The 55,439-nt window shown below is 64.4% G+C and carries 58 protein-coding genes (2 of these 58 cut by a window edge); 35 read left to right on the forward strand and 23 right to left on the reverse strand.

Annotation, left to right across the window (positions count from 1 at the left end):
- On the reverse strand, positions 1-908 hold the 5' portion of the coding sequence (purD, locus tag G0P99_RS20660; RefSeq protein ID WP_164132375.1) for a phosphoribosylamine--glycine ligase. It extends 355 nt beyond the left edge of the window; the window shows 908 of its 1,263 coding nt (coding positions 1-908); the start codon lies at positions 906-908; the stop codon falls past the left edge of the window.
- 107 nt (positions 909-1,015) lie between these two features.
- Positions 1,016-2,779, reverse strand: coding sequence for an adenylate/guanylate cyclase domain-containing protein (locus tag G0P99_RS20665; protein ID WP_164132376.1), 1,764 nt, complete (start codon positions 2,777-2,779; stop codon positions 1,016-1,018).
- Positions 2,780-2,978: 199 nt separating this feature from the next.
- Between G0P99_RS20665 and G0P99_RS20670 the strand changes: the two genes are divergently transcribed.
- From G0P99_RS20670 to G0P99_RS20680, 3 genes are all read left to right on the forward strand, one after another.
- Complete coding sequence (locus G0P99_RS20670; protein WP_164132377.1) at positions 2,979-3,365, forward strand: lysozyme inhibitor LprI family protein; 387 nt, start codon at positions 2,979-2,981, stop codon at positions 3,363-3,365.
- A gap of 224 nt (positions 3,366-3,589) precedes the next feature.
- On the forward strand, positions 3,590-5,074 hold the full coding sequence (xseA, locus tag G0P99_RS20675) for an exodeoxyribonuclease VII large subunit (protein ID WP_164132378.1): 1,485 nt from the start codon (positions 3,590-3,592) through the stop codon (positions 5,072-5,074).
- Positions 5,074-5,715 carry a glutathione S-transferase family protein gene (locus G0P99_RS20680; protein ID WP_164132379.1) on the forward strand — a complete coding sequence of 214 codons (642 nt, stop codon included), beginning with the start codon at positions 5,074-5,076 and terminating at the stop codon, positions 5,713-5,715. Before xseA ends, G0P99_RS20680 begins: the two co-directional genes overlap by 1 nt.
- A gap of 74 nt (positions 5,716-5,789) precedes the next feature.
- Here the strand turns inward: G0P99_RS20680 and G0P99_RS20685 are convergent, their stop codons facing one another.
- The gene (locus tag G0P99_RS20685; protein WP_164132380.1) at positions 5,790-6,182 is read right to left on the reverse strand and encodes a hypothetical protein; all 393 of its coding nucleotides are present in this window, start codon (positions 6,180-6,182) and stop codon (positions 5,790-5,792) included.
- Positions 6,183-6,215: 33 nt separating this feature from the next.
- Positions 6,216-7,214 carry an alkane 1-monooxygenase gene (locus G0P99_RS20690; RefSeq protein WP_164132381.1) on the reverse strand — a complete coding sequence of 333 codons (999 nt, stop codon included), beginning with the start codon at positions 7,212-7,214 and terminating at the stop codon, positions 6,216-6,218.
- A gap of 111 nt (positions 7,215-7,325) precedes the next feature.
- On the opposite strand from G0P99_RS20690, the gene G0P99_RS20695 reads away from it, so the two are divergent.
- The 5 genes from G0P99_RS20695 (at position 7,326) to G0P99_RS20715 (ending at position 11,615) form a co-directional block, all read left to right on the forward strand.
- Entirely contained in the window at positions 7,326-7,964 is a 639-nt protein-coding gene (locus G0P99_RS20695; protein WP_164132382.1) for a lysoplasmalogenase, read from the forward strand.
- 61 nt (positions 7,965-8,025) lie between these two features.
- The gene (gene ftsY, locus G0P99_RS20700) at positions 8,026-9,201 is read left to right on the forward strand and encodes a signal recognition particle-docking protein FtsY (protein ID WP_164132383.1); all 1,176 of its coding nucleotides are present in this window, start codon (positions 8,026-8,028) and stop codon (positions 9,199-9,201) included.
- 94 nt (positions 9,202-9,295) lie between these two features.
- Entirely contained in the window at positions 9,296-10,198 is a 903-nt protein-coding gene (locus G0P99_RS20705; RefSeq protein WP_164132384.1) for a DMT family transporter, read from the forward strand.
- A 19-nt stretch (positions 10,199-10,217) separates the two neighbouring features.
- Positions 10,218-10,829, forward strand: coding sequence for an inner membrane-spanning protein YciB (locus tag G0P99_RS20710; RefSeq protein WP_164132385.1), 612 nt, complete (start codon positions 10,218-10,220; stop codon positions 10,827-10,829).
- Between the two features lie 117 nt (positions 10,830-10,946).
- Entirely contained in the window at positions 10,947-11,615 is a 669-nt protein-coding gene (locus G0P99_RS20715) for a Crp/Fnr family transcriptional regulator (RefSeq protein WP_164132386.1), read from the forward strand.
- Positions 11,616-11,787: 172 nt separating this feature from the next.
- On the opposite strand, the gene G0P99_RS20720 is transcribed toward G0P99_RS20715, so the two are convergent.
- The 9 genes from G0P99_RS20720 to G0P99_RS20760 all read right to left on the reverse strand — a co-directional run bounded on the left by G0P99_RS20720 (position 11,788) and on the right by G0P99_RS20760 (position 20,311).
- Positions 11,788-12,159, reverse strand: coding sequence for a nuclear transport factor 2 family protein (locus G0P99_RS20720; protein WP_164132387.1), 372 nt, complete (start codon positions 12,157-12,159; stop codon positions 11,788-11,790).
- A 70-nt stretch (positions 12,160-12,229) separates the two neighbouring features.
- On the reverse strand, positions 12,230-13,720 hold the full coding sequence (locus G0P99_RS20725) for a DegQ family serine endoprotease (RefSeq protein ID WP_164132388.1): 1,491 nt from the start codon (positions 13,718-13,720) through the stop codon (positions 12,230-12,232).
- A gap of 139 nt (positions 13,721-13,859) precedes the next feature.
- Complete coding sequence (locus G0P99_RS20730) at positions 13,860-14,057, reverse strand: DUF2065 family protein (protein ID WP_164132389.1); 198 nt, start codon at positions 14,055-14,057, stop codon at positions 13,860-13,862.
- Positions 14,054-15,220, reverse strand: a complete 1,167-nt coding sequence (locus tag G0P99_RS20735; RefSeq protein ID WP_164132390.1) for a hypothetical protein — start codon at positions 15,218-15,220, stop codon at positions 14,054-14,056. Before G0P99_RS20735 ends, G0P99_RS20730 begins: the two co-directional genes overlap by 4 nt.
- A 189-nt stretch (positions 15,221-15,409) precedes the next feature.
- Positions 15,410-16,285 carry a protease modulator HflC gene (gene hflC, locus G0P99_RS20740; RefSeq protein WP_164132391.1) on the reverse strand — a complete coding sequence of 292 codons (876 nt, stop codon included), beginning with the start codon at positions 16,283-16,285 and terminating at the stop codon, positions 15,410-15,412.
- On the reverse strand, positions 16,285-17,430 hold the full coding sequence (gene hflK, locus G0P99_RS20745) for an FtsH protease activity modulator HflK (RefSeq protein WP_164132392.1): 1,146 nt from the start codon (positions 17,428-17,430) through the stop codon (positions 16,285-16,287). Before hflK ends, hflC begins: the two co-directional genes overlap by 1 nt.
- 74 nt (positions 17,431-17,504) lie before the next feature.
- Positions 17,505-18,863, reverse strand: a complete 1,359-nt coding sequence (gene gor, locus G0P99_RS20750) for a glutathione-disulfide reductase (RefSeq protein ID WP_164132393.1) — start codon at positions 18,861-18,863, stop codon at positions 17,505-17,507.
- Between the two features lie 134 nt (positions 18,864-18,997).
- On the reverse strand, positions 18,998-19,786 hold the full coding sequence (gene rpiA, locus G0P99_RS20755) for a ribose-5-phosphate isomerase RpiA (RefSeq protein ID WP_164132394.1): 789 nt from the start codon (positions 19,784-19,786) through the stop codon (positions 18,998-19,000).
- A gap of 93 nt (positions 19,787-19,879) precedes the next feature.
- A complete protein-coding gene (locus tag G0P99_RS20760) occupies positions 19,880-20,311 on the reverse strand; it encodes a MarR family winged helix-turn-helix transcriptional regulator (RefSeq protein WP_164132395.1) in 432 nt (143 codons plus the stop codon).
- Between the two features lie 75 nt (positions 20,312-20,386).
- On the opposite strand from G0P99_RS20760, the gene G0P99_RS20765 reads away from it, so the two are divergent.
- The 5 genes from G0P99_RS20765 to G0P99_RS20785 all read left to right on the forward strand — a co-directional run bounded on the left by G0P99_RS20765 (position 20,387) and on the right by G0P99_RS20785 (position 24,898).
- Positions 20,387-20,833: a hypothetical protein gene (locus G0P99_RS20765; RefSeq protein ID WP_164132396.1), complete on the forward strand. Its 447-nt coding sequence runs from the start codon at positions 20,387-20,389 to the stop codon at positions 20,831-20,833.
- Between the two features lie 81 nt (positions 20,834-20,914).
- Positions 20,915-21,691, forward strand: a complete 777-nt coding sequence (locus G0P99_RS20770) for a methyltransferase domain-containing protein (protein WP_164132397.1) — start codon at positions 20,915-20,917, stop codon at positions 21,689-21,691.
- 82 nt (positions 21,692-21,773) lie between these two features.
- Entirely contained in the window at positions 21,774-22,475 is a 702-nt protein-coding gene (locus G0P99_RS20775) for a glutathione S-transferase family protein (protein WP_164132492.1), read from the forward strand.
- A gap of 1 nt (position 22,476) precedes the next feature.
- On the forward strand, positions 22,477-23,850 hold the full coding sequence (locus G0P99_RS20780; protein ID WP_164132398.1) for an L-serine ammonia-lyase: 1,374 nt from the start codon (positions 22,477-22,479) through the stop codon (positions 23,848-23,850).
- Between the two features lie 133 nt (positions 23,851-23,983).
- A complete protein-coding gene (locus G0P99_RS20785) occupies positions 23,984-24,898 on the forward strand; it encodes a DMT family transporter (protein ID WP_164132399.1) in 915 nt (304 codons plus the stop codon).
- Here G0P99_RS20785 and G0P99_RS20790 read toward each other — a convergent pair.
- On the reverse strand, positions 24,843-25,535 hold the full coding sequence (locus G0P99_RS20790; protein WP_164132400.1) for a thiamine diphosphokinase: 693 nt from the start codon (positions 25,533-25,535) through the stop codon (positions 24,843-24,845). The genes G0P99_RS20785 and G0P99_RS20790 overlap by 56 nt on opposite strands.
- Before the next feature lie 139 nt (positions 25,536-25,674).
- Here G0P99_RS20790 and G0P99_RS20795 point away from each other — a divergent pair, with 139 nt between their 5' ends.
- Positions 25,675-27,681 (forward strand): chemotaxis protein CheA, encoded by a 2,007-nt coding sequence (locus G0P99_RS20795; protein WP_164132401.1) that lies wholly within the window; start codon positions 25,675-25,677, stop codon positions 27,679-27,681.
- A gap of 104 nt (positions 27,682-27,785) precedes the next feature.
- On the opposite strand, the gene G0P99_RS20800 is transcribed toward G0P99_RS20795, so the two are convergent.
- The gene (locus tag G0P99_RS20800) at positions 27,786-28,181 is read right to left on the reverse strand and encodes a DUF6524 family protein (RefSeq protein ID WP_164132402.1); all 396 of its coding nucleotides are present in this window, start codon (positions 28,179-28,181) and stop codon (positions 27,786-27,788) included.
- A gap of 156 nt (positions 28,182-28,337) precedes the next feature.
- Between G0P99_RS20800 and G0P99_RS20805 the strand changes: the two genes are divergently transcribed.
- Together G0P99_RS20805 and G0P99_RS20810 are read left to right on the forward strand one after the other, a co-directional pair.
- A complete protein-coding gene (locus tag G0P99_RS20805; RefSeq protein WP_164132403.1) occupies positions 28,338-29,630 on the forward strand; it encodes an adenylosuccinate synthase in 1,293 nt (430 codons plus the stop codon).
- Positions 29,630-29,863, forward strand: coding sequence for a DUF2842 domain-containing protein (locus G0P99_RS20810; RefSeq protein ID WP_164132404.1), 234 nt, complete (start codon positions 29,630-29,632; stop codon positions 29,861-29,863). The genes G0P99_RS20805 and G0P99_RS20810 overlap by 1 nt, the downstream gene beginning before the upstream one ends.
- Here G0P99_RS20810 and G0P99_RS20815 read toward each other — a convergent pair whose 3' ends face one another.
- The 3 genes from G0P99_RS20815 to nthA are packed head-to-tail and all read right to left on the reverse strand — an operon-like array spanning position 29,864 to position 31,478.
- Positions 29,864-30,196: a nitrile hydratase accessory protein gene (locus G0P99_RS20815; RefSeq protein WP_164132405.1), complete on the reverse strand. Its 333-nt coding sequence runs from the start codon at positions 30,194-30,196 to the stop codon at positions 29,864-29,866.
- A complete protein-coding gene (nthB, locus tag G0P99_RS20820) occupies positions 30,193-30,867 on the reverse strand; it encodes a nitrile hydratase subunit beta (protein ID WP_164132406.1) in 675 nt (224 codons plus the stop codon). The genes G0P99_RS20815 and nthB overlap by 4 nt, the downstream gene beginning before the upstream one ends.
- Positions 30,864-31,478 carry a nitrile hydratase subunit alpha gene (gene nthA / locus G0P99_RS20825; protein ID WP_164132407.1) on the reverse strand — a complete coding sequence of 205 codons (615 nt, stop codon included), beginning with the start codon at positions 31,476-31,478 and terminating at the stop codon, positions 30,864-30,866. The genes nthB and nthA overlap by 4 nt, the downstream gene beginning before the upstream one ends.
- 150 nt (positions 31,479-31,628) lie before the next feature.
- Between nthA and secG the strand changes: the two genes are divergently transcribed.
- A complete protein-coding gene (gene secG, locus G0P99_RS20830) occupies positions 31,629-31,988 on the forward strand; it encodes a preprotein translocase subunit SecG (RefSeq protein ID WP_164132408.1) in 360 nt (119 codons plus the stop codon).
- 162 nt (positions 31,989-32,150) lie between these two features.
- Entirely contained in the window at positions 32,151-33,794 is a 1,644-nt protein-coding gene (locus G0P99_RS20835; protein WP_164132409.1) for a CTP synthase, read from the forward strand.
- A 187-nt stretch (positions 33,795-33,981) separates the two neighbouring features.
- Here the strand turns inward: G0P99_RS20835 and G0P99_RS20840 are convergent, their stop codons facing one another.
- Positions 33,982-35,025, reverse strand: a complete 1,044-nt coding sequence (locus G0P99_RS20840) for a dipeptidase (RefSeq protein WP_164132410.1) — start codon at positions 35,023-35,025, stop codon at positions 33,982-33,984.
- A gap of 95 nt (positions 35,026-35,120) precedes the next feature.
- Between G0P99_RS20840 and G0P99_RS20845 the strand changes: the two genes are divergently transcribed.
- The 15 genes from G0P99_RS20845 (at position 35,121) to G0P99_RS20915 (ending at position 49,775) form a co-directional block, all read left to right on the forward strand.
- On the forward strand, positions 35,121-35,414 hold the full coding sequence (locus G0P99_RS20845; protein ID WP_164132411.1) for a DUF1330 domain-containing protein: 294 nt from the start codon (positions 35,121-35,123) through the stop codon (positions 35,412-35,414).
- A 42-nt stretch (positions 35,415-35,456) separates the two neighbouring features.
- On the forward strand, positions 35,457-35,903 hold the full coding sequence (locus tag G0P99_RS20850) for a TerB family tellurite resistance protein (protein ID WP_164132412.1): 447 nt from the start codon (positions 35,457-35,459) through the stop codon (positions 35,901-35,903).
- Between the two features lie 37 nt (positions 35,904-35,940).
- The gene (locus G0P99_RS20855) at positions 35,941-36,378 is read left to right on the forward strand and encodes a TerB family tellurite resistance protein (protein ID WP_164132413.1); all 438 of its coding nucleotides are present in this window, start codon (positions 35,941-35,943) and stop codon (positions 36,376-36,378) included.
- On the forward strand, positions 36,375-37,127 hold the full coding sequence (locus tag G0P99_RS20860) for a phosphate/phosphite/phosphonate ABC transporter substrate-binding protein (RefSeq protein WP_164132414.1): 753 nt from the start codon (positions 36,375-36,377) through the stop codon (positions 37,125-37,127). The genes G0P99_RS20855 and G0P99_RS20860 overlap by 4 nt, the downstream gene beginning before the upstream one ends.
- 109 nt (positions 37,128-37,236) lie before the next feature.
- Positions 37,237-38,013, forward strand: a complete 777-nt coding sequence (locus tag G0P99_RS20865) for an ABC transporter ATP-binding protein (protein ID WP_164132415.1) — start codon at positions 37,237-37,239, stop codon at positions 38,011-38,013.
- Between the two features lie 37 nt (positions 38,014-38,050).
- Positions 38,051-38,773, forward strand: coding sequence for a transporter substrate-binding domain-containing protein (locus tag G0P99_RS20870; protein ID WP_164132416.1), 723 nt, complete (start codon positions 38,051-38,053; stop codon positions 38,771-38,773).
- An 86-nt stretch (positions 38,774-38,859) separates the two neighbouring features.
- A complete protein-coding gene (locus G0P99_RS20875; protein ID WP_164132417.1) occupies positions 38,860-39,747 on the forward strand; it encodes an ABC transporter permease in 888 nt (295 codons plus the stop codon).
- Positions 39,744-40,553, forward strand: a complete 810-nt coding sequence (locus G0P99_RS20880) for an ABC transporter permease (RefSeq protein WP_164132418.1) — start codon at positions 39,744-39,746, stop codon at positions 40,551-40,553. Before G0P99_RS20875 ends, G0P99_RS20880 begins: the two co-directional genes overlap by 4 nt.
- A gap of 8 nt (positions 40,554-40,561) precedes the next feature.
- A complete protein-coding gene (locus tag G0P99_RS20885) occupies positions 40,562-41,620 on the forward strand; it encodes an FAD-binding oxidoreductase (protein ID WP_164132419.1) in 1,059 nt (352 codons plus the stop codon).
- Positions 41,621-41,809: 189 nt separating this feature from the next.
- Positions 41,810-43,150 (forward strand): glutamine synthetase family protein, encoded by a 1,341-nt coding sequence (locus G0P99_RS20890; RefSeq protein ID WP_164132420.1) that lies wholly within the window; start codon positions 41,810-41,812, stop codon positions 43,148-43,150.
- Positions 43,151-43,211: 61 nt separating this feature from the next.
- Complete coding sequence (locus tag G0P99_RS20895; RefSeq protein ID WP_164132421.1) at positions 43,212-43,892, forward strand: type 1 glutamine amidotransferase; 681 nt, start codon at positions 43,212-43,214, stop codon at positions 43,890-43,892.
- A 1-nt stretch (position 43,893) separates the two neighbouring features.
- On the forward strand, positions 43,894-45,252 hold the full coding sequence (locus G0P99_RS20900) for a glutamine synthetase family protein (protein WP_164132422.1): 1,359 nt from the start codon (positions 43,894-43,896) through the stop codon (positions 45,250-45,252).
- Between the two features lie 569 nt (positions 45,253-45,821).
- Positions 45,822-46,565, forward strand: coding sequence for a hypothetical protein (locus G0P99_RS20905; protein WP_164132423.1), 744 nt, complete (start codon positions 45,822-45,824; stop codon positions 46,563-46,565).
- A gap of 205 nt (positions 46,566-46,770) precedes the next feature.
- A complete protein-coding gene (locus G0P99_RS20910) occupies positions 46,771-47,985 on the forward strand; it encodes a DegT/DnrJ/EryC1/StrS aminotransferase family protein (RefSeq protein ID WP_164132424.1) in 1,215 nt (404 codons plus the stop codon).
- A gap of 74 nt (positions 47,986-48,059) precedes the next feature.
- Positions 48,060-49,775, forward strand: coding sequence for an adenylate/guanylate cyclase domain-containing protein (locus G0P99_RS20915; protein WP_164132425.1), 1,716 nt, complete (start codon positions 48,060-48,062; stop codon positions 49,773-49,775).
- A gap of 42 nt (positions 49,776-49,817) precedes the next feature.
- On the opposite strand, the gene G0P99_RS20920 is transcribed toward G0P99_RS20915, so the two are convergent.
- From G0P99_RS20920 to G0P99_RS20935, 4 genes are all read right to left on the reverse strand, one after another.
- On the reverse strand, positions 49,818-50,558 hold the full coding sequence (locus G0P99_RS20920; protein WP_239059891.1) for a serine protease: 741 nt from the start codon (positions 50,556-50,558) through the stop codon (positions 49,818-49,820).
- 26 nt (positions 50,559-50,584) lie between these two features.
- A complete protein-coding gene (phaR, locus tag G0P99_RS20925; protein WP_164132426.1) occupies positions 50,585-51,145 on the reverse strand; it encodes a polyhydroxyalkanoate synthesis repressor PhaR in 561 nt (186 codons plus the stop codon).
- A 145-nt stretch (positions 51,146-51,290) separates the two neighbouring features.
- Entirely contained in the window at positions 51,291-51,737 is a 447-nt protein-coding gene (locus G0P99_RS20930) for a phasin, PhaP (protein WP_164132427.1), read from the reverse strand.
- Positions 51,738-51,868: 131 nt separating this feature from the next.
- Positions 51,869-53,671 carry an alpha/beta hydrolase gene (locus G0P99_RS20935; RefSeq protein ID WP_164132428.1) on the reverse strand — a complete coding sequence of 601 codons (1,803 nt, stop codon included), beginning with the start codon at positions 53,669-53,671 and terminating at the stop codon, positions 51,869-51,871.
- A 111-nt stretch (positions 53,672-53,782) separates the two neighbouring features.
- Here G0P99_RS20935 and phaZ point away from each other — a divergent pair, with 111 nt between their 5' ends.
- Both phaZ and G0P99_RS20945 read left to right on the forward strand, forming a co-directional pair.
- Positions 53,783-55,057 carry a polyhydroxyalkanoate depolymerase gene (gene phaZ, locus G0P99_RS20940; protein ID WP_164132429.1) on the forward strand — a complete coding sequence of 425 codons (1,275 nt, stop codon included), beginning with the start codon at positions 53,783-53,785 and terminating at the stop codon, positions 55,055-55,057.
- Positions 55,058-55,059: 2 nt separating this feature from the next.
- Positions 55,060-55,439: the 5' portion of a DUF6151 family protein gene (locus G0P99_RS20945; RefSeq protein WP_164132430.1), read on the forward strand. 205 nt of this gene lie beyond the right edge of the window; the window shows 380 of its 585 coding nt (coding positions 1-380); its start codon is at positions 55,060-55,062; its stop codon lies beyond the right edge, outside the window.

A 55,439-nucleotide genomic window follows, 5' to 3' on the forward strand; every position in this document is an offset into this window, starting at 1 on the left:
GCCTGCGCGCCCAGCCGCAGCATCAGCACCTGGCATTCCGGATCGCCAAAACGGACGTTGTACTCCACCAGGCGCGGCGCGCCGTCCTTGATCATCAGCCCGGCATACAGCACGCCCCGGAACGGCATGCCGCGCCGCGCCATCTCGGCCATGGTGGGGCGCACGATCTCGTCCATCGCGCGCGTCTCGACCTCGACGCTCAGCACCGGCGCCGGGGAATAGGCGCCCATGCCGCCGGTATTGGGGCCGGTATCGCCCTCGCCCACTCGCTTGTGGTCCTGCGCGGTCCCGATCGACAGCACCGTCTCGCCATCCACCAGCACGAAAAGCGAGGCTTCCTCGCCCTCCATGAACTCCTCGATCACCACCTCGGCCCCGGCACCGCCAAAAGCACCGCCCAGCATGTCGTCGATGGCCGCCAGCGCGGTCGCCTCGTCCATCGCCACGATCACGCCCTTACCGGCGGCCAGCCCATCGGCCTTGATCACGATGGGCGCGCCCTGCGCCCGGATATAGTCCTTGGCCGGTCCTGCCTCGGAAAACCGCGCATAGCCTGCCGTCGGCGCACCGGCAGCATCGCAGATCTCCTTGGTGAAACTCTTAGACGCCTCCAGCCGCGCCGCCGCCTCCGAGGGGCCAAAGACCAGCAACCCCGCCTCGCGCAGCCGGTCGGCCACGCCCGCGGCCAAAGGCGCCTCGGGGCCCACGATGACAAAGTCGATGGCATTCTCCTCGGCAAATGTCGCCACCAGCCCGCCATTCATGATGTCGAGATCGGCGCATTCCGCGATCTGCGCAATCCCCGCATTGCCCGGCGCCACGATCAGCTTGTCGCATTTGGGGTTCTGCATCACCGCCCAGGCCAGCGCATGTTCGCGCCCGCCGCTGCCGAGAATGAGGATGTTCATCGGGATCTCCACGCATTGCCGTCGCGCGCGGTCTACCCCCCGGAACCGCCCCCTGCAAGGGCGACACCGTCACACCCTGCACCCAGGCGAAACAAGACAGGCCCGGTTTAGCAACGCTGCCCCGATTTCTTCAGGCCCTCCACCAGCAGCGCATTGTGTTCGGGAAGACGATAGAGCGTCAGGCGGCCCGACACCAAACTGTCCAAGAAGGCGGGTGCGAAATCGGCCAGCGCCTCTGTATGAGGGCGCGCCTGCTCCAGAAGACCTAGATGGGCCGCCGCCGCAATCATCAGGGCTCGCCTGATCGGGGCACGTGGCGTCATTTCGATCGCCCGTTCGCCCCACCGGCGGGCCTCGATGAAATCACCCTCGGCAAAACTGGCCTGGGCCAGTGCCAGGTATGCGTCTCCAACCCAGATATCGGCATCCCTCGGCGAGAGCCGCAGCGCCAGCAACGCGTGTTCCCTCGCGTCTTCGGTGCGCCCTACCAGCGACTCATGCCAGGCCATGAAGAAGAGGTTCAGCGCAAAGTTCGGGTTGAGCTCAAAGGCACGTCTGAAATCGGCGGTGGCCGCGTCATAGTCATGTCGAAAATGGCGGATCATACCCCGCGCCGCCAGCGCTCTGGGATCGGACCTGTTGTTCTGGAACAGCCGATCCGCTGCGGCTTCGGCATGTCCCAACGATTCCTCGGGCGCTTCACCAAACTGGTAAAGGTACCGGATTGTATAGACATAGGCCTGGATCCAAAGCGCTTGCGTGTTGCGCGGATCAAGTTCCAGCGCCCGCCGGGTAAGCTCCAGAACCTTATCATGGCCCTCGATGTCGGAAAATGCACCTTCCTGGAACGTTGCCTGCGCCTTTAGCGCCAGATCGTAGGAACTGATGTCGATACCCCGCGCGCGCCCCGCGCGCTCCAGTTCGGCCTTGGTGATCTGCGGAGCGATCGCGCCGACGACGCTGCTGGTGATCTCGTCCTGCAGTTCGAACACGTCCTCGATATCGCGGTCATAGCGCTCCGCCCAGACATGAGCGCCGGTTTCGCAATCAATCAGCTGGGCCGTGATGCGCACGCGACTAGCCGCGCGGCGCAGGCTGCCCTCCAGCATGTACCGTACACCGAGACCCCGGGCCACTTCGCTATGGGTGACGGGCCGACCCTTGTAGGAAAAGGATGAATTGCGGGCTATCACGAACAAGTCGGGGAACCGCGACAGCTCGGTGATGATATCCTCGCAGACCCCGTCGCAAAAGTACTCCTGCTCCGGGTCGGCGGACATGTTCTGGAATGCGAGAACCGCGATTGAGGGTTTCCTCTGGACCGGATCGGGCGCTTGCGCCTGAACGAACGGCGCTGTGCCCTCCAGGTCGATGGCATAGGCATGTACCGGCGACGGTATGTTCTTCAGACTCAGCTTGCCCAGATCGACAAACGACAGCCCGACCTTGCCCCGGACCTGGCTTTGAACATCCGCCGAAACAACGATACCGCCGGGCTCGGCCTGTGCCTCTAGGCGCGCCGCAATGTTCACCCCGTCACCGTAGATCTCTCCATCATCGACGACGACATCCCCGACATGAATACCGATGCGGTAGCGAATGCGCTCCTCCACGGTGCCGGTTTCTATCCTGCCCACGGCGTCTTGAATCAGGGCTGCGGTCTCGACAGCCTCCACGACACTCGCGAAAAGGACCAGCAACCCGTCCCCGGTCAGCTTTACGATCTCGCCACCCCCCCGCAGGATCGCGGGGTCAAGAACATCCCGGCGCATGTCCTTCAACCGGGCAATCGTCCCGGCCTCGTCTGTCGCCATCAACCGCGAATACCCGACCATATCGGCGGCGAAGATTGCTGCAAGCCGGCGTGACACCTGAAAACCTTTGTTTCCCATCAAGCGTGAAATCGACGTCGAATGGTACATTTGACCGGCTTGGCATTCAAAGCCCTATTCTCCCATGGCAAGACGCCCGCCACTCAGCGCGACCGCGACCGGGATACTGCATGTCCTCCAAGACACAGGCGAAGGTTTTCGATACTCTGCTCCCCATAGGCTCAAAAGAGGTTCCCCAATGAATAAGACGGTCGCGATCTTTACGTTCTTCTTCTGTACACCCCTCGCTGCATTCGCCGACCCCGCCACTGAATGCGGTGGAAGCAGCCAGGTCGAGATCGGGGCCTGCGTTTCCGACACGCTGGCCCGCGTCGATGCGACGGTCGAGCTCTATCTCGGCTTTGCCATGGCCGCCGCCCAAGAGCTGGACGAAGTCACCGGCCGCAAGGTTGCCGCCCCGGCGCTCACAGCCTCGCAAGACGCCTGGGCGGCCTATCGCGATGCCCATTGCGAATATGTCGGCGCAACCTTCGGTGGTGGGTCGGGCACCGGCATCGGGATCAATTCCTGCCGGATCGAACTTGGCCGCGACCGCGCCAAGGATCTGATGCGCTACACGCAATGACACCCCAGACGACAGGCCCCGTAGGGTGGGCAGTCTGCCCACCGCTGCTCCTTCCGATGCACCCCTCGTGAAGGCTGATCGCAAGCCCCAAACCGATGTACAAAACGGTCAATCCCCCTCTGCACACCGGTACAAAACGGTCAAAACACAGCCTTCGCCCAACCTGCTTGGCCTTCTGCACCGACAGGTCTAATCTGGCCCGACAGGCAAATCAGGACACGGACATGGACCTCCTCGACGACCCCCAACCGGGCCAGAACATGCCCGAATTCACCGTCTCCGAGATTTCGGGCGAGGTGAAGCGCGCGCTGGAAACCAGCTTTGGCCGCATCCGTGTGCGCGGCGAGGTCGGGCGGGTTTTTCAGGCCCGGTCAGGGCATCTCTATTACGACATCAAGGATGATCGGAACGTGCTGGCCTGCACCACCTGGAAAGGCCAGGTCGCCAGCCTTTCCGTGGTGCCCGAAGAGGGGTTGGAGGTCGTCGTGACCGGCCGCCTGACCGCCTTTGGCGCCCAGTCGAAATACAATCTCAACGTCGACGAGGTGGCCGTCGCCGGTCAGGGTGCGCTGATGGCGCTTCTGGAGAAGCGCAAGAAAGCCCTTGAATCCGAAGGACTTTTTGCGCCCGAGCGCAAGCGGCCCCTGCCCTATCTGCCACAGATCATCGGCGTGATCACCTCGCCCCAGGGGGCGGTAATCCGCGATATCCTGCACCGGCTGCGCGACCGCTTTCCGCGCAAGGTGCTGATCTGGCCCGTCGCGGTGCAGGGCGCCAATTGCGCCCCCGAGGTGGCCCGCGCCATCGACGGGTTCAACCGGCTCACCCACGGTGGCGCACTGCCCCGGCCCGACCTCTTGATCGTGGCGCGCGGCGGCGGCTCGATCGAGGATCTCTGGGGCTTCAACGAGGAAATCGTCGCCCGCGCGGCGGCTGCCAGCCAGATCCCGCTGATCTCGGCCGTAGGGCACGAGACCGACACCACGCTGATCGACTTCGTCTCGGACCGCCGCGCCCCCACCCCCACCGCCGCCGCCGAGATGGCCGTCCCCGTCCGCCTCGAACTGCTCGCCTGGACCGGCGAACAGGGTGCCCGCCTGTCGCGCGCGGCCTCGGATGCGGTACAGCGCCGCGCCCAGCGCCTGCGCGACCTCTCCCGCGCCCTCCCCACCGGAGAAAGCCTTTTTTCCGTTCCACGACAACGGTTTGACCGGGTCGCCGACAAGCTCGACGGCGCCCTTGTGACCGGGGTCCAGCGCCGCCGCCTGCGCCTGGCCGAGCTATCGGCCCCGCTGCGCCCCTCCAGCCTGCGCGCCTTGGTCACCGCCCGCCGCGACCGGCTCGCCCATCTCGGCTCGCGTCTGTCGCCCCGCGCGCTGGACCGCGAGATCGCGGCGCAGGGCGACCGGCTGACCCGTCTGTCCGATCGCTTGCAGGCCGCCCAGACCACCCGCGTCGACCGCCTGCGCCAGCGGCTCGACGCCACCGACCGTCTGCGCGAGACGCTGGGCTACAAGGCGACGCTCGCGCGCGGCTACGCTGTCGTGCGCGACGATCAGGGCACGCTGCTCACCACCCGTGCAGAGGCGGCCAAGGCCACAGCCCTCCAGATCGAATTCGCCGATGGTACGCTCGACACCAGCGGCGCCCCCACAAAATCCGCCAGCAAACCGAAACAGAAACCGCCCGAACAGGGCTCGCTGTTCTGATGCTGACGATCTGGGGCCGCAAGACATCCTCGAACGTGCAGGCGCTGATGTGGTGCGTGGGTGAACTCGACCTGCCCCATATCCGCCATGACGCAGGCCACCGGTATGGCGGGCTCGACACGCCCGAGTTCGGCCGCCTCAATCCCAACCGCACCATCCCGGTGCTTCAGGACGGCAGCAACCCGCCGATCTGGGAAACCGGCGCCATCCTGCGCTATCTCGCCGCCCGCTATGGCAAGGACAGCTTCTGGCCAGCCGATCCCACCCGCCGCGCGCGGGTCGATCAATGGGCCGAATGGGCCAAGCTGAACGTGGCCCAGGCCTTTACCACCCCGGTCTTCTGGCGCGTGGTCCGCACCGCCCCACAGCAGCGAGACCCCATTGCCATCGCCCAGGCCCTGCAAGAGCTGGAGGCGAAACTCGCCCTCGCCGACACCCAGCTGTCACGCCACGCGCATCTTGCCGGAGACGCCTTTACCCTGGCCGATATCCAGCTCGGCCATATCCTCTATCGCTACTACGACATCGACGTCACCCGCATGCCGCTGCCGCATCTGCAACTCTACTATCAGCGCCTCTGCGCGCGCCCGGCTTTCCGCCAGCACGTGATGATCTCCTACGAAGAGCTTCGGGTCACCTGAGCCCCTTCATCTCGTTGCAAAATACTCCGGGGGAATCGCCGCAGGCGATGGGGGCAGCGCCCCCCTGCCCGGCCTCAGACCCCGACATCCGGCCCGTAACAGAGCATCTCTTCTCCGATCTCCTCGGCCTCGTAGAGCTCGGTCTGGGTCGGGTCGCCCTCGAACTGTGCCACCAGACCACGGCCCGTATCGCGAAAGACCCAGCATTGGGGGTCGAAACGGTCCTCGTAAACGAAACAGATCTGCCCCGCCTGTTCGTACCAGACGCCTTCCTTGCACTCGCCATCCAGGAACGACCAGATCACCCGCCGCCCGGACATGTACCGCTCGACCCCATAGGCGGTGCCGTCAAAGCCATAGAACAGCGTCTTGCCCTGCGTATAGCGGTCGAACTCCTCCGCCGACATGACAGGCTGCGCCAGCACCGGCGGCGCCAGCATCGCAAGAATCAGGGCCATTCGCATCATGCGTTCAAGTTTGGCAGAAGCCGCCGCCGGGGGCTACTCACACTTCCCTGTGACCGCGTGAACCCGGGGGTCCATCACCCGCCGCCAGAGCGGCGGCACAGTGGCCAGAACCGCCATGATCGGCATCGCATAGGGCCATTGCGGCATCTCGGGGTCCAGCCGCAACGCCGCGAAATCGCGGCTTGGGTTCTGGTGATGATCGGAATGGCGCGGCGCGTTCAGCATCATCGCCGAACTGTACCAATGCGGCGCATTCCAGGAATGGTGCGCGCGGGCCGGTTCGTATTTGCCATTGGCCAGGGTTTTGCGCCGCAGCCCGTAATGCTGGATATAATCGGCCAGCAGTAGCTGTATCTGCGCATAGCCCGCCAACAGCAGCAGCACCAGCACCCCGCGCCCACCCGCCAGCAGCCAGGTCGCCGCCGCAACCGCCCCCGCACCCAGCAGATACCCCCGATAGGGCGTCGCGCTCCTGCCGTCGCGCAGCGCGCGTTCCGCCGCCAGCCCGGCCCGGAACGAGCCGATCCAGGCGCGCGGCAGAAAGCTCCAGAACCCTTGCCCAAACCGCGCCGAGTTGGGGTCGCGCGGGGTTGCCACCCAGATGTGATGCACCCGCATATGGGCCGAGCTATGGTGCCCGAACAGCAGGCTGGTATAGATCGCCGCCCCCAGCCAGCGCTGCCAGCGGTCGCCCCGGTGGATCAGTTCATGCGCGTTCGAGTTCGACACTTGCCCGAAACAGAGCGCCACTGCGACCCCCAGCGCCAGCGCCTGAACCCCGGTCAGCGGGCCATCGGCCAAAGCCGGGATCGCCATCGACAAAAGCGCGAAATGCGCCGCAGCCAAGACCAGCGGCAAGACCTGAGCCCCCGCCCAATCCGCCGCCCCCAGCGGCCGTACCGGCAGCTTGTCCATCACCGCCACATAGACGGTCATCGAAATCAATGCGCCCCAGGCCCAGCCGCCCCCGATCAGGCAGGCGGCGCCCAGGACGACATAGGGCAACAGGCTGGCAACGACATAGCGATACATGCGATCTCCAAATGCACCTGGCCCCTGCTTAACATCACGTCAGCCCGGCGAAAATCCCTTGCCCGCATCCTACCTCCCAAGCCACCCTGTCCCAAAGACCGGAGGACCCCCGTGACCCAGACCCTGTTCCTTGGCGCCGCCGCCTGCGCGCTGGCCTATCTGGCGCTCACCGCCCGCCCCACCAGCCTGACGCGCAGCGCGGTCAAGACTGCCTCGGTGGCGCTGCTTGCGCTGATGGTGCTGGCCGCGGGCGGACCTGTGCTGCTGGTACTGTCGTTGGCCCTCTGCGCGCTTGGCGACTGGCTCCTCTCGCGCGAGACAGAGGCCACCTTCATGGCGGGCGTCGGCGCCTTTGCCGCAGGCCATCTGGCCTATGTCGCCCTGTTCCTGACGCACGCCGCCAGCGAGACCGCACGCCTCGCCGCAGAGTGGCCGCTGGTCGCGGCCCTTGCGGTGCTGGGACTGGTGATGGCCAGCCTGCTCGGCCCCCGCGCGGGCGCGCTCAAGGGGCCCGTGCTGGCCTATATCCCGATCATTCTCGGCATGGGGCTGGCCGCGCTGACCCTTCCACAGTCGGGCATGCTGGCCTGGGTGCTGCCTGCGGCGGCCGCCTTCATCGCCTCGGACATGATCCTAGCGACCGAGAAATTCCTGCTGCCGCCCGGCCACCCGGCCCTGCGCCTGACGCCCTATCTGGTCTGGCCACTCTATTGGGGCGCGCAGATGGGCTTTGCCCTTGCGCTCACCTGACCCTTTGCAACCGGCGCCAATCCGCATTAGGTGAGACAGGATCGCAAGCGGAGGCCCGGACATGGCGTTTTTCTCGAAACTCAAGGACCGTCTGTTCAAATCGTCCTCGAAACTCGAACAGGGGCTCGACGCCATTGTCGAGGATGGCGGGGTCGAGGAGACGATCACTGCGACCCAACCCGACCCGGTGATCCCCCAGCCCGACCCGGAACCGCAGCCGGTGCCGGAACTGCCCGACACGCCCGAACTGCCGCAGCCCGAGCCGGTCGACCCGGCCCCGGCGCCGATGCCGCCCGAGGCGCCGCAGCCCATCGACCCGACTCCGCCCGCGGAAACCGGCACGGGCCGTGGCCTGCTCGGCCGCCTTTTCGCCCGCCCCGGCGGCGCGACCGTGGTCCGCCGCACGCTGGACGACGACATGCTGGAACAGCTCGAAGAGCTGCTGATCGCCGCCGACATGGGCGTCGACACCGCCCTGCGCGTCACCGCCAACATGGCCGAGGGGCGGATCGGCCGCAAACTCTCGACGCAAGAGATCAAGGAACTGCTGGCGCAGGAAATCACCCGCATCATGGAGCCGGTCGCGCGCCCGATGCCGCTCTACCCCAAACGCCCGCAGGTGGTGCTGGTGGTGGGCGTCAACGGTTCTGGCAAGACCACCACCATCGGCAAACTCGCCAGCCAGTTCAAGGCGGCTGGTAAAAAGGTGGTGATCGCCGCCGGAGACACCTTCCGCGCCGCCGCCGTCGAACAGCTCCAGGTCTGGGGCGACCGCGCCGGCGTGCCGGTGCTGACCGCGCCCGAAGGCTCGGACCCCGCTTCGCTTGCCTTCGACGCCATGACCCGCGCTCAGGCGGACGGCGCCGACCTCTTGCTGATCGACACGGCGGGCCGGTTGCAGAACCGCGCCGACCTGATGGAGGAACTGGCCAAGATCGTCCGCGTCATCCGCAAGAAGGACGACACCGCCCCCCACAACACGCTCCTCGTGCTCGACGCCACCACCGGCCAGAACGCGATCAGCCAGGTCGAAACCTTCCAGAAACTGGCCGATGTCTCGGGTCTGGTGATGACCAAGCTCGACGGCACCGCCAAGGGCGGCATCCTGGTGTCGCTGGCCGACCGTTTCGGCCTGCCGATCCATGCCATCGGGGTGGGCGAACAGATCGACGACCTTGCCCCCTTCGACCCTCAGGACTTTGCCGCCGCCCTGACCGGCCTCGACACACAGGCATGACGCTCCTCCCCCTTCATTTCGCCAGAAATACTCTCGGGGGGTCCGGGGGGCAGACAGCCCCCCGGCGCTGGCCTCTGAACGCCGTCCCCCAATCATGAGCAGCTGGCTCGTCTCTCTCGAAGGTACCGCTGCGGGCCATGACCTTGCGCTGGCGCTGGCCATCATGGCCGCCTTCCTGCACGCGGTCTTTGGCGCGCTGCAAAAGGGCCGCCACGATCCCTGGCTCAGCCGGGGGGCCATCGACGGCGCCTATGCGCTGATGGCCGCGCCCTTCGCCTTTTTCGTCGTGCCCTGGCCCGAGCCGCATATGTGGCTCATCTTTGCCACCGCCTGGCTGGTCCATGTCTTCTACAAGCTGTTTCAGGCAATGGCCTATACCAAGGGCGCCTACACGGTGGTCTATCCGGTGGTGCGCGGTACCGGGCCACTCTTTACCGTGATCGGCGCATATCTGCTCTTTGGCGAGACCTTTACCGGCCTGCAATGGCTGGGCGTCGGAGTGCTCTTGGCGGGCATCTTCGGGCTGGCCGTCTACAACATGATCTTTCTCGACACCGCACGCGAAACGCTGGTCCCCGCGCTGGGTCTGGCGGCGATCACCGGGCTCTTCGTGGCGCTCTACACCACCTATGACGCCTATGGTATCCGTGCCACCGCCGACCCTTTTACCTTCCTGGCCTGGTTCTTCTTCATCGACGGGCTGGTATTCCCGGTCATCGCCGGGCTGCGCTGGCGGTCGATGATCCACCGCCCTGCACCCGGTCCCCTGATCCTGCGCGGCTTTGCGGGGGGCATTACTGCCTTTCTCTCCTTCGGTGCCATCATGCTGGCCACAAGGCTCGACAAGGTGGGCGAGGCCGCCGTGCTGCGCGAGACCTCGACCGTGTTTGCCGCGCTTATCGGTTGGCTGGTGCTGAAAGAGACGGTTGGACCCCGCCGGATTGCTCTGATGGGGTTGATCGCGGCGGGTGCGGTGATAGTTGAGTTTGGAAGCTGAAAGAACGGACAAGGGCAGAATGACGGCGCAAAAGGATATCAACCCGATCATCAAGCAGGTGCTGGAACTGGGCCCCACCGTGGCCTTCTTCCTGATCTACCTGCGGCTCAGGGACGACACGTTCAGCCTGGGCGGGACCGAGTATTCGGGCTTCATCGTCGCCACCCTGCTGTTCATTCCGATCCTGCTGGTGGCCATCGCCGTGCTCTGGGGACTGACGGGCAAGCTCAGCCGGATGCAGATATTCACCGCCTTCATGGTGATCTTCTTCGGCGGGCTCACCGCCTGGTTCAATGACGAACGGTTCTTCAAGATGAAGACAACGCTGGTCTATGGCGTCTTTGCCATCCTGCTGGGGATCGGCCTGATGCGCGGGCGCTCTTACCTGGCTTATGTGCTGGGCGACGTGCTGCCGATGCGCGACGAGGGCTGGATGATCCTGACCCGCCGCCTCTGCGCCGCCTTCACCCTGCTGGCCCTGGCCAACGAGGCGGTCTGGCGCACGCTGTCGACCGACCTCTGGGTCAAGATCGAGACCTTTGGCTTCCCCATCGCGCTCATGGGGTTCATCATGTTGCAGTTCGGCCTGCTCCAGGAGCATATGATCGACCCGGAAGAGGGCGAAAACTGACATTCAGGCGGGGCCGCTCGCGCCCGTCGCCGAACCACCTGCGACGCCCGGACCTGACATCACTTGATTGTGACGCCGCTGCCCCTTAGACCAAGTGGTCGAGGAGATCCGGTACCCATGATATCCCTGCCCCACAGTGGTTTTCTGGCCGAAGCATCGCCCCGGCTGCGGCAGATGCTGGCCGCCCAGGCCAGCGAGGTGCGGCTTGCGCGCGGGGAAGTTCTCTTCGAGCAGGGCGATACCGGCGATGCGCTCTATGCCGTGATCGACGGGGCGATGGAGGTCTCCATCCTGTCGTTCGACGGGCGCAAGCTGTCGCTCGACCTGCTCGCACCCGGTGCCGTCTTTGGCGAGATCGCCCTGTTCGATCCGGGCACCCGCACCGCCACGGTGACCGCCACCGAGCCCGCGCGGCTGCTGCGGGTTCTCAGCGCCGATGTCCTGCGCGAATTGCACGCTCATCCGGAACTGGCCATCGACATGATCCGCCTGGCCGGGCAGCGGATGCGCTGGATGGGCCGGCAACTGAAGGAACAGGTGTTCCTGCCGGTTCCCACGCGGGTCGCACGCAAGCTTTTGCATCTGGCCCCGCGCCAGGGCGCGCAGACCGGTGCGGTGCGCCTGTCCCAGGCCGAGCTGGCGGAATATGTCGGCGCCACCCGCGAAGCGGTCTCCAAGACACTCGCGGTCTGGAAACGTCAGGGCATTGTCGACGTGACCCGTGGCCATGTCTCGATCCGGGATTTTCCGACGCTGGAAACCTTGGCCGATCCCGACCAATTCTGAAAAACCTCTGCCCGGTGTGACGTGGATCACAGCACCGACTCACCCCTGGCGGCCAAAGTGTCCGTGGTTACCGTCCTGAGGTTGGGGGAGCATCCCCAGTGTTCCGTCCTAAACCCACCTCTTACCTGACTTGAGCCATGTGCTTCGGCACATGGCTCTTTTTCTTTACCTGTCACTCGACCGCCGGCGTGTCCTGGCTGAACAGGTTGATCCAGCCGCCCGCGGCCTGTCGCCGCCAGATCGAGCTGACAAACATCCGTTCCTCCCGGTCGCGGCCCACCCGCCGGAACCGCGCGGCATAGCTGAGCATGGCACACTCCGGGGACAGGTCGATCACCCGTGCGTCCGACAGCTCGAAGCTGGCAACGGTCGGGCCATCCGCCAGTTGACCTGCATGGGCGTCGCGCCCCGCAAAGCCATCGGAATAGACCCCCAGGAAATCGGGCGACAGCAATGCCGCATCCGCCGCGCCATCGCCCGATACCAGCGCCTGCCAGACCCGCGTTTCCTGCTCCAGCACTTCGTTCAGCAGATCCACCTGCATCCTCTCCTCCCTTTAAACGAAAGACGGCCGGGAAACTCCCGGCCGCCCCTGACTTGCTTTTCCCTGTGGCTCAGTTGCCCAGGCCCAGCGCCACAAAGCGCGGCTCGCCACCGCGGCGCACCAGCAGCAGCAGCGACTTGCGCCCGGCCTCGCGGGCCTCGTCGATGCGCGCCTCCAGATCGGGCAGCGTGGTGACCTTCTGCTGGCCTGCCTCGGTGATCAGATCGCCCGCGCGCAGCCCCTTTTCAAATGCCTCCGAGGTCTCGTCGACATTGGTGACCACAAGTCCGGTGGCATCCTCGGCAAGGCCCAGTTCGGCGCGCATCTCGTCGGTCAACGTGCTGACGGTCAGCCCCAGGAACACTTGTTCGCTAGCTTCCGGCTTGGCCTCTTCACCACCGGTTTCGGCGGATTCCGTCCGCTCGGCATCCTCACGCCGTCCCAGCGTGACCAGCACCGTCTGTGTGGCGCCATCGCGCTGCACCACCACGCGCACCGACTTGCCGACCTCGGTCTCGCCCACGCGGCGCACCAGATCGCGGGTGTCGCTCACCTCGGCGCCGTCAAAGCTCACGATCACGTCGCCCGCCTTCAGGCCCGCCTCTTTTGCCGGGCCATCCGGAACGTCGCTGATCAGCGCCCCACCGGCCTTGGCCAGGCCCATCGCCTCGGCCATGTCATCGGTCACGTCCTGGATGCGGACGCCCAGCCAGCCGCGACGGGTCTCGCCGTACTGGCGCAGCTGGTCCACGACCTTGGTCACCACGTTCGAAGCCATCGAGAAACCGATGCCGATCGAGCCACCATTGGGCGACAGGATCGCGGTGTTCACTCCGATCACCTCGCCGTCCATGTTGAACAGCGGCCCGCCCGAGTTGCCCCGGTTGATCGCCGCGTCGGTCTGGATGTAATCGTCATAGCTGCCGCTCAGCGCCCGGTTGCGGGCCGATACGATCCCGGCGCTGACCGAGAATCCCTGGCCCAGCGGGTTGCCCATGGCGATCACCCAATCGCCCACGCGCATCGTGTCCGAATTGCCGAACTTGACGAATTTCAGCGGACTCGACGCCTCGACCTTCAACAGGGCGATATCGGTCTTTTCATCGGTTCCGATCACCTTGGCGGGCAGTTCCTTGGCGGGCTGCCCTTCGCCAGGGAAGAACTCGATCAGGATCTCGTCGGCCTCGGCGATCACGTGATTGTTGGTGACGATATAGCCGTCCTCGGAAATCACGAACCCCGAGCCCAGCGCGGAACTGCGCCGTGGCCGGTTGCTGTCGCCGTTGCGATCCTGAAAGTCGCGAAAGAAGTCCTCGAAGGGCGAGCCTTCGGGAACGATCCCCTGCGGCCCCGACCGGCCTTCGATCAGGGTCGAGGTGGTTATATTGACCACCGCCGGGCTGACCTTGTCGGCCAGCGGCGCCAGGCTTTCGGCCCGTGCCGCAGCCATGAGCGTCTGGACCAGCACGAACAAGACGGTCAGCAACGCAAGCGCCATCAGCCTTGCGTTGGTGATCCTGTTGTCCCGCGCCACGGAAATACTGCGTGCCTTTGGCTGCACTGGAGGCCTCCTTGTCACCAACCTGCATGTCGACCCTTGGGTTCGGGCCAAATCTGTTTCTCGGCCCTCAATGTAGTCGGTTTGAGACCGCCCGCAACTCGGGATCGCAGAGAAATGAACCCGTCGGTCCACCAATCGGTCAAAACCCGATCTGATAGGCGCCCCAAACCAGGATCAGGCCCAGAACCATGCTCAAGAGACCGGTCTGCCGCCGCGCCGCCAACGGCAGGCTGCGCAGGATCTCCAGCAGCCGTTCCACCAGCCCCGGCGCCATCGCATAAACCACGCCTTCGACGATCAGCACCAGCCCCAGTGCAAGCAGCACCAATCCGATCATTCCGTGCTCCTCCGGTCGAGGCAGGATTTGATTCCGCCCTCGCTCCGATAGCGCATCGCATAGGTCACCAGCAATTCGGCGGCGGCCTGCGACAGCCGCCCATCGGCCGAGGTCAGGTGGTCGAGCGCGGTGAAGTATTCGCGGTCACAGGAATAGGATGGGAACTTGCGGCTTTCGCTGACCCCCAACCCCATTTCGCGGGCCGATTGGGTGGTGATCTCGCCGCTCTCGCCGCCGCGTTCGGCATCGTCGGAGCCGGTCAGCCGGGCCGCGATCACGCCCTTGCAGCTTTCGTCCTCGTGGCTCAACCGCTCCCAGATCTCGAAGAAACGGGCACCCTCGCCGGGCAAGTCCTGCACATAGCGCAGCGCGCGCATCTGCATCCCCTTGGGATAGCTGGTGCTCTTGGAGTAAGAGGCGGTGATCTGGAACTTGGCATCAATGGCCGAGAGCATGCCCCCCACCCCCGCCGCCAGTTCGGCACCGGCGGTCTGTTCCAGGGTGATCTCGTCGCTGCAATTCTTCTCCTCGACCAGCAGCCGTTCAAAGAAGTCGCGCGCCTCGCGAAAGCTTTGCGCGTCGATATCCAGGTCGGCGATATCCTGCGCCAGCCGGGCCAGCGCATCGCCCCGGGTCAGCGGCCGGATCGGGGCATAGCTGGTGTCGCTGTGCAACTCGTCGGTATCGACAAAGACAAAATCGCTGTCCTCGCGCGGGATCTCAATGGTGGTCGCGACATCGAACCCCGGTTTCTGGTTTTCGGGGCCGACGGCAAGCGTCACGGTATTCTCGCTGTGATCGACCAGCTGATAGCGCTCTGAGTTGCTGTATTCCAGCACCCGCCCGTCGGTGGTCGCCACCGACCCTGGCCGCTGCGCCACGGCGATGAACCCGTCATAGCCGTCGGCCTTGAAATACCCCTTGCTGTCGGCCCGCACAAAAACGGGCAACCCGTCCTGGGTGACGGCGAAACACCACAGATCCAGCGATTTCTTGTGGCAGAGCGGGCCGCGCCCCACCAACAGGATCTTGCCCGCCGGCAGATAGGCGCGGGTGGCGCTCATGCGGGGGCGGTCCCCGGTGATGGTGGCCAGACGCACGACACTGCTGACCGAGACCCGCTTGCCATAGGTGTCATAGTTGGTATCGCCCAACACGATCATGGGCTCCGCCAGCGCCGGGGCGCCGAGAGAAAGGGCAGTCAAACAGGCACAAATCAATCGCATTTCAGATCCCGATTTCCGGTTCCAGCATTTGAAGGCATTCATGCCCAGGGATCAAGACAACTGCCCGGAGAATGCAAAAAGGGCCGGCACATTGTACCGGCCCTTTCCATGTCTAACCCTTGCGGCCTAGTTCGAAGCGCCCGAGGGTGAGTTCAGATAGTTGAAGAACTCCGAATCCGGGCTCATCACCATCGAACTGTTGCCCCCCTGAAGCGCCTTTTCATAGGCCGAGAGCGAGCGGTAGAACTCGAAGAATTCCGGGTCCTTGCCAAAGGCGTCGGCAAAGATCGCGTTCCGCTGGGCATCAGCCTCACCTCGGGCGATCTCGGCCTCGCGGCGCGCCTCTGACACCAGCTCGACCACGGTCCGGTCGGCCTGGGCCCTGATCCGCTGCGCCGCCTCGTTACCGCGCGCCACCTCGTCGGCGGCTTCGCGTTCACGCTCGGCCCGCATCCGGGCAAAGGTGGCGTTCAGGTTGGCTTCGGGCAGGTCCGTGCGCTTCAACCGCACGTCGATCACCTCAAGTCCCAGATCGCGGGCCTCGAAGATCGCGCCGTTGCGGATGCGCAGCATCAGCGCGGCACGGTCGGAGCTGAGGATGTCGTTCGAGCTGACCGAGCCAAGGATTTCGCGCGTCTTGGCGCGCAGGATCGAATCGAGCCGCGTCTCGGCGGTTGCGATACCACCGGCACCCACGGCCTGACGGAACTGCCGCACATCGACGATGCGATAGCGGGCAAAGGCGTCGACCACCAGACGGCGGTCGTCCAGCGGGGTGACTTCCAGCGGGCCGACCTCGCGGCTCAGGATACGGTCGTCATAACGCACCACTTCCTGAATGAGCGGGATCTTGAAGGCCAGTCCCGGCTCTTCCTTTACGTCGATCACCCGGCCGAATTGCAGCACCAGCGCCTTTTCACGCTCGTCCACGATGAACAGCGATGACAGGCCCAGCGCAACCAGCACCACGATGATAGGCAGGAGAAAGGTCGATTTCCGCATCAGTTGTTCTCCTTGTCGCCGGATTTGCGCAGCTCGTTGAGCGGCAGATAGGGCACCACGCCCTGGCTGCCCGCCCCGTTGCTGTCCAGGATCACCTTGTCGATATCACCCAGCACCTGTTCCATCCGTTCCAGATACAGACGTTTGCGGGTGACATCCGGTGCCTTGAGGTATTCTTCCAGAACCGCCGAGAAGCGGCTGGCCTCACCCTGGGCTTCGTTCACCACGCGGGCGCGATAACCTTCGGCCTCTTCTAGCACCTGTGCCGCTTCACCGCGCGCACCGGCCAGAACCGTGTTGGCATAGGCATCGGCCTGTTTCTCAAGCCGGTCACGTTCCTGACCCGCCGACTGCACCTCGCGGAAGGCATCCTTGACCGGCTCTGGCGGGTCGGCCCCGTCAAAGTTGACCCGGACGATGTTGATGCCCGAGTTGTAGCTGTCCAGCGTCAGCTGGATCAGCTCTTCCAGCCGCTCGGCGATCACCGCACGGTCACGGTTGAGGATCGGCGCCAGTTCCGATTGCGCGATGATCTCGCGCATGGCCGATTCCGACACCGCCTGGATGGTCTGGCGCGGGTCGCGCAGATTGAAAAGGAAATTGGCCGGATCGGAGATGTTCCACACCACCTGGAAGTCGATATCGACGATGTTCTCGTCCCCGGTCAGCATCAGCCCGGCATCGCTGCCGCGCCCGCCCGAGCCGATGGTCTCGGTCTGCTCGACCTTGACCGGGATCACCTCGGCGGTGACCAGCGGCCAGGGGGCAAAGTTCAGACCTTCGGTGCCGATGCCGGAAAACTCGCCCAGGAACAGCTCAACCGATTGTTCTTCGGGTTTGACGGTATAGAAGCTCGCCATGCCCCAAAGACCAACGGCCACCAACAGGCCCAGGCCCACGGTGCCCCGGGTAAAGGCCGGACCGCCGCCGCCGCCGGTGCCACGGCCATTGCCGCCCCGGCCGCTGCCGCCACGCCCGCCCATCAGCACGCGCAGCTGTTCCTGCCCCTTTTTCATCAGTTCGTCGATCTCGGGGATCTGCGGGCCATCGCCATCGGGCGGCCTCTTGCCGCCATTGTTTCCTCTGTCGCCGCCGCCGCCGGAAGAGCCTCCGCCCCCCCAGGGGCCACCTGAGTTGCCCGCCATATGTCGTTTTTCCCCTTGTTGTTCAAACTGCCGTTACCGGCATTGCCTCTAACGTGAGCATTTTGCCCGTCAATTCAAGCGCTGCGGACCGGTTGCCGCAGGGTGACCAGTTCTTCGGCCATTACGGGGTGAACCGCAACCGTCCGGTCGAAATCTTCCTTGGTCGCCCCCATTTTTACCGCGATACCGACCAACTGGATCATTTCGCCCGCGCCCGGGGCCACGATATGGCAGCCCAGGACGCGGCGGTTGGCCTTGGACACGATCAGTTTCATCAGCACCCGCCGGCCGCGCCCGGCAAAGGCGGTCTGCATCGGCTTGAACGAGGTCGCATAGATCTCGACCGGTTCCTGCGCCGCCGCTTCCTCCTCGCTCAGCCCCACGGTGCCCATCTCGGGTTGGGTAAAGATCGCGGTCGGGATCAGCGCGTGATCGACCGGCGTCGGCTTGCCCCGGAACACGGTGTCGACAAAGGCCATCCCCTCGCGGATCGCAACCGGGGTCAGGTTGACCCGGTCGGTCACGTCGCCGATCGCATAGATCGAGGGGACCGCCGTCTGACTGTAGTCATCCACGACGATCTGCCCCTTGCGGCCCAACTCGACGCCCAGCCCCTCAAGCCCCAGATCGTCGGCATTGGGCACCCGGCCAGTGGCGAACATCACCTGATCGAACAGTTCTTCGTCACCATTGGTGGCCTTGACACGGATCCGGTCACCCTCTCGTTCCATCTCCAGCACATTGGTGCCCAGGTGCAGCTTGATTCCGTTCTGGCACATCTCCTCGCTGACCAGCCCGCGCGCCTCGTCATCGAAACCGCGCAGAATCTGAGCGCCGCGATAATACTGGGTCACCTCAACCCCCATGCCGTTCATGATGCCCGCGAATTCACAGGCGATGTAACCGCCGCCGACGATCAGCATCCGTTCGGGCAGCTTCTCCAGATGGAAAATCTCGTTCGAGGTGATGCCCAGATCGGCCCCCTTGATCTCGGGCTTGACCGGGCGTCCACCGGTGGCGATCAGGATATGTTTCGCGCTCTTGCGGGTGCCGTCGGACAGCTCGACCGTATGCGCATCGACCAGCCGCGCGCGCATGTCGAAGGTCTCGACCCCGTTGTTCTTCAGGATGTTGCGATAGACACCTTCCAGCCGGTCCAGCTCGGTGTACAGCTTGCCGCGAAACACGTCCCAGTCGAACGCGCCCGGCTGGATGTCCCAGCCATAGGCCTGCGCATCCTCGACCATGCCGGCATATTCGCTGGCAAAGACCATCAACTTTTTCGGCACACATCCCCGGATCACGCAGGTGCCGCCATAGCGATCCTCTTCGGCCAGCGCCACCTTGGCCCCGGTCTCGCCCGCCGCAACCCGCGCCGCGCGCACGCCGCCCGATCCGCCGCCGATGACAAAAAGGTCGTAGTCAAAACTCATGTGTCTGTCTCGCTTTCCTGCCGCCACCCGAAAGGCGGGGCGCCTTGTCTCTTGCGCGTCGCGGCGCGGTGAACCGTTCAGATATGACCCATGGGCCCCAAAACAACACGGCTCACGCCCGCGTGAGCGCGTCTCTAGTCCGCCAGATCGGTGAACAGGTTGTCGCTTTCGACAAAATCCAGCCGGTCATGTTCCACCGTGCCCTGGTTGATGTCGCGGATTTCCACCCGCCCGTCGCCATGGCCCAGCACCACGGTATCGCAAATGTCGATGAAGAGGCCGTTTTCCACCACGCCGGGGATCTGGTTCAGCACCAGCGCCACCTGACGGGCATTGCCAATCCGTTGCAGATGCAGGTCCAGGATATGATTTCCCTCATCGGTGATGAACGGCGTGTCGCCGTTCATCCGCAAGGTTGCCGTCCGCCCCAGCACATCCATCGAGATCAGCGTCTCCTCGATCAGCGCCTGCGTCGTCTGCCAGCCGAAGGGGATCACCTCGACCGGCAGGGGAAAGGCGCCCAGGCGGCTCACCTCCTTGCCGACATCGGCAATCACCACCATCTGGTCGGACGCGGTCGCCACGATCTTTTCCTGCAACAGCGCGCCGCCGCCGCCCTTGATCAGGTTCAGATCGCCATCGAACTCGTCGGCCCCGTCGATTGTGATATCCAGCCAGCGCGCCTCGTCCAGCGTGATGATCTCGATCCCCACTTCGCGCGCCAGTTGCGCCGTCCGGGTCGATGTCGGAACCCCGCGCATCTTCAAGCCTTCCTTGCGCACCATGTCGCCCAGGCAGCGCACCAGCCAGGCCGCGGTCGAGCCGGTGCCCAGACCCACGCGCATCCCGTCCTCGACCATGTCGGCGGCGCGTTTGGCGGCAACGAATTTCGCCTTGTCGATGGGCGAGAGTTCTCCGGTCATGGCAGCATCCCCTGTCGATGATTGCCAGCGTTATACGCAACGCCCCGCCCGACTGCGAGACCAAATCCGGCCACCCGGGTCCAGACCCGCCCCTCAGCCCCGCTGCATATTGCCGATCACCCGGCGCATCAGTGCGGTGAATGTCGCGCGCTCTGCCTCGTCCAGCCCCGCCAGCGCCTGCGCGTTCTGCGCCCCTGCCGCCGCCTTGGCCTCTGCCTCGAGCGCGCGGGCGCGGTCGGTCAGATGGATCAGCCGGGCGCGGCGATCCTCCTCGGACGGCAAGCGCCGGATCAGCCCGTCCCGCTCCATCCGCTTGAGCGTATTGGCCATGGTCGCCTGCTCTACATCCAGCGCCGCGGTCAGGTCGGCCTGCGTGCGTCCGTCGCTGTGCCACAGCTCCAGCAGCACCATGAACTGCGCCGGAGCGAGCCCCAGTGGCTGGATGCGCCGCGCCAGCCCCGCCGCAAAGAGCCGCGCCATGTGATTGGCCAGATACCCGGCCGAGTTGTGCTGAAACTGATCCATGCCTGCGACCTACCCCTTGCATAGCGTGCTATGCAACATTATTTACATAGCACGCTATTTAATTGGAGACCCAGGATGAAACTCAAACTGCACGCGTTCGGCGGTGCCATCGCCCTGCTCACCATCGCTTGTTTCTGGACCTCGACCGCGCTGGTCGAGCTGTTCGGTACCCATGCCCAGATCGCGCAGGTCAAGACTGCGATCCTCTACGGCATGGCGCTGCTGATCCCGGCCATGGCCACCGCTGGCGCCACCGGTGCCGCATTGGGCAAGGGCTGGCGCCTGCCCGAGGTCGCCGCCAAATCCGCCCGGATGAAGATGATCGCCGCCAACGGGTTGCTGATCCTGCTGCCCAGCGCCGTGTTCCTCGCGATCCGCGCCAATGCGGGCCAGTTCGACACGCTTTTCTATGTCGTGCAGGCGCTGGAACTTCTGGCGGGCGCCACCAACATCACCCTGCTGACACTGAACCTGCGCGCCGGTCTGGCCTTGCGCCGCCGCCGCACCGCGCGTGGCAGGTGAACCTGTCGGAACACCCCCCGATTCCCGCCCCGCGCCCTTTCCATGCTATGATCGCACAGGACAGAAGCGGGGACAGGGCACATGCTGCAATTCGACGAAGACACAGCCCGCGTTCTGGAAGATGCCTATCAGGGCGCCGATATCACCCGCCGCCGCCGTGCCAGCTTCGACGCGCTGGCGCCATCGCCGGGCGACCGGCTGCTGGATCTGGGCTGCGGTACAGGGATGCTGACACTCGACCTGTCCCGCGCCGTGGGCGACACCGGCCATGTGCTGGGCCTCGATCCCAGCGCCGACATGCTCGACCTCGCGCGGACCCGCTGCGCGGGTCGCTCCAATGTCGAGGTCCTCAAGGGCCGTGCCGAGGCCCTGCCCTGCGCCGACGAGAGCCTCGACGGCGCGGTCTCGCTTCAGGTGTTCGAGTATTTCGACGACATGCGCCCGCCGCTCGGCGCACTCTTTCGCGCGCTGAAACCCGGTGGACGGCTGGTGATCGGCGACATGCACTGGGATACGCTGACCTGGCACAGCGACCGACCCGCGCGCATGGTCGAGATGTGCCGCATCTGGGACCGCCACATCGCCTGCCGCGATGTTCCGGCGCGCCTCCCGGCGCTGCTGGCCGAGGCCGGGTTTCGCGCGATCAGCACGACGCCGCTGGCCTTTTGCGACACGCAACTGCGCCCGGACGGGCTGGCGGCGATGTTGATCCGCCTGATGACCGCCTATGCCATTCAAACCGGAGCCTTGGCGGAACCGGAGGCCCGTGCCTGGGCACAGGAACAGCAGGACCTGGCACGCGCAGGGCGGTTCTTCTTTTCCCTGACCCATTTCGTCTGCCAGGCGCAGAAACCGTGACTCGCGACAAGCTTACGCGTTTCCGATGGGAAACGTCGCAATCGGTGAATGCAGAATCGCCCATGCATCTTATATCGGGGGCATGACCGCGCCCTATCGCCTCCACTATGCCCCCGACAACGCCTCGCTGGTGATCCGGCTGGCGCTGGAGGATATGGGCCTGCCCTATGAAACCATGCTGGTGAACCGCGCAACCCGGGCCCAGGACAGCGCCGCCTATCGCGCGCTCAACCCCGCCGGGCGGATCCCGGTGCTGGAAACCCCGCAAGGCCCGATTTTCGAAACCGCCGCCATCCTGCTCTGGCTTGCCGATACCCATGGCCGTCTGGCCCCGGCCCCCGCCGATCCGGCGCGCGGCGCATTCCTGAAATGGCTGTTCTTCGCCTCGAACACGCTGCATGCGGATATGCGGATGCTGTTCTATCCCGACAAGTACATCGCCGAGGCGCAGGCCGAGACCCTGCGCGCGGGCCTGCGCCCGCGCCTGCGCACCCATCTGGCTCTGCTCGACGCGGTGGCCGCCGAGGCGCCGGACTGGCTGTCGCCCGCCACCCCGTCCATCCTGAGCTGGTATCTGGCCTGCCTGATGCGCTGGCTGGCGCTCTATCCTCAGGACAGCGACCGTTCCTGGTTCGCCGCCACCGGCACGCCGCATCTGCACCACATCCTCGCGGCGCTGGAAACCCGCCCCGCCACCCGAGCCGCGCAAGCGGCCGAGGGGCTGGGCGACACCCCGTTCACCGCCCCCCATCACGCAAACCCGCCAGAAGGTTCGGCTACCTGATATGTTCCTCTCCGTCTTCGACATGTTCAAAGTGGGCATCGGCCCGTCCTCGTCGCACACCATGGGGCCGATGGTGGCCGCCGCGCGCTTCCTCGACATGATGCGCGCCTCGCCTTTTGCCTTCCACGGGGTCAAGGGCTCGCTGCATGGCTCGCTGGCCTTTACCGGTGTGGGTCACGCCACCGACCGCGCCACCATCCTCGGCCTCGCGGGTTTTGTCCCCGACAGCTATGACAACGACAAGGCCGAAGCCGCGCTGGCCGCGATCCACGCCACCCATACGGTAACGCCCGAGGGGCTGCCGGTGCTGGCCTTCGACCCCAGGCGCGACCTGATCTTCGACTATGACCACGCCCTGCCGGGCCATGCCAACGGCATGATCCTGATGGCCACCGACGCACAGGGCGACGTGATCCTACGGCAGGTGTTCTATTCCGTCGGCGGCGGCTTTGTCCTGACCGAAGAGGAACTGGCCCAGGGCAAGGACAGCAATGACGGCCCGCCGGTCCCCTACCCGTTCAAATCCGCAGCCGAGATGCTGGAGATGGCGGCCGCCTCGGGCAATTCTATCGCGCAGATGAAACGCGCCAACGAGATCGCGCGCGGTTGCGAGACCTCCTTTGCCAAGGGCACAGCGCGGCTCTGGGAGGTGATGAACAACTGTATCGAACGCGGGCTGGCCACCGACGGCATCCTGCCCGGCGGCCTCAATGTGCGCCGCCGCGCCAAGGGGATCCATGACGCTCTGGTGGCCGAACGCGGCATGAACCTGAACGCGCCGCACACGATCAACGACTGGATGAGCGTCTATGCGATGGCGGTGAACGAGGAAAACGCCGCCGGTGGCCAGGTGGTGACCGCCCCCACCAACGGCGCGGCGGGCACCCTGCCCGCGGTGCTGCGCTACTACCTCGACCATGTGCCGGGCGCCGCCCCCAGCCATGTCGAGGATTTCCTGCTGACCGCCGCCGCCATCGGCGGGCTGGTCAAGTACAACGCCTCGATCTCGGGCGCCGAGGCCGGATGCCAGGCCGAGGTCGGCAGCGCCGCCGCCATGGCGGCGGCGGGCCTCTGCGCGGTGATGGGCGGCACGCCCGAACAGGTGGAAAACGCGGCCGAGATCGCGCTGGAACATCACCTCGGCATGACCTGCGACCCGGTCAAAGGTCTGGTGCAGGTGCCCTGTATCGAACGCAACGGTCTGGCCGCGATCAAGGCGGTCTCGGCCGCCAGCCTCGCCCTGCGCGGCGACGGAAAGCATTTCGTGCCGCTCGATGCGGTGATCGAGACCATGCGCCAGACCGGCGCCGACATGCACGAGAAATACAAGGAGACCTCGCTGGGCGGGCTCGCGGTCAACGTGCCCAACTGTTAAGTTGGGCACCATTTTCTGACACAGAAAATGTCCCAGAAAATCTGAGATTTTCTGTTTCGGAATTTTGGGAAAATTCCGGCACCTGGACAGGACAGCGCTTGTACCTCCTCATGCGGAAAACTAGCGTGGCGCAATGACCGCCGACCGCCCCCTTCTCGGCATCTTCCTGATGCTCGGTTTCTGTGTGCTCGCCCCGATGGGCGATGCGCTGGCCAAACTGTTGGGCGGCACCATGCCCACCATGCAGCTCCTGCTGGTGCGCTTCGGCATTCAGGCGGTGATTCTGATCCCACTGGTCCAGGCCACCGGACGCCCCTGGCAACTGCGCGGGCGGCTCCTGCGCCTGACTGCCCTGCGCACCCTGCTGCATATCGTGGGCATCTGGGCCATGTTCACCGCGCTGCAATACCTGCCGCTTGCCGATGCGGTTGCCATCGCCTTTGTCATGCCCTTCATCATGCTGTTGCTGGGCAAATACGTTCTGGGAGAGGAAGTCGGCCCGCGCCGCCTTGGCGCCTGTATCGTGGGGTTCATCGGCACGCTTCTGGTGATCCAGCCCAGCTTTGCCGAGGTCGGCCTGCCCGCGCTTCTGCCGCTTGTGGTCGCCGTGGTCTTTGCCCTCTTCATGCTGGTCACAAGGCAACTGGCCAAGGACACCGACCCGATCGCGCTTCAGGCGGTGTCGGGCGTCATGGCCAGCCTGGTGCTGGCCCCTGTCCTGCTGTTCGGTCACCTGGCAGGGATCGACGCGCTGACCTTCGTCGCGCCCTCGGGGGAAACGCTCTGGCTGCTTCTGTCCATCGGCGTGCTGGGCACGGCGGCGCATCTGTTGATGACCTGGTCACTGCGCTATGCGCCCTCGGCCACGCTGGCACCGATGCAGTATCTGGAAATCCCCGTCGCCACCGCCATCGGCTGGCTGATCTTCCGCGACCTGCCCAACGGGCTGGCGGCGCTCGGCATCCTGATCACTATGGCCGCGGGCCTCTACGTCATCCTGCGCGAGCAGGCCACCGCCCGCAGCGCGGCGACAGGAACCAGCGGATAACCCCGTCCAGCGCCCCGCGCGGCACCATCGCCAGCAACCCCGGCCCCGCCGCCTCGATCGCCACCGGCCCGGTCGCCCGGTTCGAGGTACCGATCTGGCCGTCGGGCGCCATCCTCAGCCCTTCCAGCGGCCAGAACAGTCCCGCGGACCGCGCCGTCACCGGCGCCAGCGGAAACAAGGACACAACATCGCCGGGCACCAGGTCCAGCTCCAGCCGGGGCGGCAGATGAAAGACCACCTCGACCGCGCCGATCAGCAGACAAGGGCGATCCGCATGCCGCACCAGCGCATTGAACGTCGCCAGTTGGTGATCCACGCGCCCCCCCAGAAAACCGACCCCCAGCACCAAAGGCGCCGTGATATGGCGCAGCGCCTTGTCGAAATCGGTGCTGTCCTGCTCGGCCACCCGGTGCAACCGCTCCTCGGGAATATGCACCCGGTGCAGCGCCGGCAGGCTGTCCATGTCCCCGATCACGGCGTCGGGCAGCCGCCCTTGCGCCAGTGCCGCCAGCGCGCCACTATCGGCGGCGACCAGCACACTGGCGCGCTCCAGCGCCAGATCCAGGTCCCCGGAACCGACCTCACCGCCGCCAACCAGGGTTACTGGTTCCGATGCTTCAACAATCGCGGTTTTCATGGCGGGATTGTCGCCCTCTCTGGAAACAGGACATATTGTAGTCACAAAATGATACGCTCATTTGCACAGAATCGGGCCGAAATTGACGCCCAAGGGATGGTAAACGCTTAGGCACAACTATGTAGAGGACGAGCATCCCATGGTACAGAACAACAAGGTCTTGACCGTCTCCTATGGGACGTTCTCCTGTACCCTCGAAGGGTTCGAGGATTCCTTCGATACGATGAAGGCCATTGCCGAGTACTTCAGGGACCTGGCCGCCGACGACCGCTATTTCGGGGCCGAACCGCCGCAACCCGATGCCGAGATGCTGGCGCGAATCGCTCAGCGCGAGATCGCCCGCCAGGTCGAGGCGCGGCGCGACGCGACCGGCATTGTCCTGCGCGCCGCCGAGCCTGCGGCCGCAGTCGTCGCTCCGGCAGCAGCAACTGCCGCAGCCGCTGAACCCGCCCCCGTGGCCCAGGCCGAAGCGCCCGCCGCGCCGGTGGTCGAGGAAGCACCGGTCGCAGAGACCAAAGCCGAACCGGCGCCCCAAGCGGAAGCCACCGTGGAAGAGGCCGCCGCCGAGGACATGACCGAAGAGGTCGCAGCCGAAAAGCCCGCCGCCGAGCCGGTCGCAGCCATGGCCGCCGCTGCCGTCGAAGATGAAGCGGAAGAAGACGACACGGCTGACATCCTGGCCAGCGTCGCCGCCCATGTCATCGAAGAGGACGAGCCGCAGGACACCGCCACGGAAGAGGCCGAAATCGCCGAATGGGCCGAGCCCGAGACCTTCGAGGCCGAGCCGGTCGAGGCAGAGGCTTTCGAGGCCGAGCCGGTGGAACAGACCCCGCCTGCCGCCGATTCGATTGCCGCCAAGCTCCAGCGCATCCGCGCCGTGGTTTCGCGCAACGAACAGGCCGCCCGCAGCGACGAGGACTTCTCGGAAGACGAGCACGCCGATGCCGTATCGGCCGAGGTCACCGTGTCCGAGGCTGTCGCGGATATCACCGCCGCGATCGAGGCCGATGCCGACTACGACGCGTTCTATGACGAGGATCAGGACGAGGCCGTCGCCCCTGACGCCGACATGATCGCCGAAGAGATCGCAGAAGAAGACGCAGCGGAAGAGGCCATCATCGACGAACCGGTCATCACCCCGGCGCCGAGCGCAACCATCCGCGTGACCAAGATCAGACGCACCGAAATCGAACAGCCCGTGGCCGCGGAGCAATCCGAAAGCCTGGGGTCGCTGTCTCCCGAAGACGAAGAAGACCTGCTGCGCGAGCTTGCGGCTGTCGAAGCGGAGTATTTCGCGGGCCAGGACGAGGACGAAGACGAGGATCAGGACGCCGGTGACCGCGATTCGATCTTTGCCGAGGCCGACGAAGCCGACGAGACCGAGGACGACGCCCGGTTCGAGGAGGACGAAGCCTCCATCTTCGGCGGCGATGACGACGAGGACCTGATCGCCGATATCGACGACGAGGACGAGAACGCCGATGAGGACGACATCTCGCGCCTGATGGCCCGCGCCGACGAAAAGCTGGGCGATCCCGATTTGTCGAGCAGCCGCGAAACATACTCGCAGATGCGCGGCGCGATTGCCGCGGCCCAGGCCGAAAAGTCCGCCGGGGGCACCTTTGGCACCCGCACCGACGACAACGCCTATCGCACCGATCTGGCCGAGGTCGTTCGCCCGCGCCGCCCGGTGGCCGCAGGCCAGACCCCGCGCAGCCGCGAGGAGGCGCGCCCGGCACCGCTGAAACTGGTGGCCGAACAGCGCATCGACACGCCGCGCGCGAGCGCAACGCGTGGCCCGGTTCTGCCCCGCCGCGTCGCCAGCCTCGTGTCCGAGGACGCCCCCGCCACGGCGGTCGAAGGCAGCTTTGCGGAATTCGTCGCCGAAACCGGAGCCAGCGGATTGCACGAACTGCTCGAAGCGGCAGCCGCCTATATGTCCTTTGTCGAGAATCGCGACCATTTCTCGCGTCCGCAGCTGATGAACAAGGTGCGCCAGCTCGACGATCAGGAGTTCAACCGCGAGGACGGCTTGCGCTCCTTCGGCCAGCTCCTGCGCGAGGGCAAGCTGAAGAAGACCTCCAATGGCCTCTTTACCGCCTCGGGGCAGATCGGCTTCCGCCCCGACAAACGCGCCGCCGGATAACCACCCCGGCAGAAACGCAAAACGGCGCCCATTGGGCGCCGTTTTTCTTTGCGCGATCACCGCGACGCCATCATGTCCTTTGCGGAAACGCCGCAGCAACAGCCTTATTCGTCAACATCGTCCACATCCGCCTGCCCGGCGAGCGCCCGGCGCACATGGCTCCAGCTCAGGCCGACCCCCAGCACGATCGACAGCGCCAGGATGCCCAGCCAGACATTCGCGGTGTTGTTGTCCAGATGCAGCAGGCCGAAATCGAACAGCACCCACAACAGCGACGCCACCAGCGACAGCACCAGCGCCATGCCGAACGGCCCGATCGAGCGCAACGTGGCGCGAATATAGATGATATACCCGATCGCAAGCACCAGCCCCATGAACACGGCCACCGAAAGATGGGTCTGATAATGCTCGTAAGTCCAATGTACGAAGTTGAGTTCCGTCGGGTTGTAGGTCAGCGCCAACAACGCAAAGGCAAACAACCACCTCAGGAAAACGCCCATATGTCCATACCGCCTTCTTCTTTTTTGCCGCAAAGAATCGCTCAAATGCGCGAATCTGTCCAGTGATTCAGATCACATGCGTCGAAAATGCGGTTTCCCTGCCGCGCGCGCACCGGTATATGGGCGCGGGTTTGTAACACCAGCAAAGGACCAAATATGGCCAATGTCGTCGTTGTCGGCGCCCAGTGGGGCGACGAGGGAAAGGGCAAGATCGTGGACTGGCTCAGCGAGCGCGCCGATGTGATCGCGCGCTTTCAGGGCGGCCATAACGCCGGCCATACGCTGGTGATCGACGGCCAGGTCTACAAGCTGCACGCACTGCCCTCGGGCGTGGTGCGCGGCGGCAAGCTTTCGGTCATCGGCAACGGCGTGGTTCTGGACCCCTGGCATCTGGTCAAGGAGATCGCCACGATCCGCGACCAGGGCATCGAGATCACCCCTGAAACCCTGATGATCGCCGAGAACACGCCGCTCATCCTGCCCTTCCACGGCGAGCTTGACCGCGCCCGCGAAAGCCAGAACTCGGTGGCCAAGATCGGCACCACCGGGCGTGGCATCGGCCCCGCTTACGAGGACAAGGTTGGCCGCCGCGTGATCCGCGTCGCCGACCTGGCCGATGCCGCAACGCTGGAACTGCGCGTCGACCGTGCACTGGTGCATCACAACGCGCTGCGCTCGGGTCTGGGTCTGGACCCGATCGACCGCGACGCGCTGCTGGCCGCGCTGCGCGAGATCGCACCGCAGATCCTGCCCTTTGCCGCCCCGGTCTGGAAGGTACTCAACGAAAAACGCAAGGCCGGAAAGCGGATCCTGTTCGAAGGCGCCCAGGGCGCGCTTCTGGATATCGACTTCGGCACCTATCCCTTTGTCACCTCCTCGAACGTGATCGCCGGTCAGGCCGCAACCGGTGTCGGCATCGGCCCCGGCGCGATCAACTACGTGCTGGGCATCGTCAAGGCCTATACCACTCGCGTCGGCGAAGGCCCCTTCCCGACCGAGCTGCATGACGACGATGGCGAGCGGTTGGGCACCCGTGGCCATGAATTCGGCACCACCACCGGGCGCAAGCGGCGCTGTGGCTGGTTCGATGCTGCGCTGCTGCGCCAGACCTGCGCCACCAGTGGCATCAACGGCATCGCGCTGACCAAGCTCGACGTGCTGGACGGGTTCGAGACGCTGAAAATCTGCGTCGGCTACGATCTGGACGGCACCCGGCTCGATTACCTGCCCACCGCCGCCGACCAACAGGCACGCTGCACGCCGATCTACGAGGAAATGCCCGGCTGGTCCGAATCCACCGAAGGCGCGCGCAGCTGGGCCGACCTGCCCGCCAATGCGATCAAATACGTCCGCCGCGTCGAGGAACTGATCGACTGCCCGGTCGCCATGGTCTCCACCAGCCCGGAGCGGGAGGACACCATCCTGGTGACCGACCCGTTCGCCGACTGATGGCGCTCAGCTACAAGGCCCGCCGCCGCTGGGCATTGGTGATTCTGCTCGTGGGGCTGCCGCTCTACGTGGTGGTGGCCGTGACCCTGACCGACTGGCTGCGCGCCCGGTTCGACGGGTTGCCGATGCTGGTGGAACTTGCGGTGTTCGTGGGTCTCGGCATCCTTTGGGCGCTGCCGTTCAAGGCCGTGTTTCGCGGGGTCGGTCAGGCCGACCCCGACGACAAGGGCTGATCACTCGGCCAGCCGCACCGGCTGGCCATGCGGCGTCGACAGATAGGCGCGCTCCCAGGCCGCGCGTATCCGCGCGCGCTCCTCGGGCACGGCCTCTCCCGCCTCGCCCAGCAGGGCCTCCAGCGTTTCCAGCCAGGCGTTGAAGTAATCCTCGCCTCCGTCCAGGTCGCGCGACAGCCCGTGCCGTTTGAGCATGGCGGAAAACCGGTCGACCCACTCGGCCCAGGTGAACCGCCCCGCCTCGTTCAGATGCACCGTCAGGGCAAAGACCTGCGCATGCCAGGGCTCGGCAAAGACCGGCTCGGGGGCCGCGATATCGGGACAGTCGCTCATGCCGGCTCCAGATAGCTTTGCCAGAGATCCAGCACCACCTCATCGCCCGGTGCCTCCGGATCGGCCCAAAGCTCCGAGGCCGGAAAGGCCACCGCATACAGCGGCTCGGGCGCCTCGCCCAGCCGGTGGGCGCTGCTGTCGGGCAACACATGGCTGCCGTGTTTCAGCACGATCCGCCCGCGCGCGCCCGCCGCATAGGCGGGCAGCCGCGTATGGCCGCCATCGACCAGTCGGTTGGCCGCCGGGCGCAGGGTGCGAACCGCCTGCCCCACCTCAAAGCGCGCCGCCACGTTCGACGGGCGGTCCGCCGGACCGCCACGCGCCAGCACGCCCGCGACCGCCTCGGCCTTCATCGCGCGCCCGGCCAGCGGGTGAACCCCTGCCGCGCCACCTCCGCGCAGGTCTTCCTCGGTCAGCACCCCTGTCTCGACCAGCAGATCGGCCAGCGCCGCGATCCATTTCTCGAAATAGCTGAAGCGGCCATAATCCGCCGGTGACAGCCGCTCGCGCGCATGGCGCGAGACGTCGATGTTCCACTGTCCCAGAGACCCCGTCGCCAGGGTCAGCGCCAAGGCCCGCGCCTGCCAGTCGCCCAAGCGCGGGATACCATCGGCCTCGGGCGTGATAGCGCCATCGCCGAACCGCCCGCCCATGTCATGCACCCGCGTCATGCCGGCACCCGCGCCAGCCCGGTGCCGATCATGCTGTCGCGCGTCACCAGAGCGGCCAGCGCCTCCTCGTCCAGACCCTCGCTCCCCTCGGGCCGCATCGGCAGCACCAGATAGCGGATCTCGGCCGTCGAATCCCACACCCGCACGGCGGTCCCCTCGGGCAGGACCACCCCGAACTCGGCCAGCACCTTGCGCGGCTCGCGCACCGCGCGCGAGCGATAGGCGTCGGACTTGTACCAGCCCGGCGGAATGCCCAACAGCGGCCAAGGATAGCAACTGCACAGGGTGCAGACGACCATGTTATGGGTCTCGGGCGTGTTCTCGACCACGACCATGTGTTCACCCTGCCGTCCGTAGTACCCCAGCTTGGTCAACAAAGGCATCGGGTCGGCCAACAGCGCCGCCTTGAACGCCGGATCGGCCCAGGCGCGGGCGACGACACGCGCCCCGTTCTGCGGCCCGATGCGATTCTGGTAAGTGTCGATGATCTCGTCCAGAGCGGCCGGATCGATCAGCCCCTTGCGGGTCAGGATCGTCTCCAAAGCCTTGACGCGCAGCGCCGGGTCCGGGGGGAGAAGGGAATGCGGGTGGTCGTGATGGTCATGTGGCATACGGCGAAGACTGCCGCGCGCGTCCGAGCCTGTCCAGCCTCTTTACCGTGATGAAGGGTATTACCAAAGGTGATCCAAACTCGCGGCTTGCCCCTGCGGGCAAACTTGCATAGATACCACGCGATACTCGCCACCGGCCGCAGGAACACCATGGAAAACGTCGTCCTTATCATTCACCTTCTCCTGGCTCTGGGCCTGATCGCCGTCGTCCTGATGCAGCGGTCCGAAGGCGGCGGCCTGGGCATGGGTGGCGGCGGCGTGATGACCGGCCGCGCAGCCGCAACCGCGCTCAGCAAGGTCACCTGGGTTCTGGCGGTGGCCTTCATCGCGACCTCGATCACCCTGACCGTGATCGCGGCACAAAAAGCGGCGGGCACCTCGGTCATCGACCGTCTTGGCGTTCCGGCGCCAGAGTCATCGGCACCGGTCACGCCCGGCGTTCCGGCAGGCAGCGACCTGTTGCCGCCCGGCGCGGGCGACAATACACCCCTGGTGCCCAAGGCCGACTGATCCACAACAGTTTGCATCCCTGGTAAGAACCGCAACAGCATCTTGCGGTTCTCTTGCGCAATTGGCGCGAATCCTTTATACGTGAAGTCCCGTGATGCTGCGGTTTTTCCAAAACCGCCGGGCAGCTGAATTCTGACTTCTCACGGGGGCAGCCGAACACTCATGGCGCGTTTCATCTTCATCACCGGCGGTGTCGTTTCTTCGCTTGGCAAGGGTCTGGCCTCGGCCGCATTGGGGGCACTGCTGCAAGCGCGCGGATTTTCCGTCCGCCTGCGCAAGCTCGACCCCTATCTGAACGTCGATCCGGGCACCATGTCGCCCTTTGAACATGGCGAGGTCTTCGTCACCGACGACGGCGCCGAGACCGACCTGGACCTCGGCCATTACGAACGCTTCACCGGGGTGGCCGCGCGCAAGACGGACTCGGTCAGCTCGGGGCGGATCTATTCCAACGTGCTGGAGAAGGAACGCCGCGGCGACTACCTGGGCAAGACCATCCAGGTCATTCCCCACGTCACCAACGAGATCAAGGACTTCATCTCGATCGGCGAGGACGAGGTCGATTTCATGCTCTGCGAGATCGGCGGCACCGTCGGCGATATCGAGGGCTTGCCCTTCTTCGAGGCGATCCGCCAGTTTTCCCAGGACAAGCCGCGCGGCCAGTGCATCTTCATGCACCTGACGCTGCTGCCCTATATCAAGGCCAGCGGCGAGCTCAAAACCAAGCCCACCCAGCACTCGGTCAAGGAACTGCGCTCCATCGGCATCGCACCCGATATCCTGGTCTGCCGCTCCGAAGGGCCGATCCCGCAGAAAGAACGCGAGAAACTGGCGCTCTTCTGCAACGTCCGCCCCGAGGCGGTGATCGCCGCGCAGGATCTGTCGACCATCTACGACGCGCCGCTGGCCTATCATGCCGAGGGGCTCGATCAGGCGGTGCTGGACGCGTTCCAGATCAGCCCGGCGCCCAAACCCGACCTGACAAAATGGGAAGACGTCAGCGACCGCATCCACAACCCCGAGGGCGAGGTCAAGGTCGCCATCGTCGGCAAGTACACCCAGCTGGAAGACGCCTATAAATCCATCGCCGAGGCGCTGACCCACGGCGGCATGGCCAACCGGGTCAAGGTCAGGATCGAATGGGTCGATGCCGAGATCTTCGACCGCGAGGATCCCGCGCCCTATCTCGAAGGCTTCCATGCCATCCTGGTGCCCGGCGGCTTTGGCGAACGCGGCACCGAGGGCAAGATCAAGGCAGCACAATATGCCCGCGAACACCAGGTGCCCTATCTGGGCATCTGCCTCGGCATGCAGATGGCGGTGATCGAGGCGGCGCGCAACGTAGCCGGCATGGCCAGCGCCGGATCCGAGGAGTTCGACCACGAGGCCGGCGCCAAACGGTTCGAGCCGGTGGTCTATCACCTCAAGGAATGGGTGCAGGGCAACTACAAGGTCAGCCGCAAGGTCGACGACGACAAGGGCGGCACCATGCGGCTCGGCGCCTATGACGCGGTGCTGGCCGAAGGTTCGAAAGTGGCCGAGGTCTATGGCGCCTGCAACATCGAGGAACGCCACCGCCACCGCTACGAGGTGGATATCAAGTACCGCGACAAGCTGGAAAAGGCGGGGCTGCGGTTCTCTGGCATGTCGCCCGACGGTCGCTTGCCCGAAATCGTGGAATGGACCGATCATCCGTGGTTCATCGGGGTTCAGTACCACCCCGAGCTGAAATCGAAACCCTTCGCGCCGCATCCCTTGTTCGCCGATTTCGTGCGCGCGGCCAAGGAAAGCTCGCGCCTGGTCTGAGCGGGGGGGTGGGGGCTCTGCCCCCGTCGCCTTCGGCGCCTCCCCCGGGATATTTTCAGCAAGAGGAAAGCACAGGACGCAATCCTGCTTCTTTCTGGTTCGAAATACTCCGGAGCGCGAGGCAGCGCCTCGCATCCCGCGCCGCAGGCGCCAAAACAGGTGAGCGCGCCGCAGGCGCACCTTGTAATCAGGGCCGGGTTTCGCGCCAGACCTCCGACAGCACCCGCATCCAGTTGCCCCAGCAGATCCGCTCGATCCGAGCAGGCGGATAGCCATGCTGCTCCATCACCTGGACCAGGGCCGGCAGCTTGTCGACCGAGTTCAGCCATTTGGGCGGCGTGCAGCCGTCGAAATCCGAGCCCAGCCCGACGCCTTCCTCGCCCAGCCGGTCGATCAGGTGATCGAGCTGTGCCAGCAGGAAGGCGGGCGGAATGTCGTCATCCGGCCGCCCGTCCGGCCGCACGAAGGTGGATTCGAAGTTCAGCCCGGCCAGGCCACCGCTGTCGGCCATGATCCGCAGCTGTTCGTCGGTCAGATTGCGGGCATGCGGCACCACCGCATGGGCATTGGAATGGGTTGCAACCAGCGGGCGTTTCGAGATCGCCGCCACATCGCGGAACCCGGCCAGGTTCAGGTGGCTGAGATCGACGAGAATGCCCAATTCCTCGCAGCGCGCGATCAGCCCGCGGCCGCGCTCGGTCAGGCCCGGCCCGATATCGGGGCCCGAAGGATAGCGGAACGGCACACCGTGGCCAAAGACATTGGGCCGGCTCCAGACCGGCCCGAGCGAGCGCAGGCCCAGCGCGTAGAGTTCCTCGAGTTCATAGAAATCGGGGCCGATTCCCTCGGCCCCCTCCAGATGCAGGATCGCCGACAGCACGCCATCGGCCCGGGCGCGGGCGATCTGGGTGGTGCTGGTGCAGATGCGCAGCGCGCCCAGCTCCTCCAGCGCCACCAGCGTGTCCGCCTGCGCCCGGATCATCTCCCAGGCCTGCGCATCCGGCACCGGATCGGGCAGCGGCACGTCGTATTCGGCGCCAAGCGTGCTGAAATCGGTAAACCCATCCGACCGGGACCAGAGCGCGAAGAACCCGCCGCCGAACCCGCCGGCCTGCGCCCGCGGCAGGTCCATCTGGCCGGGCAACCCGGTCAGGTACCCCGGCGCCGCGGCCCGCCCGCCGACCCGGCTCAGCTCGGTGAGCACGTCGTTATGTCCGTCAAAGATCAGCATCCTGTCCCACTTTGCCGAAATCGCCGCACCGCACAAGCGGGATTGCGCAGCCGCGCGTTCCCCGGCAGGTTGACCGCACAATGAAGGAGCGAAAGATGACCAAGGGATACTGGGTCGCCCATGTGGATGTGGACGATATCGAAACCTACAAGACCTACATCGCCGCCAATGCCGCACCCTTTGCCGAGTATGGCGCCCGCTTCCTGGTGCGCGGCGGCGCCTATGAACAGACCGAAGGCCATTGCCGCGCCCGCACCGTGGTGATCGAATTTCCCAGTTACGAGGCCGCGCTCGCCTGCTACCGCAGCCCGGGCTACCAGGCCGCCAAGGCGTTGCGCGATCCGGTCTCGACCGGCGACATGGTGATCATCCAGGGCTATGACGGGTAGTTCGCGCTTGGCGACCCGCTAGATATGGGGTAAATTCCCGCCATGCTTAAAAAGTTGTTCCAGGCCTTCCGGCCACCCGCGCCCACACAACTGCCCGATCCCGACGCCGAACTGGCGCTCGGCGCGCTGCTGGTGCGCGTGGCCAAGGCGGATCGCGACTATCAGGTCGAAGAGATCAGCCTGATCGACCGCATCCTGGCGCGCCTCTACCAGCATAACGCGATCGAGGCCGCCAAGGTCCGCGCCACCTGCGAGAAACTGCATGCCGCAGCCCCCGAAACCGACACGTTCGGTCGGCTGATCCGCGAGACCACCGGGCTCGAAGAACGCCTGGCCGCGCTCGACGCGCTGTGGGAGGTGGTCCTGGCCGACAACGAGGAACGTGAAGGCGAGGTCAAGATCGTCGAGGAGGCGCGCATCGCGATGGGTCTCAGCCGCAAGGACAGCGACGACGCCCGCGCCCGGATTCTGGCCCGCCGCAACGGCTGATCTTGGCGCGGCCAACATCCCGCCCTATAGCTTGAACATGTTTCGCGATTTCCTGAACCGGCTGTCCCAGCCGCAGCCCGACCCCCTGACCGAAGACGACGCCCGCCTGGCGCTGACCGCGCTCTTGGTCCGCATCGCCCGGTCCGACAACGACTATGCCCCGGCCGAGGTGGCCCGGATCGACCGGATCACCGCCCGGCGCTATGGCCTTTCGCCGTTCGAGGCCACCGCCTTGCGCGCCCGCGCCGAAACGCTTGAATCCGAGGCGCCCGATACCGTCCGCTTCACCCGCGCCATCAAGGATGCGGTCGCCTACGAAGACCGCCGCGCCGTGGTCGAAGCCGCCTGGTCGGTGGCGCTGGCCGACGGCCAGCGCAGCGGCGAGGAGGATGCGCTGATGCGGCTGGTGGCCAGCCTGCTGGGCGTCAACGACCTGGATTCGGCGCTCGCCCGGCAAAAGGCGGCGCAGCAATGACCGCGATGCTCGGCATGTATGACATGCCCGCCATCCAGGACGCCAATGACCGGTTCTGGTCGCTGATTCGCACCGAACTGGGCACTGGCCCCGACCGGCTCGACCGTGACCGGGATGTCTGGGAGATCTGGCAGGACCCCGCGCTGGTGCTGGCGCAGACCTGCGGCATGCCCTTTCGCACCCGCCTGCACCAAACCGTGCAACTGGTGGGAACGCCGGATTACGGCCTGCCCGGCTGTCCGCCCGGGCATTACTGCTCGGTCTTCGTGGCGCGCGCCGGGGATGACCGCGATCTGGCGGCGCTGGCCGAGGGGGTCTTTGCCTATAACGAGGCGCTGTCGCAATCGGGCTGGGCCGCGCCCGTCAGCCATCTTCTGGCGCTTGGCCTGCGTCCCGGACATCTGCAACAAACCGGCGCCCATGCCCTGTCGGCCCGGAGGGTGGCGGACGGGTCCGCCGACCTGGCGGCGCTCGATGCGCTGACCTGGGAGCTGCTGCGCGAACATACCGACCTAGGCCCGCGCCTGCGCGAGGTGGCCCGCACCGCGCCCACGCCGACCCTGCCCTATATCACCGCACCGGGCCGCGACGCCCCGGCCATTGCCCGCGCGGTGCGTGCGGCAATCGCGAATCTGGCCCCCGCCGACCGCGCCGCCCTGCATCTCAGGGGGCTGGTCGACATCCCCGCGGCCGCCTATCTGGCGGTCCCCAACCCGCCCGCACCGGACGCATTTCGCCCCCAAGACTGACCATTTCGGCAGCTTCACTGCGCAAACCGTCGTTTTGAACGTTGCAATATGCCGAAAATTCGGACCTAGTTACGCTCTGACAACAAGAACAAAAGCACCGGGACACCACGTGACAGACAATCCCCCCGTCATCCAGATCAAGGACCTTCACAAGGCATTTGGCCAGCTCGAAGTACTCAAGGGCGTCGACATCACCGCCCGTCGCGGCGACGTCGTGTCGTTGATCGGATCGTCCGGTTCGGGGAAATCCACGCTGCTCCGCTGCTGCAACCTGCTCGAGGACAGCCAGCAGGGCGAGATCATCTTCAACGGTGAACCCGTCCACTGGGTCGGCCAGGGCTCCAACCGCCGCCCGGCGGACCCCAAACAGGTGCTGCGCATCCGCACCAACCTCAGCATGGTGTTCCAGCAGTTCAACCTGTGGGCCCATATGACCATCCTGCAAAACGTGATGGAGGCGCCGCTGCACGTGCTGGGCCGCGACCGGCGCGAGGTCGAGGACAGCGCCCGCCGCTATCTCGACAAGGTCGGCATCGGCGACAAATGCGACAACTACCCGGCGCAGCTCTCGGGCGGCCAGCAACAGCGCGCCGCCATCGCGCGCGGCCTGTGCATGGAGCCGCAGGCGCTCTTGTTCGACGAACCGACCTCGGCGCTCGACCCCGAGCTGGAGCAGGAGGTGATCCGCGTGATCAAGGACCTCGCCGCCGAGGGCCGCACCATGATCATCGTCACCCATGACATGAAGATGGCCGCAGATATCTCGTCCCACGTGGTGTTTCTCCACCAGGGACTGATCGAGGAAGAAGGCTCTGCCGAAGAGATTTTCGGCGCGGCCCGATCCGAACGCCTGCGGGGCTTCCTTTCCGCCACCCAGGCCGCATAAACTCAAAAACACCAAACTCTAAGGGGAGTGTCTCACAATGAAAAAACTGATTCTGACCGCCGCCGCCCTGGCGCTCACCGCCGGCATGGGCATGGCCCAGACCGTGCGCATGGGGACCGAGGGCGCCTACCCTCCGTACAACTTCATCAACGACAAGGGCGAAGTTGACGGCTTCGAGCGCGAACTGGGCGACGAGCTCTGCAAGCGCGCCGAACTGACCTGCGAATGGGTTAAGAACGACTGGGATTCGATCATCCCGAACCTGGTGTCGGGCAACTACGACACCATCATCGCCGGCATGTCGATCACCGACGAGCGCGATGAGGTGATCGACTTCACCCAGAACTACCTGCCGCCGACCGCCTCGGCCTATGTCGCCACTTCCGAAGGCGCCGACCTGTCGGGCGTCGTCTCGGCTCAGACCGCCACCATCCAGGCCGGTTACATCGCCGAAAGCGGCGCCACCCTGGTCGAGTTCGCAACGCCCGAGGAAACCATCGCCGCCGTCCGCAACGGCGAGGCCGATGCCGTGTTTGCCGACAAGGACTACCTGGTGCCGCTGGTCGAGGAATCGGGCGGCGAACTGATGTTCGTGGGCGATGACGTGCCGCTGGGCGGCGGTGTCGGCATGGGCCTGCGCGAAAGCGACGGCGAGCTGCGCGGCAAGTTCGACGCGGCCATCACCTCGATGAAAGAGGACGGCACGCTGAACGCGATGATCAAGAAGTGGTTCGGCGAAAACGCCGCCATCTACGAATAATCCCGTCAGGGGCGGGGCGGCCTTCGTCGAAGGCCGCCCCGCCCCCCGCGCGCCATCGCCGCGCCACGCCCCGCAAAGGCTCTCCGATGTTTTCCTACTGCGCTGATCCCGACACGCTTGGCACCTTCCGCTGGTTCTCGTGCTACCTGACCAACGGCGTGCACCTGTCGTTCTACATGTCCTTCATCAAGGTGCTGCTGCTGCTGTTCATCACCGCGCCCGTGGCGCTGGCGGTGGGTTTTGGCGGCGCCATGGCCACCCGGGCGCACTTGGCCCCGGTCCGCTGGCTGGGCGAGGGCTATATCGCGATCATGCGCGGCGTTCCCGATATCGCCTTCTTCCTGTTCTTCGTGATCGCGCTCGACCAGGCCTTTGAATGGACCCGCCACCAGGTCCTGTGCCCCGAATGGACCGACCCGATCCGTCAGGGCAACGACTTCCTCGTCTGCCCCGCCGCCAAGCTGCCGCTTGGCACCGCGCCCGAATGGGTGCATCAGAGCTATTCCTTCTTCCTCGCCGTCATCACCTTTGCCATCGTCTTCGGCGCCTTTGCCGCCAATGTGCTGCGCGGCGGCATGCGCGCCGTGCCGCATGCCCAGTTGGAGACCGCCGCCGCCTATGGCATGTCCCGGCGCCAGACCTTCTGGCGCATCCTCGTCCCGCAGATGTGGATCTATGCCCTGCCCGGCCTGTCGAACCTCTGGCTCATCCTGATCAAGGCAACCCCGCTGCTGTTCCTGCTGGGGATCGAGGATATCGTCTATTGGGCGCGCGAGATCGGCGGCACCAAGACCTCGAAATTCACCAGCTATCCGCATGACGACTGGCGCATGTGGTACTTCCTGTTCCTGCTGGTCTTCTATCTCAGCTTCACCCGCATCTCTGAAATCCTGCTGGAAAAACTGACCGTGCGCCTCAGCCACGGCCAGGCCACCACCGGCGGCGAGGCCCTGCGCAAGGAGGCCGCGGCATGAAATCCTGCATCGACACCATCCAGGACTATGGCCTGCGCTCGATCGGCATCGGCGAACGGCTCTTGCCGAAATCCGACTTCACGCTCTGTGAACAGTTCACCCTGATCGGCTCGGGCATGATCTGGAACATCTATTTCGGCCTGATGGCGCTGGTCACCGGCTATTTCCTGGCCGTCACCCTGGCGCTCGGCAAAAGCTCGTCGAACCGCTGGGCGCGCAAACCGGCGGAATGGTTCATCTTCGTCTTCCGCGGCTCGCCCCTCTTCATCCAGTTCTTCTTTGCCTATTTCTTCTTCCTGTCGCTGAAGAAGAGCTATCCGATGTTCGATATGCTGACCTCGGCCTGGGCCGGGGCGCTGATCGTGCTGTTCATGAACACCGCCGCCTATTCGGCCGAGATCTTCTATGGCGCGCTGCGCACGATCCCCAAGGGCGATGTCGAGGCCGCCGACGCCTATGGCATGAGCGGCTGGCCCCGCTTCCGCCGCATCGTCTGGCCCACCATGATGCGGCTGGCCTGGCCCGCCTACACGAACGAGGCGATCTTTCTCTTTCACGCCACAACGCTGGTCTTCTTCTCGGCCTTCCCGGCCTGGCAACAGCGCGGCGATGCGCTTTATTACGCCAGCTATTTCGCCGACAAGACCTTCAACCCCTTCGTCCCCTACCCGATCCTGGCCTTCTACTTCATCCTGCTGACGCTGACCGTGGTGGGCGTGTTCGGCGTGATCAACACCAGGCTCAACCGTCACCTTCCGGCGGAACGGCGTGCAAAGATGCGCTTCCGCCTCACTCTCGCCCGCTGAGGTCCCGCATGCATGTCGTGGTGATCGGCGCCGGGATTGTCGGCGCCTCCATTGCCGATCAGCTCGCCGCGCGCGGCGCGCGCGTTACCGTGATCGACCGCGCGGGTCCCGGCGCCGGGGCCTCGGGCATGTCATTCGGCTGGATCAACGCCGCCGCGTCAGAGAGCGACAGCTACTTCCGTTTCCGGCTCGCGGCGGTCGCGCGTTTTCGCACGCTCTGCGACACGCTCGACCTGTCGGACGCGGTCACCTGGAACGGCTGTATCTGGTGGGAGGACGAAGGCGAAGCCTTCGAGACCCATCTCGATGCGATGGCGCGCTGGGGCTACGACGTCTCGCTGATCGGCCCGGACGAGTTCACCCGGCTGGAACCCAATGTCGCCAACCCGCCCGAACGGGCGATCTGGTGCCCTTCCGAAGGGGCGGCCGAACCCGACAAGGTGGCACGAGCCCTGCTGCGCCGGGCAACCGCTAATGGCGCCCGCCTGATCCTGGGGCGCGAGGTGACCGGGCTCACGCGCACCGGCGACCGGGTGACGGGGATCGAAACCGACCTCGGCCCGATGTCCGCCGATCTCGTGGTCGTCGCCGCCGGCATCCGCTCGGGCCTGCTGACCGGCCTGCCGATGAGCAACCGCCCTGGCCTGATTCTGCGCACCGCCCCCATTGCCCCGGTGATCAGCCGCATCGTCATGTCCTCGGACATCCATTTCCGTCAGGCCAGCGACGGCCGTCTCTACCTGGGAGAGATCTTCTCGGGTGGCATCGCCACCGAGACGCTCGATTTCGCCAGCGGCCTGATCGACGAGCTGATGACCCGCCTGCGCCGCCGCCTGCCCGGCGTCGCGGACTTGCATCTGGAACAGGCCGCCCTGGGCACCCGCCCGGTCCCCGCCGACGGCTTTCCCGCCATCGGTCCCGTGCCCGGCCAAGATGGGCTCTACCTTGCCACCATGCACAGCGGCGTCACCCTCGGCCCTCTGGTGGGCGAGCTTGTCGCGCGCGAGGTGGTGGAGCAGGACAGCGACCCGCTGCTGGCCTCCTACCGCCCGGAACGGTTCTTCTGAGAACCTGAAACCCCGGTACAAAACGGTCAATTCCCCCCTGATAGGCCGTACAAAACGGTCAATTCCGGTGCGTTTCGCGAACCTCCAGCAGCGGCCAATTCAAAAGGACGGGAAATAGAGCTTGCCAGACCCCCCGGACTGGTAGTAGGAATTTGATCAAATCTAACAGACATCGCATGAGAAGGTCCCATGCAAGCCAAGAACTGGCTGCGGAAGAACCCGCAGGTAAGAACAATTCGTGTTGCCGCCGCCGATCTGAATGGCCAGCCACGCGGCAAGCGCGTGCCCGGTCGGTTCGCCGAAAAGGCGATCGAAGGCGGTACCCGCTTTCCGATGTCGGTAATGAATCTCGACATCTGGGGCGAGGATATCGAAAACAGCCCCCTGGTGCTGGCCTCGGGCGACCGCGATGGCGTCTTGCAGCCGACCGAACGCGGTTTCATGCCAATGCCTTGGCTCGATACGCCCACCGGCCTGTTGCCGATCTGGATGTTCCACGAGGACGGCCGCCCCTACGAGGGCGACCCGCGCCACGCGCTGAATACGGTGGTGAAACGCTATAAGGCGCGCGGCCTGAAACCGGTGGTCGCGGTCGAGTTGGAGTTCTTCCTGATCGACGACAGCGGCCGTCACCTGCAAATCCCGCAATCGCCCCGTTCGGGCAAGCGGCGCAAGGCGGGCGAGATCCTGTCGGTGCGCGCGCTCGACCAGTTTGATCATTTTTTCACCGAGCTTTACGACGCCTGCGAGGTCATGGACATCCCCGCCGACACAGCCATCTCGGAAGCGGGTGTAGGCCAGTTCGAAATCAACCTGATGCACCAGGACGACGCCTTGCGCGCCGCCGACGATGCGTGGCTTTTCAAGATGTTAGTCAAAGGTCTGGCCCGTAAACACGGCTTCGCCGCCAGCTTCATGGCAAAGCCCTACGAGGACTATGCAGGCTCGGGCATGCACATGCATTTCTCGGTCCTCGACGAGGACGGCAACAATGTCTTCGACGATGGCACCGAGCGCGGCAGCGATACGTTGCTGCACGCCGTGCGCGGCTGTCTGGACGCGATGCGGGGCAGCACTTTGATCTTTGCGCCACATGACAACAGCTATGCCCGTCTGGTGCCCAACGCCCATGCGCCGACCGGCGTTGCATGGGCCTACGAGAACCGCACCGCGGCCATCCGCATCCCCTCGGGCAGCCCGGCCGCGCGCAGGATCGAACACCGGGTTGCCGGTGGCGACGTCAATCCTTACCTGATGATCGCAGCGGTTCTGGGTGCCGCGCTGAACGGGATCGAGGACGGAAAGATGCCGCCGCCCGCAGTGTCGGGCAACGCCTATGACGTCGACCTGCCGCAGATCCCCGACAGTTGGGAAGCGGCCATCGAGGCCTTCGAAACCGATCCGGCAGTCGCCCGGATCTTTGCACCCGAGCTGATCCGCAACTATGTCATGACCAAGCGGCAGGAGTATCGCTACATTCAGGAGTTGACGGATCAGGAAAAGATCGAAGTCTATCTCGATACGGTCTGAATCGCTCAGGCGACGGGCAATGCCGGGGCCCCGATCCGGCAATTGTACAATTTGGTGATACATGAAAATTGGCATCCTTCTGACCGGCCACGCCCCCGACGCCCTGATAGGCGCAACCGGCGACTATGACAGGTTCTTCCAACGCCTGCTTGGCCCTCAGAATTTTGAATTCGTGACCTTCGCGGTGGTGGACGGACAGTTTCCCGACAGCGCCGACGCGGCCGATGGCTGGCTGATCACCGGCTCGCGCCACGGGGTCTACGAAGACCACCCCTGGATCCCCCCGCTCGAAGCGCTGATCCGCGATATCCGCGACAAGGGTCAGCCGTTGATCGGCGTGTGTTTCGGCCACCAGATCATCGCCCAGGCCCTGGGCGGCAAGGTGGAGAAGTTCAAGGGCGGCTGGGCCGTCGGCCCTACCGAATACGACCTGGATGGCGAGCGCGTTACCGTGAACGCCTGGCACCAGGATCAGGTGGTGGCCCTTCCCGAAGGAGCCCGGGTCCTGGGCTCCAACGCGTTCTGCCAGAACGCGATGGTCGCTTATGGCGACAACATCTGGACCATTCAGGCGCATCCTGAATACGACAATACCTTCATAGACGGGCTGATCCGCACCCGCGGACGCGGCGTGGTACCGGACACGGTACTGAACGATGCGACCCGCCGGCTGGAAACGGCGCTGGACAGCCCCGCCATCGGTCAACGGATGGTGGACTTCTACAAGAAAGCGAGGGCCTGATATGGCCGACTGGACTGACAACCTCCCCGATGCCGCAAAGGCATACCTGGAAAACCGCCGCCTGGACGAGGTGGAATGCATCATCTCGGACTTGCCCGGCATTGCCCGTGGCAAGGCGGTTCCCGCCAGCAAATTCGCGCGGCAGGACTATTTCCACCTGCCCGACAGCATCTTTTATCAAACCATCACCGGCGACTGGGGCGATGCCGCGGGCGAAGAGGGCTTTATCGAGCGCGACATGATCCTGCGCCCCGATTACTCGACCGCCACCGCCGCGCCCTGGACCGGCGACTGGACGCTTCAGGTGATCCATGACGCCTATGACCGCGACGGTGACCCGATTCCGTTCAGCCCGCGCAACGTGCTGAAGCATGTGGTCTCGCTCTATCACGCGCAGGGCTGGAAACCGGTCGTGGCGCCCGAGATGGAATTCTATCTGGTGGCCCGCAACCTGGACCCGGCCAAGGAGATCGAGCCGATGATGGGCCGCTCGGGCCGCCCGGCGGCGGCACGGCAGGCCTATTCGATGACCGCGGTCGACGAATTCGGCCCGGTGATCGACGACATCTATGATTTCGCCGAGGCGCAGGGATTCGAGATCGACGGCATCACCCAGGAAGGCGGCGCCGGTCAGCTGGAAATCAACCTGCGCCATGGCAGCCCGGTCAAGCTGGCCGACGAAGTGTTCTACTTCAAACGGCTGATCCGCGAGGCGGCGCTGCGCCACAATTGTTTCGCCACCTTCATGGCCAAGCCGATCGAGGACGAACCCGGCAGCGCCATGCATATCCACCATTCGATCGTGGACATGGAAACCGGCGAGAACATCTTCTCAGGCCCGCAGGGCGGCGAAACCGATGCCTTCTATCACTTCATTGCCGGTTTGCAGAACCACCTGCCCTCGGGCCTGGCGGTGATGGCACCTTATGTGAACTCGTACCGCCGCTATGTGAAGGATCACGCCGCGCCCATCAACCTGGAATGGGGCCGTGACAACCGCACCACCGGCATTCGCGTGCCGCTGTCCGGCCCATCCGCGCGCCGGATCGAGAACCGGCTGGCGGGCATGGACTGTAACCCCTACCTGGGTATCGCCATGTCGCTGGCCTGCGGCTATCTCGGCCTGATGGAAGAGAAACGCCCGCGCAAGCAGTTCAAGGGCGATGCCTATGACGGCGAAGGCGATATCCCGCAGGTGATGGGCGATGCGCTTGATATGTTCGACGAGGCCAAGGACCTGCACGATGTGCTCGGGCCGGAGTTCGCCCGCGTCTACAGCATCGTCAAACGCGCCGAATACAACGAGTTCCTTCAGGTGATTTCACCCTGGGAACGCGAGCATCTGCTGCTGAACGTCTGATCAGCGGCAGATTGTTCTCCCTGTGATGCGGGAAGGGCTTGCCCTTCCCGTTTCCTTTTTGGCAGCGTCCGCGCATCGTGTTGGTCCGGTTCGAGCCCGGTGCGGTCGCTCATCGGGTTTACACGCAATCATCGTGCAGTGCACTGGCGCTCAAAGTCGACGCGCGCTCGGCATAAGAACAGACCACTTCGCGAGTGCCGGGAAAATCGTTGACTTGCGCAACCAAAGTGGGCCTCATGACCCGACCCGAAAAAAAGGCGTAAACTCGCGCCGACACTAGGCAGTTGCGGGTTTTCCGATGTCATGGGTAGCCCTCATTTCCCCGACCAGCGCAGCCTTGCGTCGATCCCGAACTTTTCTTGTCTCACTCGTTCTCCAGGAAAGAACAACGGAGGCATGATGTTGCCCCAAGCCAAAGTTCTCAGAAAGATCGTAGGCGCTGCGGCATTGCTGACATTAGCTGGCTGCGCCGGTCCGCCCATCTCGCCCGACAATCCGGGACAATAGATGTGTAGATCATTGCCGGCGATTCAAAGAACTCTTGTGTGAGGCTTATCGGAGTACGACTTATGAAGGAAATCGGTATATTGAGATCATGTTTTCGTCTCCGGGAACGTTTCTTGTCCGAGCCAAAGCGTCGCTTGGGCAAAGAGATGGTGACCTGTTCTATATTGATTGCAACAGTACTGGGGCTCGCTGCTGGCGCCGCAGATGCAGAAGCTTTTGGTATCAAGCTGAAAGATAAGTCGACGGTGGCCGTCGCGACGCCTTACGGCTGCAAGGTCGAGCGTATCGGCGATGTGACGCATTGCATCGATGTACAGAGTTCAATTGAGAATGGAGGTCAAAGGTCCACCTCACTGGATGCGCGGTACCTGACTCCCAACCAGATATTGGGCTCGAGCTTCAAGCGAGAGCCGGATGCCAACGAAAAATCCGCACTTGGGACGGTTGTAGCATTGATTGTCGCAAGCACCGCAAACAAGAACCTGGCCTCGAACAGGAATGTGAAAGTGCTCGATCAAGGCGCAGTCAACATGCTGAAGTCCGATGTGCCGGATGGTTTTGATGGCTGCGCGACCTTCGATATCGACTTGTTGCAAACGGAAAGCAAGCCGGGGCATCAGACCAGGGTCGACAGGTCCGGGGCCGTGTGCGTGAAATACGACGCGCGGCAGAAACGGTACATTGTGGTGTTCGTCAACGTCAACGTCCTTCGCGTGACCAAGGGCACAGGCAGCCAGTTTCCAAAGCGCGCTGCGGGTCTCTCCCGCGATGCCCAACGAGTTCTGGCATCGCTGCGAAATTACTGAAAAACTATTGGCTGAAACTGATGCGCCATTGAGAGCTATAGTCGTCAACTTGGCAGCGTCCGCTACGTCCGCATTGCGGACCAACACGATCTGCGGAACCGATTTCCCCCACTCGGCGGATTTCTGTATGTCCGTTCAGGATTTTCTTGGCTCTGTTACACAACTGATTTACAATTTTGAAAGGTTGAATTCAGGAATCTCAAATATGATGCTGCCACCCAACGTTCACGACGCCGAACCCATTCCCGCCGCCGCGCGCGAAGCCATCGACGCGCTGATGCAATCGGGTGATCTGTTCCGCTATACCGCGCCGCAGGATGCGCCGGTGGCCCTGCTCGAGGCAGAGTTCGCCGCGCTGCTCGGGTCGAAATACGCGCTGGCGGTGTCCTCCTGCTCGGCGGCGCTGTTCCTGTCTCTCAAGGCGCTGGGCCTGCCGCGCGATGCGCGGGTGCTGATCCCGGGCTTTACCTTTGCCGCCGTACCCTCGTCCATCGTGCACGCCGACTGCATTCCGGTCCTGTGCGAGGTCGGCGCCAATTACCGGATCGACATGGGCGACTTTGCGGCCAAGCTGGAGGGCGTGCAGGCCGTGATCATCAGCCATATGCGCGGCCATACCTCGGACATGGACAGGGTCATGGCGCTCTGCGATGCGCGCGGTATCCCGGTGATCGAGGACGCGGCGCATTCTTTGGGGACCACATGGCACGGGCGCAATATCGGCACCATCGGCCGGGTCGGCTGTTTCTCGTTCCAGTCCTACAAGATGATCAACGCGGGCGAAGGCGGCATTCTGGTCACCGACGACGCCGATCTGGTGGCGCGCGCGGTGATCATGTCTGGCGCCTACGAGCATAACTGGAAGAAACACAAGGGGCCGGAGGGACAGAATTCGCCGGAACTGGCCGAGGCCTTTGCCCGCTGGCAGAACAAGCTGCCGCTTTACAATCTGCGCATGTCGAACCTGAGCGCGGCGGTGATCCGCCCGCAAATCCCCGAACTGGCACGCCGGGTGCGCGACGGGCTGGTCAATCACGACTATGTGGCGGGTCGCCTGAACACGTCCCCCTTCATCGACGTCCCTGCCCCGTTGGCGCCGGAACGGCGCGCCCCGGATTCGATCCAGTTCAACCTGATCGGGCTGGACGAGGCGGAAACCCGCGCCTTTGCCGCCGCCGCCGAGCGGCGTGGGGTCAAGGTGCAGGTCTTTGGCCTGAGCGAGGATAATGCCCGCGCCTTCTGGAACTGGCAGTTCCTGGGCGATGTACCCGACCTGCCGCAGACCCGCGCCATGCTGATGCGCGCCTGCGACGTGCGCCTGCCGGTGCGGCTAAGCCGGGCTGAGTTGGACGTGGTCGCCGATATCCTGCTGGCTGCAATGGCCGAGGTGACCGGCCCCGCCCGGGCCTATGGGACCTGAGGCATAGATTTTCCTAGGAAAATCGCCGCCGTTTTGTTGGAATGGGTTTGCCCGTTCCAACAGAGCAGACCCCGATGACCCGACGCCTGACCGCTATTCTTGCTGCCGATGTCGTCGGGTTTTCCGCGATGATGGGCCGGGACGAGGCCGGCACGCTGGCCCGCCTGATCGACATGCGCAAGACCGTGTTCGACCCGGAAGTAGCGCGCACCGGCGGCCGGATCGTCAAACTGATGGGCGACGGCGCGCTGGTCGAGTTTTCCAGCGTCGCCAATGCGGTGTCCTGCGCCATCGCGGTGCAGGAAAGGCTGGCCTCAGATCCAACGCTGAAACTGCGGATCGGGATCAATCTGGGCGACGTGATCCTTCAAGGGTCCGATCTTTACGGCGACGGTGTGAACATCGCCGCGCGGCTCGAGGCGCTGGCCGAACCCGGCGGTATCTGCGTTTCTGGCCCGGTTGCCGACAGCCTGGGCAGCCGACTGGACCCGCGTTTTGCCGATACCGGATTGCAGCAGCTCAAGAACATCGAAAAACCTGTCCGGGTGTTGCGCTGGTTGCCGGACATGGAGCCCGCAGCAGCCCTGGCCGAACCGGGGTTCGACCGGCCAGGCATTGCGGTTCTGGCCTTTGACAACATGTCCGCCGACCCCGAGCAGGAGTATTTCTCGGACGGGATCGCCGAGGACATCATCACCGCCCTGTCGCATTTCCGCGAATTCAAGGTCATCGCCCGCAACACGACCTTCACCTACAAGGGCAAGGCCGTTCGCGTCGATCAGGTCTGCCGGGATCTCGGCGTGCGTTATCTGCTCGAAGGCAGCGTCCGCAAGGCGGGCAACAAGGTTCGTGTCACGGGACAGCTGATCGACGGCGAGACCGGTGCCCATCTCTGGGCGGACCGCTACGACCGCTCGATCGACGACATCTTTGCGGTTCAGGACGAGATCACCCAGGCCATTGTCGAGGCGGTGGCGCCCGAGACCATGAACGCCGAGTTCAAACGCGCCCGCAGCCGGCCCGAAAGCCTGTCATCCTGGGACAAGGTCCTGCGCGCGCGCTGGCATCTGGGTAAGTTCTTGCAGCCCGACAACGAAGAGGCGCGCGCCCTGCTGAGCCAGATTGTCGCCAGTGACCCCAACATGAGCGAAGCGCATGCCGGGATCGCGCTCTGCGATCTGATGGCCATGCTGCATGTCTGGCGCACCGACACGGGGGCTGCGATCCAATCGGCCAAGGCGTCGGCGGAAAAAGCGGTCGAACAGGACGACAACAACGCCAATGCCCATGCCATTTTGGGCATGGCCTGCAACTTTGCCCGCGATTTCGAAGAGGGAGAAACCCATCTGATGCGTGCGATCCGGCTCAACCCCAACCTGGCGGTCGGATACGGGAACTGCGCCGCGCTCTACGGTGTCTCCGGCCAGTACCCCGAGGCAAAGGCGGCCTATGAACGGGCCGCGGCGCTCAGCCCACGGGATCCTCTGAAACCTTTCTGGCGGGGTGGTTTCGGCATCGGAGCCTATGTCGCCGCGGATTACGAAACCTGCCTCAACAATGCGCAGGCAGGCCTGCGGGAAACACCGGGATATGCCTCGCTGATGCGGCAGGAAGCTGCCGCACTGGCAATGCTGGGAAGACAAGAAGAGGCGCACGCCTCGGTCGGCAGGCTGCTGGACAAAATGCCCGGCCTGACCGTGACACGCGTCCGCGCAATCGTTCCGGTCCGGCACGAGGATGATTGGGAGCGCTGGCTGGAGGGGCTGTGCCGGGCCGGTTTGCCGGAGTAAGCACCGCGCTACGAGAGCGATGTTCACGCGGACTTGCGGCCTTCACTCTTGGTTCAGGTCGAACATCGCCACTGGCAGGAAAAGAACCGAAACGCCTTCGGCCGTTGGCGCGATACGGGACACGATCGCCGCTACAGCAGGCTGCTCAGGCGAGCCGGACAACAGCGGCGCACCGGAATCGCCCCGCATCACCGGGCAAATCCCGCGTAGCGCTCCATCCGTCCCCCGGGATACCGGGCATTCCCCTGTCACGCTCAGCACATGCGGGCGCAATCCGCTGTATCCCGCAACGAAACCGGATTCTCCAGGCAAGGTAACCGGCAGCATACCGATCGACCGGCCCAAGGGCTGAACCAGTTCCAGCACCGCCCAATCGAGCGCTAGATCAGGGTGAAACCCGCCGCCGACACCCTGTTTCGGATCGAGCCGATAACGGCGCACGGGCGAACTCGCCGTTGCCTCGCCCCGCTGGTATCCCGCCACGAATTGCACCGCCCCCGGAGGAATCCAGCGTTTGCGCGCCTGATTGTACAGACAATGGGCTGCCGTCAGCACCAACCGCTCGGCGACCAGAACACCGGTGCAATGGAGCCGGGTCTCGGGACCGGCAAAGTTCACACGGCCGATGGCGCGCCAAGGGGCTTGCGCCGCGTCCGCGATCCGGCGCGCCCGGATGTCCGCACATCCGGTATCGGATTGGCGACCCAATCCGCAGATTCCGTCATAGTCGGGCGTCAGCACACCCTGCGCCTGCCCTGCACCGATCGGCAGCAGGGCCAGCAAAGCCAGCAGCCAAAGCCGCGCTAAGATCAACTCAGCTTGGAAAGCTTGCGCTGCAACTCGGCCAGTTGTTTCTTGATATCGTCCAGATCCTCGCCCGAGTCCGACGTACCGGCTTCATCCTGCTTGCGCCCGGGGCCGCTCCAATTGCCGCCAAGCCCGCCGGTCATGGCGCGAATGAATGCCTCCTGCTGGGCCTTGAGCGCCTCGAACCCCGGTATCTGGGCCATCGGGTTCATCGCGTTCATGTTCTCCATCAGCTTGGACTGGCTGTCGCGCAGCATGTCGAACGAGCTTTGCAGGAACTGGGGCATCATGCCGCCGCCCGGCAACATGTAGCTGCGCACGAGGTCGTTGAGCACGTTCACCGGCAGCACGTTTTCACCGCGGCTTTCATGCTCGGCAATGATCTGAAGCAGGTATTGCCGCGTCAGGTCGTCGCCGGATTTCAGGTCGACGATCTGCACCTCGCGCCCGGCGCGGATGAACCCGGCGATATCTTCCAGCGTCACGTAATCGCTGGTCTCGGTATTATAAAGGCGCCGGCTGGCATAACGCTTGATCAGCAGCGGCTTGTCTCCATCGCCCAAGGCGAACCCTCCCCATTTTTATCGCGCTGCGGCAAAGCCTATGCGAGCGCAGCACAAAAGAAAAGAGAAAGGGCAGGTCTTTCGACCTGCCCAGCGGGTGTGCACCTAAGGGGGGAGGAGAGAGGGTGCGCCCCCGCGCTTTCGCTTACTTTGCAGCTGCGGCTTTCTTTGCAGCGGCGGTCACGTCGTTGGTGGCCTTCTTGACCGCTGCGGTCGCATCTTCGGTGATGTCCTTGCCGGCAGCCATCAGCAGCTCGACGGTGTCCATCTGCACTTTCTTCGCAACTTCGGCGAAGGCGGCCATGTTCTCGGCGGCAACTTCAGCCGACGCGCTGGCGAAATCGGTCATCGCCTTGGCATAGTCTGCCGGCTCTGCCTTTGCTTTCGACATGTCGCTCAGCTTGGCCAGGGTTTCCTTGGTCCACTTGCTGGAAATCTCGGCCGATTTCTCGGCGGCTTCCAGAGCGACGCCCGACAGTTTCTCGTTCAGGGCTGCGGTCGACTTGAACGCGTCTTCCATTGCCTTGGTATCAACCGGGAATGCACCCATCATGTCTTTCATGACGGCGGAAAAATCTTGGGTCTTTGCCATTGTCTCAATCCTCTTTGCCGGGTCCGGGCCCACCCCGTTTCCTTCGGCTTGAGAGGAATATGCTTTCTGCGGTGCAGCATTTCAAGTTTTTTTTGCTGCACCGCAGAATATTTTCACCTAAGCCCAAGAAATCAATGACTTGCCTTGGCAACCACATAGGTGCCGGGCGCCGGGCACAGGCGGGGGTGATCCGAATCACCGGTGTCCCGGGCGGGAACCTGCTTGCCCGAGCGCTTTTGCATCCAGGCATCCCACATCGGCCACCAGGAGCCTTCGTTGAAATCGGCCTCTGCCATCCACGCATCGGCATCCAGCTTCAGGTCGGGGTTGGTGTAGTGGCCGTATTTCTTCTTGGACGGCGGGTTCACGATCCCGGCGATATGACCGGATTCCGACACCACAAACGTCTTGGACTTCGATCCCATCTGCTGCACGCCGCGATAGCAATCCTTCCAGGCCGCGATGTGGTCTGTCTCGCAGGTGATCGCCATCAGCGGCACGTCCACATCGCGCACATGCAGCGTGTGGCCCATCAGGTCGAACCCTTCTCCGGCGAACTGGTTGCGCTGGCACAGGCCACGCAGATATTGCTTGGCCATCTTGCCGGGCAGGTTCGCGCCGTCGCCGTTCCAGTACAGCAGGTCGAACGCCGGCGGCGTCTCTCCCAACATGTAGCTGCGGATCGCCGGGGAATAGACCAGGTCGTTTGACCGCAGATAAGAGAAGGTGCGCGCCATGATCCAGGACCGCAGCACGCCGTCCTTGTCGACCTGGTCTTCGATCCCGTCGATGAAATCGTCCTGAAGGAAGGGGGTGAACTCGCCCTGGTCCGAAAAATCGGTGAGTGCGGTGAAGAAGGTCGCCGATTTCACCGACTTGTCGCCGGTCTGCTTCATCAGCGACAGCGTCAGGCTCAGCGTGGTGCCCGCGATGCAATAGCCCACCGCATTGACCTGCTTGACCTTGCAGATCTTCTTGACCTCGTCGATGGCGGCCAGGAAACCGTCCTGAACGTAATCCTCCATCCCCACATCGGCATAGCTGGCATCCGGGTTGATCCAGCTGACGACAAAGATGGTATAGCCCTGCTCGGTCACCCATTTGATGAAACTGTTCTGCGCCTTCAGGTCGAGGATGTAGAACTTGTTGATCCAGGGCGGGAACAGCACGATCGGCGTTTCATAGACAGTCTCGGTGACCGGCTTGTACTGGATCAGCTCCATCATCCGGTTGCGATACACGACATCGCCCGGCGTGGTGGCAATATTGCCGCCAACCTCAAAGGCGCTCTCGTCCGCCAGCTTGACCACCAGTTCGCCGCCATTGGCCTCGAGATCCCGGATCAGGTTCTCCAGCCCTTGCAGCAGCGACCGCCCCTCGGTTTCCACCGCCCGTTCCAGCGCGTCGGGGTTGGTGCCCAGGAAATTGGTCGGCGCCATCAGGTCGATGATCTGCTGCGAGAAGTACTTGAGCCGCTTGCGGTCCTTGTCCGGCAGATCCTCGACCGAGGCGACCGCCTGCGCCAGCGCGGCGGCGTTGGTCTGGTACTGCTGCTTGACGAAGCGGAAATAGGGGTTGGTTTCCCAAAGCGGGTTGGCAAAGCGACGATCCTTGGGCGCCCCTTCCCCTTCTTCGACCTCGCCGGTCAGCAGAGCCTGTTGCGCTTCGGCGAAATTCATCACCGACTTGCCCCAGAATTCCAGCTGCTGCTCCAGCAACTTGGCGGGATTTTGCCAGGCTTCGGTCCAATAGGCCGTTGCTGCCTTTGCAAAAAGCTCTTGATTCGGGGAATCCAGCGCGGGCGTATGCGGCTTTTTCCCGGCCATGAGTTCGACCAGCCGTTTGGACAGCTGTTCGACTTTGGCCATATTTTCCTTGAGCTGTTCAAAGTGTTCGCCGGTCAATTCCGGCGTATTCCCGTCACTTGTTGTCATTTTAAGGAATCCCCCTTAACGTCGCTGCTATGCAGAATACCGTCGTGGGTGTCGGGGGGCAAAGCGACGAATGGTCCAAACTCTATGGGTGTGGCTTAGGAGGCCCATTTCATGCGCTACATGATGACCTACGATTTGATGGAAACCGTTCGGAACACCAACCAGTGGCTTGGGGCGACTGCCAGCGCGATGGCATCCTATCCCGCCTTCTCGATGGTTCCCAACCCCATGTTCAACTGGATGGCCGCCTGGGGCGAGGTGACCGAACGCACCTTCCAGCGCATGGTCGTGAAACCCGACTGGGGGATCCGCACCTTTACCTGTGAGGACGGCAAGGATCACCTGGTCGAAATCACCACCGTGGTCGAGCGGGACTTCGGCGATCTCGTCCACTTCAACGTCGCCGGCCGAGAGACCCAGCCGCGCAAGGTGCTGATCGTGGCCCCGATGTCGGGACACTATGCAACGCTCTTGCGTTCGACCGTGAAGAGCCTACTGGTCAATTGCGAGGTCTATATCACCGACTGGCACAATGCCCGCGACATCCCGGTGTCCGCAGGCAAGTTCGATGTCGAGGATTACACGCTTTACCTTGTTGATTTCATGCGCGAACTTGGCCCCGATACCCATGTGGTGGCGGTTTGCCAGCCGGCGCCCCTGACCCTGGCCGCGACCGCCTATCTGGCGGAACTGGACCCCAAGGCACAGCCCAGCACGCTGACCCTGATCGGCGGCCCCGTCGACCCCGACGCCACTCCGACCGAGGTCACCGATTTCGGCCGCCGCGTCACCATGGGCCAGTTGGAACAATCGATGATCCAGCGCGTCGGGTTCAAGTATCAGGGCGTTGGCCGGATGGTCTATCCCGGCCTGCTTCAATTGGCCTCCTTCATGTCGATGAACGGCGACCGTCATTCCAAGGCGTTCACGGACCAGATCTATCGCGTGATGCGTGACGAGGCATCCGACCACGATGCACACAACCGGTTCTATGACGAATATCTGGCGGTCATGGACATGACGGCGGAATTCTACCTGTCGACGGTCGAGCGGGTCTTCAAGAAACGCGAAATTGCCAGGAACCAGTTCGTGGTCGACGGCCACAAGGTGGATATCTCGAAAATCACCAATGTTGCGGTAATGACCGTCGAGGGCGCGAATGACGATATCTCGGCCCCGGGCCAGTGTATCGCCGCGCTCGACCTGTGTACCAGCCTGCCGGACAGCAAGAAGGCCAGCCATCTTGAGCCCGAGGCCGGTCATTACGGTATCTTTGCCGGCCGCAGCTGGCGCGACAACATCCGCCCGCTGGTGATCGAGTTCATGAACAACAACGCCCGCAAGGATAACAAGATCAAGGTCGCCAACACGAATTCGGCGGCCTGACAATGCCAAAGCGCCCCGCACAACCGCTGGCTTTCGCCTGCGCCTGCGGGGCGCTGTCCGGCCATCTGACTCCGGCAGCGGTGCAATCCGGCACCCATGTGGTCTGCTATTGCGCGGATTGCCGGGCGGGCGAGCTTTACTTCAACCAACCCGATCCGGCGCCCGGCCCGGTGAACATTTTCCAGCTCTGCCCCGATGGAATCGTGATCGAAAAGGGGCGCGAGCAGCTTGCGCTGATGCGCCTGTCGCCCAAGGGCTTGTTCCGCTGGTACGCCAAGTGTTGCAACACCCCGATCGCAACCACCCTGAAATCGGCCAAGACCCCTTTTGCCGGGTTCAACACACGGCGACTGGCCGATACGACCGCATTGGGGCCGGTGCG

Origin of the sequence: Ruegeria sp. PrR005 (assembly GCF_010500245.1) — a bacterium.
Lineage (GTDB): Bacteria > Pseudomonadota > Alphaproteobacteria > Rhodobacterales > Rhodobacteraceae > Ruegeria_B > Ruegeria_B marisflavi.

Excerpts from the sequence above, each read along its gene's own strand:
- G0P99_RS20815 (WP_164132405.1), bottom strand. The coding sequence starts at position 30,196 with ATGAGCGACTGTCCCGATATCGCGGCCCCCGAGCCGGTCTTTGCCGAG.
- hflK (WP_164132392.1), bottom strand. The coding sequence starts at position 17,430 with ATGGCGGGCAACTCAGGTGGCCCCTGGGGGGGCGGAGGCTCTTCCGGC.
- G0P99_RS20805 (WP_164132403.1), top strand. The coding sequence starts at position 28,338 with ATGGCCAATGTCGTCGTTGTCGGCGCCCAGTGGGGCGACGAGGGAAAG.
- G0P99_RS20800 (WP_164132402.1), bottom strand. The coding sequence starts at position 28,181 with ATGGGCGTTTTCCTGAGGTGGTTGTTTGCCTTTGCGTTGTTGGCGCTG.
- hflC (WP_164132391.1), bottom strand. The coding sequence starts at position 16,285 with ATGCGGAAATCGACCTTTCTCCTGCCTATCATCGTGGTGCTGGTTGCG.
- G0P99_RS20690 (WP_164132381.1), bottom strand. The coding sequence starts at position 7,214 with ATGTATCGCTATGTCGTTGCCAGCCTGTTGCCCTATGTCGTCCTGGGC.
- G0P99_RS20760 (WP_164132395.1), bottom strand. The coding sequence starts at position 20,311 with ATGGATCAGTTTCAGCACAACTCGGCCGGGTATCTGGCCAATCACATG.
- G0P99_RS20670 (WP_164132377.1), top strand. The coding sequence starts at position 2,979 with ATGAATAAGACGGTCGCGATCTTTACGTTCTTCTTCTGTACACCCCTC.
- secG (WP_164132408.1), top strand. The coding sequence starts at position 31,629 with ATGGAAAACGTCGTCCTTATCATTCACCTTCTCCTGGCTCTGGGCCTG.
- G0P99_RS20730 (WP_164132389.1), bottom strand. The coding sequence starts at position 14,057 with ATGATCGGATTGGTGCTGCTTGCACTGGGGCTGGTGCTGATCGTCGAA.
- G0P99_RS20855 (WP_164132413.1), top strand. The coding sequence starts at position 35,941 with ATGTTTCGCGATTTCCTGAACCGGCTGTCCCAGCCGCAGCCCGACCCC.
- G0P99_RS20790 (WP_164132400.1), bottom strand. The coding sequence starts at position 25,535 with ATGAAAACCGCGATTGTTGAAGCATCGGAACCAGTAACCCTGGTTGGC.
- G0P99_RS20680 (WP_164132379.1), top strand. The coding sequence starts at position 5,074 with ATGCTGACGATCTGGGGCCGCAAGACATCCTCGAACGTGCAGGCGCTG.
- G0P99_RS20785 (WP_164132399.1), top strand. The coding sequence starts at position 23,984 with ATGACCGCCGACCGCCCCCTTCTCGGCATCTTCCTGATGCTCGGTTTC.
- G0P99_RS20880 (WP_164132418.1), top strand. The coding sequence starts at position 39,744 with ATGAAATCCTGCATCGACACCATCCAGGACTATGGCCTGCGCTCGATC.
- G0P99_RS20685 (WP_164132380.1), bottom strand. The coding sequence starts at position 6,182 with ATGATGCGAATGGCCCTGATTCTTGCGATGCTGGCGCCGCCGGTGCTG.
- nthB (WP_164132406.1), bottom strand. The coding sequence starts at position 30,867 with ATGACGCGGGTGCATGACATGGGCGGGCGGTTCGGCGATGGCGCTATC.
- xseA (WP_164132378.1), top strand. The coding sequence starts at position 3,590 with ATGGACCTCCTCGACGACCCCCAACCGGGCCAGAACATGCCCGAATTC.
- G0P99_RS20720 (WP_164132387.1), bottom strand. The coding sequence starts at position 12,159 with ATGCAGGTGGATCTGCTGAACGAAGTGCTGGAGCAGGAAACGCGGGTC.
- G0P99_RS20840 (WP_164132410.1), bottom strand. The coding sequence starts at position 35,025 with ATGCTGATCTTTGACGGACATAACGACGTGCTCACCGAGCTGAGCCGG.
- G0P99_RS20910 (WP_164132424.1), top strand. The coding sequence starts at position 46,771 with ATGATGCTGCCACCCAACGTTCACGACGCCGAACCCATTCCCGCCGCC.
- G0P99_RS20915 (WP_164132425.1), top strand. The coding sequence starts at position 48,060 with ATGACCCGACGCCTGACCGCTATTCTTGCTGCCGATGTCGTCGGGTTT.
- G0P99_RS20930 (WP_164132427.1), bottom strand. The coding sequence starts at position 51,737 with ATGGCAAAGACCCAAGATTTTTCCGCCGTCATGAAAGACATGATGGGT.
- nthA (WP_164132407.1), bottom strand. The coding sequence starts at position 31,478 with ATGCCACATGACCATCACGACCACCCGCATTCCCTTCTCCCCCCGGAC.
- G0P99_RS20810 (WP_164132404.1), top strand. The coding sequence starts at position 29,630 with ATGGCGCTCAGCTACAAGGCCCGCCGCCGCTGGGCATTGGTGATTCTG.
- G0P99_RS20770 (WP_164132397.1), top strand. The coding sequence starts at position 20,915 with ATGCTGCAATTCGACGAAGACACAGCCCGCGTTCTGGAAGATGCCTAT.
- G0P99_RS20860 (WP_164132414.1), top strand. The coding sequence starts at position 36,375 with ATGACCGCGATGCTCGGCATGTATGACATGCCCGCCATCCAGGACGCC.
- G0P99_RS20835 (WP_164132409.1), top strand. The coding sequence starts at position 32,151 with ATGGCGCGTTTCATCTTCATCACCGGCGGTGTCGTTTCTTCGCTTGGC.
- G0P99_RS20850 (WP_164132412.1), top strand. The coding sequence starts at position 35,457 with ATGCTTAAAAAGTTGTTCCAGGCCTTCCGGCCACCCGCGCCCACACAA.
- G0P99_RS20795 (WP_164132401.1), top strand. The coding sequence starts at position 25,675 with ATGGTACAGAACAACAAGGTCTTGACCGTCTCCTATGGGACGTTCTCC.
- G0P99_RS20775 (WP_164132492.1), top strand. The coding sequence starts at position 21,774 with ATGACCGCGCCCTATCGCCTCCACTATGCCCCCGACAACGCCTCGCTG.
- gor (WP_164132393.1), bottom strand. The coding sequence starts at position 18,863 with ATGAGTTTTGACTACGACCTTTTTGTCATCGGCGGCGGATCGGGCGGC.
- G0P99_RS20780 (WP_164132398.1), top strand. The coding sequence starts at position 22,477 with ATGTTCCTCTCCGTCTTCGACATGTTCAAAGTGGGCATCGGCCCGTCC.
- G0P99_RS20735 (WP_164132390.1), bottom strand. The coding sequence starts at position 15,220 with ATGATCGTGTTGGGCGATACCAACTATGACACCTATGGCAAGCGGGTC.
- rpiA (WP_164132394.1), bottom strand. The coding sequence starts at position 19,786 with ATGACCGGAGAACTCTCGCCCATCGACAAGGCGAAATTCGTTGCCGCC.
- G0P99_RS20895 (WP_164132421.1), top strand. The coding sequence starts at position 43,212 with ATGAAAATTGGCATCCTTCTGACCGGCCACGCCCCCGACGCCCTGATA.
- G0P99_RS20905 (WP_164132423.1), top strand. The coding sequence starts at position 45,822 with ATGAAGGAAATCGGTATATTGAGATCATGTTTTCGTCTCCGGGAACGT.
- G0P99_RS20845 (WP_164132411.1), top strand. The coding sequence starts at position 35,121 with ATGACCAAGGGATACTGGGTCGCCCATGTGGATGTGGACGATATCGAA.
- G0P99_RS20710 (WP_164132385.1), top strand. The coding sequence starts at position 10,218 with ATGACGGCGCAAAAGGATATCAACCCGATCATCAAGCAGGTGCTGGAA.
- G0P99_RS20870 (WP_164132416.1), top strand. The coding sequence starts at position 38,051 with ATGAAAAAACTGATTCTGACCGCCGCCGCCCTGGCGCTCACCGCCGGC.
- G0P99_RS20900 (WP_164132422.1), top strand. The coding sequence starts at position 43,894 with ATGGCCGACTGGACTGACAACCTCCCCGATGCCGCAAAGGCATACCTG.
- ftsY (WP_164132383.1), top strand. The coding sequence starts at position 8,026 with ATGGCGTTTTTCTCGAAACTCAAGGACCGTCTGTTCAAATCGTCCTCG.
- G0P99_RS20890 (WP_164132420.1), top strand. The coding sequence starts at position 41,810 with ATGCAAGCCAAGAACTGGCTGCGGAAGAACCCGCAGGTAAGAACAATT.
- phaZ (WP_164132429.1), top strand. The coding sequence starts at position 53,783 with ATGCGCTACATGATGACCTACGATTTGATGGAAACCGTTCGGAACACC.
- G0P99_RS20885 (WP_164132419.1), top strand. The coding sequence starts at position 40,562 with ATGCATGTCGTGGTGATCGGCGCCGGGATTGTCGGCGCCTCCATTGCC.
- G0P99_RS20765 (WP_164132396.1), top strand. The coding sequence starts at position 20,387 with ATGAAACTCAAACTGCACGCGTTCGGCGGTGCCATCGCCCTGCTCACC.
- G0P99_RS20705 (WP_164132384.1), top strand. The coding sequence starts at position 9,296 with ATGAGCAGCTGGCTCGTCTCTCTCGAAGGTACCGCTGCGGGCCATGAC.
- G0P99_RS20875 (WP_164132417.1), top strand. The coding sequence starts at position 38,860 with ATGTTTTCCTACTGCGCTGATCCCGACACGCTTGGCACCTTCCGCTGG.
- G0P99_RS20715 (WP_164132386.1), top strand. The coding sequence starts at position 10,947 with ATGATATCCCTGCCCCACAGTGGTTTTCTGGCCGAAGCATCGCCCCGG.
- G0P99_RS20935 (WP_164132428.1), bottom strand. The coding sequence starts at position 53,671 with ATGACAACAAGTGACGGGAATACGCCGGAATTGACCGGCGAACACTTT.